The sequence below is a fragment of the Streptomyces sp. NPDC001904 genome, from assembly GCF_040297005.1.
GTDB lineage: Bacteria > Actinomycetota > Actinomycetes > Streptomycetales > Streptomycetaceae > Streptomyces.
Genome location: NZ_JBEOYI010000005.1, coordinates 338,515 through 392,754 on the forward strand (window position 1 = coordinate 338,515; position 54,240 = coordinate 392,754).

Annotated in this window: 62 protein-coding genes, 1 tRNA gene and 2 riboswitches (2 of these 65 cut by a window edge); of the genes, 23 read left to right on the top strand and 40 right to left on the bottom strand. The window is 71.8% G+C overall.

Features of this window, described 5'->3' with window-relative positions:
• From ABT127_RS10835 to ABT127_RS10875, 9 genes are all read right to left on the bottom strand, one after another.
• Positions 1-563 carry the 5' portion of an LLM class flavin-dependent oxidoreductase gene (locus tag ABT127_RS10835; RefSeq protein WP_351446922.1) on the bottom strand. Its footprint begins 544 nt before the window's first position, so only the first 563 of its 1,107 coding nucleotides appear in the window; its start codon is at positions 561-563; the stop codon falls past the left edge of the window.
• A gap of 166 nt (positions 564-729) precedes the next feature.
• Positions 730-828: a putative leader peptide gene (locus ABT127_RS10840; RefSeq protein WP_351446925.1), complete on the bottom strand. Its 99-nt coding sequence runs from the start codon at positions 826-828 to the stop codon at positions 730-732.
• A gap of 69 nt (positions 829-897) precedes the next feature.
• Complete coding sequence (locus tag ABT127_RS10845) at positions 898-1,146, bottom strand: helix-turn-helix domain-containing protein (RefSeq protein ID WP_351446928.1); 249 nt, start codon at positions 1,144-1,146, stop codon at positions 898-900.
• A complete protein-coding gene (locus ABT127_RS10850; RefSeq protein ID WP_351446930.1) occupies positions 1,146-1,631 on the bottom strand; it encodes a DUF2975 domain-containing protein in 486 nt (161 codons plus the stop codon). Before ABT127_RS10850 ends, ABT127_RS10845 begins: the two co-directional genes overlap by 1 nt.
• 108 nt (positions 1,632-1,739) lie before the next feature.
• Positions 1,740-2,021, bottom strand: coding sequence for a WhiB family transcriptional regulator (locus ABT127_RS10855; protein ID WP_351446933.1), 282 nt, complete (start codon positions 2,019-2,021; stop codon positions 1,740-1,742).
• 77 nt (positions 2,022-2,098) lie between these two features.
• A complete protein-coding gene (locus ABT127_RS10860) occupies positions 2,099-2,968 on the bottom strand; it encodes a SigB/SigF/SigG family RNA polymerase sigma factor (protein ID WP_351446936.1) in 870 nt (289 codons plus the stop codon).
• 75 nt (positions 2,969-3,043) lie between these two features.
• Positions 3,044-3,463: an STAS domain-containing protein gene (locus ABT127_RS10865; protein WP_351446938.1), complete on the bottom strand. Its 420-nt coding sequence runs from the start codon at positions 3,461-3,463 to the stop codon at positions 3,044-3,046.
• Positions 3,460-4,572, bottom strand: coding sequence for a cobalamin B12-binding domain-containing protein (locus ABT127_RS10870; protein WP_351446941.1), 1,113 nt, complete (start codon positions 4,570-4,572; stop codon positions 3,460-3,462). The genes ABT127_RS10865 and ABT127_RS10870 overlap by 4 nt, the downstream gene beginning before the upstream one ends.
• Positions 4,569-6,227, bottom strand: a complete 1,659-nt coding sequence (locus tag ABT127_RS10875; protein WP_351446944.1) for a PP2C family protein-serine/threonine phosphatase — start codon at positions 6,225-6,227, stop codon at positions 4,569-4,571. The genes ABT127_RS10870 and ABT127_RS10875 overlap by 4 nt, the downstream gene beginning before the upstream one ends.
• A gap of 397 nt (positions 6,228-6,624) precedes the next feature.
• Here ABT127_RS10875 and ABT127_RS10880 point away from each other — a divergent pair, with 397 nt between their 5' ends.
• A complete protein-coding gene (locus tag ABT127_RS10880) occupies positions 6,625-7,122 on the top strand; it encodes a MarR family winged helix-turn-helix transcriptional regulator (protein WP_351446947.1) in 498 nt (165 codons plus the stop codon).
• Positions 7,123-7,148: 26 nt separating this feature from the next.
• Here ABT127_RS10880 and ABT127_RS10885 read toward each other — a convergent pair whose 3' ends face one another.
• Together ABT127_RS10885 and ABT127_RS10890 are read right to left on the bottom strand one after the other, a co-directional pair.
• Complete coding sequence (locus tag ABT127_RS10885; RefSeq protein ID WP_351446950.1) at positions 7,149-8,342, bottom strand: PP2C family protein-serine/threonine phosphatase; 1,194 nt, start codon at positions 8,340-8,342, stop codon at positions 7,149-7,151.
• A gap of 313 nt (positions 8,343-8,655) precedes the next feature.
• Positions 8,656-9,153, bottom strand: a complete 498-nt coding sequence (locus ABT127_RS10890; protein WP_502971676.1) for a MarR family winged helix-turn-helix transcriptional regulator — start codon at positions 9,151-9,153, stop codon at positions 8,656-8,658.
• Between the two features lie 177 nt (positions 9,154-9,330).
• Between ABT127_RS10890 and ABT127_RS10895 the strand changes: the two genes are divergently transcribed.
• Positions 9,331-9,504 (top strand): CsbD family protein, encoded by a 174-nt coding sequence (locus ABT127_RS10895; protein ID WP_351446956.1) that lies wholly within the window; start codon positions 9,331-9,333, stop codon positions 9,502-9,504.
• Between the two features lie 147 nt (positions 9,505-9,651).
• Here ABT127_RS10895 and ABT127_RS10900 read toward each other — a convergent pair whose 3' ends face one another.
• From ABT127_RS10900 to ABT127_RS10915, 4 genes are all read right to left on the bottom strand, one after another.
• Positions 9,652-10,140, bottom strand: a complete 489-nt coding sequence (locus ABT127_RS10900) for a helix-turn-helix domain-containing protein (RefSeq protein WP_351446959.1) — start codon at positions 10,138-10,140, stop codon at positions 9,652-9,654.
• Between the two features lie 99 nt (positions 10,141-10,239).
• Complete coding sequence (locus ABT127_RS10905; RefSeq protein WP_351446961.1) at positions 10,240-10,581, bottom strand: GNAT family N-acetyltransferase; 342 nt, start codon at positions 10,579-10,581, stop codon at positions 10,240-10,242.
• Positions 10,582-10,684: 103 nt separating this feature from the next.
• A complete protein-coding gene (locus ABT127_RS10910; RefSeq protein WP_351446964.1) occupies positions 10,685-12,151 on the bottom strand; it encodes a WGR domain-containing protein in 1,467 nt (488 codons plus the stop codon).
• 163 nt (positions 12,152-12,314) lie between these two features.
• Entirely contained in the window at positions 12,315-13,307 is a 993-nt protein-coding gene (locus ABT127_RS10915) for a LacI family DNA-binding transcriptional regulator (RefSeq protein ID WP_351446966.1), read from the bottom strand.
• A gap of 343 nt (positions 13,308-13,650) precedes the next feature.
• Between ABT127_RS10915 and ABT127_RS10920 the strand changes: the two genes are divergently transcribed.
• From ABT127_RS10920 to ABT127_RS10935, 4 genes are all read left to right on the top strand, one after another.
• Positions 13,651-14,901: an MFS transporter gene (locus ABT127_RS10920; RefSeq protein ID WP_351446968.1), complete on the top strand. Its 1,251-nt coding sequence runs from the start codon at positions 13,651-13,653 to the stop codon at positions 14,899-14,901.
• A gap of 32 nt (positions 14,902-14,933) precedes the next feature.
• Entirely contained in the window at positions 14,934-16,712 is a 1,779-nt protein-coding gene (locus ABT127_RS10925) for a glycoside hydrolase family 3 protein (protein ID WP_351446970.1), read from the top strand.
• 107 nt (positions 16,713-16,819) lie between these two features.
• Positions 16,820-17,923 (top strand): 5'/3'-nucleotidase SurE, encoded by a 1,104-nt coding sequence (surE, locus tag ABT127_RS10930; RefSeq protein ID WP_351446972.1) that lies wholly within the window; start codon positions 16,820-16,822, stop codon positions 17,921-17,923.
• Positions 17,924-18,028: 105 nt separating this feature from the next.
• Entirely contained in the window at positions 18,029-19,480 is a 1,452-nt protein-coding gene (locus ABT127_RS10935; RefSeq protein WP_351446973.1) for a carboxylesterase/lipase family protein, read from the top strand.
• Between the two features lie 175 nt (positions 19,481-19,655).
• On the opposite strand, the gene ABT127_RS10940 is transcribed toward ABT127_RS10935, so the two are convergent.
• Positions 19,656-20,573, bottom strand: a complete 918-nt coding sequence (locus ABT127_RS10940) for a pirin family protein (RefSeq protein ID WP_351446975.1) — start codon at positions 20,571-20,573, stop codon at positions 19,656-19,658.
• Positions 20,574-20,684: 111 nt separating this feature from the next.
• Between ABT127_RS10940 and ABT127_RS10945 the strand changes: the two genes are divergently transcribed.
• The gene (locus ABT127_RS10945) at positions 20,685-21,161 is read left to right on the top strand and encodes a carboxymuconolactone decarboxylase family protein (RefSeq protein WP_351446977.1); all 477 of its coding nucleotides are present in this window, start codon (positions 20,685-20,687) and stop codon (positions 21,159-21,161) included.
• A gap of 9 nt (positions 21,162-21,170) precedes the next feature.
• On the opposite strand, the gene ABT127_RS10950 is transcribed toward ABT127_RS10945, so the two are convergent.
• Genes ABT127_RS10950 through ABT127_RS10960 form a run of 3 tightly spaced genes read right to left on the bottom strand, consistent with a single transcriptional unit; the run spans position 21,171 to position 23,159 of the window.
• Entirely contained in the window at positions 21,171-21,986 is an 816-nt protein-coding gene (locus tag ABT127_RS10950) for an SAM-dependent methyltransferase (RefSeq protein WP_351446980.1), read from the bottom strand.
• A gap of 58 nt (positions 21,987-22,044) precedes the next feature.
• Positions 22,045-22,263 (bottom strand): DUF397 domain-containing protein, encoded by a 219-nt coding sequence (locus ABT127_RS10955; protein WP_351447240.1) that lies wholly within the window; start codon positions 22,261-22,263, stop codon positions 22,045-22,047.
• Between the two features lie 29 nt (positions 22,264-22,292).
• Positions 22,293-23,159, bottom strand: coding sequence for a Sco1979 family transcriptional regulator (locus ABT127_RS10960; protein ID WP_351446983.1), 867 nt, complete (start codon positions 23,157-23,159; stop codon positions 22,293-22,295).
• 306 nt (positions 23,160-23,465) lie between these two features.
• On the opposite strand from ABT127_RS10960, the gene ABT127_RS10965 reads away from it, so the two are divergent.
• Both ABT127_RS10965 and ABT127_RS10970 read left to right on the top strand, forming a co-directional pair.
• Positions 23,466-23,924 carry an ATP-binding protein gene (locus tag ABT127_RS10965; protein WP_351446986.1) on the top strand — a complete coding sequence of 153 codons (459 nt, stop codon included), beginning with the start codon at positions 23,466-23,468 and terminating at the stop codon, positions 23,922-23,924.
• A gap of 71 nt (positions 23,925-23,995) precedes the next feature.
• Complete coding sequence (locus ABT127_RS10970; protein WP_351446989.1) at positions 23,996-24,406, top strand: hypothetical protein; 411 nt, start codon at positions 23,996-23,998, stop codon at positions 24,404-24,406.
• Here ABT127_RS10970 and ABT127_RS10975 read toward each other — a convergent pair.
• From ABT127_RS10975 to ABT127_RS10985, 3 genes are read right to left on the bottom strand one after another with little or no spacing between them, the layout of a single operon-like run.
• Positions 24,381-24,992, bottom strand: a complete 612-nt coding sequence (locus ABT127_RS10975) for a class I SAM-dependent methyltransferase (RefSeq protein ID WP_351446991.1) — start codon at positions 24,990-24,992, stop codon at positions 24,381-24,383. The genes ABT127_RS10970 and ABT127_RS10975 overlap by 26 nt on opposite strands.
• A gap of 8 nt (positions 24,993-25,000) precedes the next feature.
• Complete coding sequence (locus ABT127_RS10980) at positions 25,001-25,624, bottom strand: GNAT family N-acetyltransferase (protein WP_351446993.1); 624 nt, start codon at positions 25,622-25,624, stop codon at positions 25,001-25,003.
• A 54-nt stretch (positions 25,625-25,678) separates the two neighbouring features.
• Positions 25,679-25,969: a cupin domain-containing protein gene (locus ABT127_RS10985; protein WP_351446996.1), complete on the bottom strand. Its 291-nt coding sequence runs from the start codon at positions 25,967-25,969 to the stop codon at positions 25,679-25,681.
• A 151-nt stretch (positions 25,970-26,120) separates the two neighbouring features.
• Between ABT127_RS10985 and ABT127_RS10990 the strand changes: the two genes are divergently transcribed.
• Positions 26,121-27,665: an FMN-binding glutamate synthase family protein gene (locus ABT127_RS10990; RefSeq protein ID WP_351446999.1), complete on the top strand. Its 1,545-nt coding sequence runs from the start codon at positions 26,121-26,123 to the stop codon at positions 27,663-27,665.
• A gap of 61 nt (positions 27,666-27,726) precedes the next feature.
• Here ABT127_RS10990 and ABT127_RS10995 read toward each other — a convergent pair whose 3' ends face one another.
• The 4 genes from ABT127_RS10995 to ABT127_RS11010 all read right to left on the bottom strand — a co-directional run bounded on the left by ABT127_RS10995 (position 27,727) and on the right by ABT127_RS11010 (position 30,989).
• A complete protein-coding gene (locus ABT127_RS10995; RefSeq protein ID WP_351447002.1) occupies positions 27,727-29,340 on the bottom strand; it encodes a Na+/H+ antiporter in 1,614 nt (537 codons plus the stop codon).
• Between the two features lie 102 nt (positions 29,341-29,442).
• Positions 29,443-29,886 carry a hypothetical protein gene (locus ABT127_RS11000; RefSeq protein WP_351447004.1) on the bottom strand — a complete coding sequence of 148 codons (444 nt, stop codon included), beginning with the start codon at positions 29,884-29,886 and terminating at the stop codon, positions 29,443-29,445.
• Complete coding sequence (locus ABT127_RS11005; protein WP_351447007.1) at positions 29,883-30,572, bottom strand: RNA polymerase sigma factor; 690 nt, start codon at positions 30,570-30,572, stop codon at positions 29,883-29,885. Before ABT127_RS11005 ends, ABT127_RS11000 begins: the two co-directional genes overlap by 4 nt.
• An 18-nt stretch (positions 30,573-30,590) precedes the next feature.
• Positions 30,591-30,989 carry an LAETG motif-containing sortase-dependent surface protein gene (locus ABT127_RS11010; protein WP_502971677.1) on the bottom strand — a complete coding sequence of 133 codons (399 nt, stop codon included), beginning with the start codon at positions 30,987-30,989 and terminating at the stop codon, positions 30,591-30,593.
• A 216-nt stretch (positions 30,990-31,205) separates the two neighbouring features.
• Positions 31,206-31,431, top strand: a riboswitch (cobalamin riboswitch).
• Positions 31,432-31,595: 164 nt separating this feature from the next.
• Between ABT127_RS11010 and metE the strand changes: the two genes are divergently transcribed.
• Both metE and nrdR read left to right on the top strand, forming a co-directional pair.
• Positions 31,596-33,914 carry a 5-methyltetrahydropteroyltriglutamate--homocysteine S-methyltransferase gene (gene metE, locus ABT127_RS11015; protein ID WP_351447010.1) on the top strand — a complete coding sequence of 773 codons (2,319 nt, stop codon included), beginning with the start codon at positions 31,596-31,598 and terminating at the stop codon, positions 33,912-33,914.
• A 249-nt stretch (positions 33,915-34,163) separates the two neighbouring features.
• Entirely contained in the window at positions 34,164-34,625 is a 462-nt protein-coding gene (nrdR, locus tag ABT127_RS11020) for a transcriptional regulator NrdR (protein WP_111661253.1), read from the top strand.
• A gap of 102 nt (positions 34,626-34,727) precedes the next feature.
• Here the strand turns inward: nrdR and cobF are convergent, their stop codons facing one another.
• Positions 34,728-35,603: a precorrin-6A synthase (deacetylating) gene (gene cobF, locus ABT127_RS11025; protein WP_351447013.1), complete on the bottom strand. Its 876-nt coding sequence runs from the start codon at positions 35,601-35,603 to the stop codon at positions 34,728-34,730.
• A 304-nt stretch (positions 35,604-35,907) separates the two neighbouring features.
• Here cobF and ABT127_RS11030 point away from each other — a divergent pair, with 304 nt between their 5' ends.
• Positions 35,908-36,522 carry a histidine phosphatase family protein gene (locus ABT127_RS11030; RefSeq protein ID WP_351447016.1) on the top strand — a complete coding sequence of 205 codons (615 nt, stop codon included), beginning with the start codon at positions 35,908-35,910 and terminating at the stop codon, positions 36,520-36,522.
• 93 nt (positions 36,523-36,615) lie between these two features.
• On the opposite strand, the gene ABT127_RS11035 is transcribed toward ABT127_RS11030, so the two are convergent.
• Together ABT127_RS11035 and ABT127_RS11040 are read right to left on the bottom strand one after the other, a co-directional pair.
• A complete protein-coding gene (locus tag ABT127_RS11035) occupies positions 36,616-37,371 on the bottom strand; it encodes a CbtA family protein (RefSeq protein ID WP_351447019.1) in 756 nt (251 codons plus the stop codon).
• Positions 37,372-37,396: 25 nt separating this feature from the next.
• Positions 37,397-37,618 carry a CbtB domain-containing protein gene (locus tag ABT127_RS11040; RefSeq protein ID WP_351447021.1) on the bottom strand — a complete coding sequence of 74 codons (222 nt, stop codon included), beginning with the start codon at positions 37,616-37,618 and terminating at the stop codon, positions 37,397-37,399.
• Positions 37,619-37,657: 39 nt separating this feature from the next.
• Positions 37,658-37,793, bottom strand: a riboswitch (cobalamin riboswitch).
• 481 nt (positions 37,794-38,274) lie between these two features.
• Here ABT127_RS11040 and ABT127_RS11045 point away from each other — a divergent pair.
• The 7 genes from ABT127_RS11045 to ABT127_RS11075 all read left to right on the top strand — a co-directional run bounded on the left by ABT127_RS11045 (position 38,275) and on the right by ABT127_RS11075 (position 45,107).
• Positions 38,275-39,519, top strand: coding sequence for an ATP-binding protein (locus tag ABT127_RS11045; protein ID WP_351447024.1), 1,245 nt, complete (start codon positions 38,275-38,277; stop codon positions 39,517-39,519).
• Positions 39,516-40,361: a roadblock/LC7 domain-containing protein gene (locus tag ABT127_RS11050; RefSeq protein ID WP_351447027.1), complete on the top strand. Its 846-nt coding sequence runs from the start codon at positions 39,516-39,518 to the stop codon at positions 40,359-40,361. Before ABT127_RS11045 ends, ABT127_RS11050 begins: the two co-directional genes overlap by 4 nt.
• The gene (locus tag ABT127_RS11055; protein ID WP_351447030.1) at positions 40,354-40,740 is read left to right on the top strand and encodes a DUF742 domain-containing protein; all 387 of its coding nucleotides are present in this window, start codon (positions 40,354-40,356) and stop codon (positions 40,738-40,740) included. The genes ABT127_RS11050 and ABT127_RS11055 overlap by 8 nt, the downstream gene beginning before the upstream one ends.
• Position 40,741: 1 nt before the next feature.
• Positions 40,742-41,302, top strand: a complete 561-nt coding sequence (locus ABT127_RS11060) for a GTP-binding protein (protein WP_351447033.1) — start codon at positions 40,742-40,744, stop codon at positions 41,300-41,302.
• Between the two features lie 296 nt (positions 41,303-41,598).
• Positions 41,599-42,996 carry a cytochrome P450 family protein gene (locus ABT127_RS11065; protein ID WP_351447035.1) on the top strand — a complete coding sequence of 466 codons (1,398 nt, stop codon included), beginning with the start codon at positions 41,599-41,601 and terminating at the stop codon, positions 42,994-42,996.
• Positions 42,997-43,089: 93 nt separating this feature from the next.
• A complete protein-coding gene (locus ABT127_RS11070) occupies positions 43,090-44,337 on the top strand; it encodes a cytochrome P450 (protein ID WP_351447037.1) in 1,248 nt (415 codons plus the stop codon).
• Positions 44,334-45,107, top strand: coding sequence for an enoyl-CoA hydratase/isomerase family protein (locus tag ABT127_RS11075; protein ID WP_351447040.1), 774 nt, complete (start codon positions 44,334-44,336; stop codon positions 45,105-45,107). The genes ABT127_RS11070 and ABT127_RS11075 overlap by 4 nt, the downstream gene beginning before the upstream one ends.
• Before the next feature lie 67 nt (positions 45,108-45,174).
• Here the strand turns inward: ABT127_RS11075 and ABT127_RS11080 are convergent, their stop codons facing one another.
• Positions 45,175-45,540, bottom strand: coding sequence for a ribosomal maturation YjgA family protein (locus tag ABT127_RS11080; RefSeq protein WP_351447043.1), 366 nt, complete (start codon positions 45,538-45,540; stop codon positions 45,175-45,177).
• A gap of 92 nt (positions 45,541-45,632) precedes the next feature.
• Here ABT127_RS11080 and ABT127_RS11085 point away from each other — a divergent pair, with 92 nt between their 5' ends.
• Positions 45,633-46,073, top strand: coding sequence for a PPOX class F420-dependent oxidoreductase (locus tag ABT127_RS11085; RefSeq protein WP_351447045.1), 441 nt, complete (start codon positions 45,633-45,635; stop codon positions 46,071-46,073).
• 130 nt (positions 46,074-46,203) lie between these two features.
• Here ABT127_RS11085 and ABT127_RS11090 read toward each other — a convergent pair whose 3' ends face one another.
• The 5 genes from ABT127_RS11090 to ABT127_RS11110 form a co-directional block, all read right to left on the bottom strand.
• Positions 46,204-46,665 carry a hypothetical protein gene (locus tag ABT127_RS11090; RefSeq protein WP_351447047.1) on the bottom strand — a complete coding sequence of 154 codons (462 nt, stop codon included), beginning with the start codon at positions 46,663-46,665 and terminating at the stop codon, positions 46,204-46,206.
• A gap of 175 nt (positions 46,666-46,840) precedes the next feature.
• Positions 46,841-47,404, bottom strand: coding sequence for a hypothetical protein (locus ABT127_RS11095; protein ID WP_351447050.1), 564 nt, complete (start codon positions 47,402-47,404; stop codon positions 46,841-46,843).
• A gap of 38 nt (positions 47,405-47,442) precedes the next feature.
• Entirely contained in the window at positions 47,443-47,730 is a 288-nt protein-coding gene (locus ABT127_RS11100) for a hypothetical protein (RefSeq protein ID WP_351447052.1), read from the bottom strand.
• 7 nt (positions 47,731-47,737) lie between these two features.
• Positions 47,738-48,316 (bottom strand): DUF5994 family protein, encoded by a 579-nt coding sequence (locus ABT127_RS11105; protein ID WP_351447054.1) that lies wholly within the window; start codon positions 48,314-48,316, stop codon positions 47,738-47,740.
• 336 nt (positions 48,317-48,652) lie between these two features.
• A tRNA-Pro gene (locus ABT127_RS11110) sits at positions 48,653-48,726 on the bottom strand.
• 143 nt (positions 48,727-48,869) lie between these two features.
• Between ABT127_RS11110 and ABT127_RS11115 the strand changes: the two genes are divergently transcribed.
• The gene (locus ABT127_RS11115) at positions 48,870-49,574 is read left to right on the top strand and encodes a thiamine pyrophosphate-binding protein (protein WP_351447056.1); all 705 of its coding nucleotides are present in this window, start codon (positions 48,870-48,872) and stop codon (positions 49,572-49,574) included.
• A 33-nt stretch (positions 49,575-49,607) separates the two neighbouring features.
• A complete protein-coding gene (locus ABT127_RS11120; RefSeq protein ID WP_351447059.1) occupies positions 49,608-50,528 on the top strand; it encodes a transketolase family protein in 921 nt (306 codons plus the stop codon).
• Here ABT127_RS11120 and ABT127_RS11125 read toward each other — a convergent pair.
• The 5 genes from ABT127_RS11125 to ABT127_RS11145 form a co-directional block, all read right to left on the bottom strand.
• Positions 50,525-51,868: an MFS transporter gene (locus tag ABT127_RS11125; RefSeq protein WP_351447062.1), complete on the bottom strand. Its 1,344-nt coding sequence runs from the start codon at positions 51,866-51,868 to the stop codon at positions 50,525-50,527. The two genes, ABT127_RS11120 and ABT127_RS11125, sit on opposite strands and share 4 nt — an antisense overlap.
• Positions 51,869-51,949: 81 nt before the next feature.
• Positions 51,950-52,309, bottom strand: a complete 360-nt coding sequence (locus tag ABT127_RS11130; RefSeq protein WP_351447065.1) for an MmcQ/YjbR family DNA-binding protein — start codon at positions 52,307-52,309, stop codon at positions 51,950-51,952.
• Between the two features lie 48 nt (positions 52,310-52,357).
• Entirely contained in the window at positions 52,358-53,314 is a 957-nt protein-coding gene (locus ABT127_RS11135; RefSeq protein ID WP_351447068.1) for an alpha/beta fold hydrolase, read from the bottom strand.
• 137 nt (positions 53,315-53,451) lie between these two features.
• Positions 53,452-53,994, bottom strand: coding sequence for a GNAT family N-acetyltransferase (locus ABT127_RS11140; RefSeq protein WP_502971679.1), 543 nt, complete (start codon positions 53,992-53,994; stop codon positions 53,452-53,454).
• A protein-coding gene (locus ABT127_RS11145) for a helix-turn-helix domain-containing protein (protein ID WP_351447070.1) crosses the window boundary here: on the bottom strand, positions 53,991-54,240 show its 3' portion. The gene runs 353 nt beyond the window's last position; 250 of the gene's 603 nt are visible here — the last part of the coding sequence; its start codon lies beyond the right edge, outside the window; its stop codon occupies positions 53,991-53,993. Before ABT127_RS11145 ends, ABT127_RS11140 begins: the two co-directional genes overlap by 4 nt.

The window sequence follows — 54,240 nt, forward strand, 5'->3', positions numbered from 1 at the left end:
CCGAAGTAGAGCGGGACGCGCGACGCCGTGTCCGGGGCGTCGAGCCGTGCGCCCTCCACCCGTACGTGGCGTCCCGCGAAGTCGACGGGCTTGCCGTCCAGCAACTCCCTGATCACGTGCATGAGTTCGCCGGTACGGGCGTAGCGCTCCTCCTTGGGCAGCGGGTCGCCGTACGCCCGCTGCTCGGCGGGATCGCCGCCGGTGACCACGTTCAGGGCGATGCGGTCCCCGAACAACCGCCGGAAGGTGTCGGCCTGTTGGGCGACGAGCGTGGGCTGGGCGAGACCCGCGCGGAAGGCGACGAGGAAACGGATGCGTTCGGTGACGGCGGCGACGGCCGGGGTGAGTACCCACGGATCCACGCACCCGAGCCCCACCGGGGTCAGCAGTCCGGCGAACCCCGCGCGTTCGGCCGCGCGGGCGACCTGGGCGAGATAGCCGAGATCGGCGGTACGGCGCGTCGCGGCGGCGGTACGGCCCTGGACGGCGGTGACACCGCCGGGGTCGCGGCCGTCACCGCCCGTGGGCAGGAACCAGTGCAGAACGGGGCCAGGGGTGGACATGCGGGCACACCTCGACGGGGAGTCCGGAGCGGAGAAAAGGGAGAGATGCCACCGATCGACGGTCCGCGCGGCGGTGAGGTGTCGGACGGTACGTCAGACCCACCCGGCGGCCCGGGAAACCCGTGCGGTCAGCGGCGAGAAGGGGTGCTGCGGCTCGATGGAGCGGTCAGCAACAGTGCGCGCGACAGAGCGCGTCGGCCCGACACAGCATCCCCGAGACACGCAGCAGATCCACGTGGCGGCGGGAGACCAGGGCGGGGTTCATGGCCGCATGATGACCCGAACCGCGTGTCCACAACAAGCCACGTCCATCATGTGGATCGCTACGGACCACTCAGTGGACACCCGCGCCGATCTCGGCGGCGTCGGCCGCGACGTCCTCGGGCTCCCAGCGCAGCAGATCGCCGGGCTGGCAGTCGAGCGCCTCGCAGAGCGCGGCGAGGGTCGCGAACCGCACCGCCTTGGCGCGGCCGTTCTTGAGCACCGCCAGGTTGGCGGGCGTGATGCCCACGCGCTCCGCGAGGTCGCCGACGGACATCTTGCGCCGGGCCAGCATCACGTCGATGTCGACGACGATGGGCATCAGATCACTCCGTCCAACTCCGCCCGCATCCGCGTGGCTTCGCCGTCGCGGGCGACAGCCTGGGCGAGCAGCGTGCGCAGCACGAGGACGATGAGGGCGACGCCCAGGATGGCCACTCCCACCCCGCCCATGATGAGGGTGACACCCGGATCCTCGCGCTGGCCCGGCGCGTTGAGGGCGGTGATCGTGAACCAGACGAGGGCGGCCGCCACGATCGCGCCGATCATGCCGTTCACGTACCGGAAGGCGGCGTGGGAGAAGACCGTGCCGCGGCGGACCATCGCCACCAGCCGCCACACGCAGACGAGGGCGACCTGCACGGCCACCATGCCGAGCATGGTGACCAGGCGCAGCGGGGTCAGCGGCAGCGAGCCGTCCTCCGGATCGGTGGCCAGCGCCCATACCATCGACACCTGCACGCACACGGTGCCCGCGAACACCACCACGAGGACGGCGCGCAATGCGCGTACGACCGGCCGGCCCATGACCCCACCCCTGCCATTCCATCGATTTACGGCAGGAATCTATCGAGTTTCGATAGATGCGGCAAGGGTCGGGCCAGTGCACGGTGTGGGCCCAGCCGGTGACGACCGCTAGGCCCGCACGACGGCCCGCGCGTGCCGGCGCCGTGCGGTCTCCAGGAGCTGCGCCCAGGAGGCCACCTCCGGGCGGCGCCGCAGCAGGGCGCGGCGCTCGCGCTCCGTCATGCCGCCCCACAGGCCGTACTGGATGCGTTGGTCCAGGGCATGGGCAAGGCACTCGGTGCGCACGGGGCACGGCTTGCAGATGTTCTTGGCATGCGACTGCGCGGCGCCGTCGAGAAACATCTCGTCGGGATCCACCGCGCAGCAGCTCGCTCGTTCTTCCCACTCCACGAGCCCCGGTTGCCCCCGCTCGCGGCATCTACGCCGATCAGCTCGCCACCCGCGGTGACCACCGGGACGCGAAGGGCCTACTGAGTGGTCATCAGCCCCTCCCGAAGCCGCTCCGTCACCTGACTGATCAGCCGGGACACATGCATCTGCGAGCAGCCGATCTCGTCGGCGATCTCCCGCTGTGTCCGTTCCTCGACGAAGCGCAGATGGATCAGGCGCCGTTCACGGTCGCCCAGTTCGGCGATGAGCGGGGCCAGCGAGTGGAAGTTCTCGACGAGTTCGAAGCGCTCCTCGTCCACGCCGACGAAGTCGGCCAGCAGGGTCTCCGTCTGGTCGTCGGGTCCGCTGACGGCGGCGTCGAGCGAGACGGCGTTGTAGCCGTTGGCGGCCTTCTGCACCTCGGCGACCTCCGCCGGGTCCAGCTGCATCAGCTCCGCCAGCTCGGCCGTCGACGGCAGCCGACCCAGGCGCGTGCGCAACTCCTCGGTGGCCCTGGACAGTTCGAGGCGGGCCTCCTGAAGCCGCCGGGGCACGTGCACGGCCCAGGAGGTGTCACGGAAGAACCGCTTGATCTCGCCGCTGATGTAGGGGATGGCGAAGGAGGTGAACTCGACCTCCCGGGCGAGTTCGAAGCGGTCGATCGCCTTGATCAGACCGATCGTTCCGACCTGGGTGATGTCGTCCATCTGCTGCGCCCCGCGGTGTCTGAACCGGGCCGCCACGTACTGCACGAGGGAGAGGTTCACCTCGATGAGGACGTTGCGCACATAGCTGTACTCGGCCGTGCCCTCCTCGAGCAGGGCGAACCGGTCGAAGAGTTCCCGCACGACGCCCCGTGCGTCCTTCGGCGCTATCGAGGACGGATCCGCGCAGGCACGGGCGGCCAGGCTCTCCTGGTCCTCCGGGTCCGTGCCGCGGGTGTGTTCGTGTTCGGTCACGCTGATCATGTGTCCGCCTCTGTGAACTGGTACTCAGGGGGTGTCGTGTGGCGCGCGGAACGTGCCGCGCGCCGGTCTGTGCGGTCAGCCGCCGCGCTGTGGGGGCGCGCCCTCCAGCGGAGCCGGCCGGGACTCGGCGCCCGCCGGCTCCTGTTCGGTCTGCGGTGACGCCGGTTCACCGATGAGGTATTCGAGGGTCCCCGTGATGGTCAGCAATCGCTCCAGGCTCCGGGGCCGTGCGGTGAGGTGCAGGGCCGTGCCCGCCCCGTCGAGTCTGCGGCGCAGGGCGAGCAGGGTGGACAGGCCCATGGAGTCGATGCCGAGCAGCCCCGCGCAGTCCAGCCGGAGGACGCGTGCCGCGGGGTGCTCGTCGAGGACCTGGCCGGCCTGGCGGGTGAAGGCGTCGCTGGTGTCGTAGTCGAGCGCTCCGGCCAGGACCAGGGTGAGGACGCCGTCGCGCAGGCCGGCGACGGCGAGATGGAAGGAGGCGTAGGCGGCGGTCATGCGGGCTGTCCGGGTCCGGGAACGGTCAGGGCACCGCGCGCCGCGGTGAGCATGTGGGTGGCGCGCGGGAAATCTTTCAGTTGGTGGCGCAGGGAGCCGACGGCGGGCAGCAGGCTCTGCGGCGGGACACCGCGGGCCTGGAGGATGCCGGCGGTCCAGGTGATGAAGTTCGTGAACAGCTCGGCGTCGTCGACGTACACGGCGGTGGCCAGGTAGGTGACGATGTGGTCGAGGTCCTCGGCGGTGCGCTCGCGCTGGTACGCGGTGTAGGCGCGCATCGGGGGGTAGGCGTCCTCGATGTCGGTGAGCGTCTGCTTGACCAGCTGCCGCTTCGACTGTCTGACCAGGGTGTACTCCTGGTCGTTGAGGTGGGGCAGGTCCAGGTCGGGCAGGCGGGCCGCGTCCGCGGTGGGCCGTTCGAGACCGCGCGTCAGCAGGGTGTGGGCGCCGACGGCGTCCGGGGCCCAGGCGGCCTGCATCTGCTCGGCGTAGCGGCCCCGGGGACCGAACGCGGCGCCGCCGACGACGACCGGCACACCGGCCGCCTGGCAGGCGCTGATCGCCGTATGGGCGGTGGGCAGGTGCGAGGGGATCGACGAGGAGAGCAGGACGGCGTCGGCCGGCCGCTGGTGGAGATGGGCGATCAGGTGCTCGGTCGGCACCTGCGCGCCCAGATAGTCCACGTGCCAGCCGCGCAGGCGCAGCACCTCGGTGACCAGACGGGCGGGCAGGGCGTGCCATTCGCCGTCCACGCAGGCGACCGTCACCCGGCCCAGCGGCTCCGCGGCGGCGAGTGCGGAGGCGACCAGGTCCGCCACGGCGGAGACGCACCGCTCGTTGATCGCGGTGGCCGCGTGTTCCTGCGCCACGGTGATGGTGTTGGCCGCCCATTCCCTGCCGACGCGTTCCTGCACCGGTGCGATCAGCTCCAGCAGGGTCCGCTCCGCCGCAGCCCGCACCTGTCGGGAGGTGCCGGGGCCCACGGCGTGGCGTACCAGGGCGACGGCGTGCGTCTCGTCGCAGTCGATCGCGGCCTGCCACAGCTGCTCGCGCAGTTCGTCCCGGGTGGGGCCCGCCCCGTCCGTGCGGGTGTCGCTCTGTGTGCTCATGGAGTGAACCTGCCCCGAGTGTGTCCGTCCACGGCCGCGAGATGATTTCTGCGGGGCGCGGTGATGGAAAGCAGGGCCATGTCGTCGTGCGGGACGCCGTCGGCCCACTGGGTGGCGACCATCTGCACCCGTTCGGTGACCGCCTCGGCGGGCAGTCCGGCGCACTCGGCGAGCGTGTGGCGCAGCCGCTCCTCGCCGAAGAGGACGTCGCCGAGCGGGCCGCCGCGGGCCTCGGTGATGCCGTCGGAGTAGAGCAGGCAGGTCTCCCCCGGCGCGAGCTCGACGACGGCCGTGGTGATCTTCAGCCGGTCGGTGGGAAGCGCGCCGATCAGCACGCCGCTGGTCTCCGCCTCCTCGACCCGTCCGTCGGCGCGCAGGATCAGCGGCGTGGGGTGGCCGGCGCTGGACACGCGCAGCCGCAGCCGGTTCCCCTCCCGCCGGACGGAGGCCAGGGCGAGGGTCGCGAAGCGGGTGTGGTGCGAGGACAGCAGCGCGTTGTTCAGCAGTGTGAGCAGTTTGAGGTGGTCGGCGGCGAACGGGAGCAGCGCCTCGATCGTGTTGCGGATCTTGCCGGTCAGCACGGCTGCCTCGAGGCCCTTGCCGCACACGTCGCCCAGGACCGCGAAGGTCTCCGCGTCGTCGCTGTCGGCGGGGTGGACGTCGTAGAAGTCGCCGCCGACGCGCTCGGTGACGGTGGCCGCGCGGTAGCGGCCGGAGAAGTCGATACCGTGCACGCCCGCCAGCACCGGCGGGAGCAGTTCCCGCATCAGGACTTCGGTGATGTGCGACTGCTCGGCGTAGATCCGCGCGGAGGACAGTGCCACTCCGGCGCGGGCGGCGAAGAGCCGGGCGAAGGCCTCCTCGGCCTCGGTGAACGCCGCTTCCGCGGACTGCCGCAGCAGCACGATGGCACCGGCCGGTACGCCGTGCCCGGGCAGCGGCACCACAACGACGGAGCCGATCTCCGCGCCCTCCTGCGTGAACTGGCGCGGGACGGCCCAGTCCGGGACGAGCGCCGGGTCGATCCAGCGCGAGGGCACGGGCGGAAAGCCCGCGAGGGCCTCCGGGAGGCCCGGCATGCTCTCCGGGTCCACCGCGATCTTCTCCTGCTCCACCGGTCCGCCGGTGACGCAGCGGGTCAGGGGGTACAAACGGCCGGCCCGGACGCCGACGATGACCGCCGCGTCCGCAAGATGCTGCGCGGCCATACGGGCGGTCACCTCCATGCATCGGTCGACGTTCAGGGAGGCCAGGAGCTCGCCGGAGATCTCCTGGAGGACGCGCGAGCGGTCCCGCTCGCCGGCCAGTTCGTCGCGGACGTCACGCAGGTCGTGGTCGTCGACCAGCCACCACGCCACGGCGCCGTCGGCCGTGCGGCTGGGGAACGCGTCCACGGTCGCCTCGCCGATGCGGCCCCTTGCCGCTTCGGCCGTGGTCTGGCCGTCTCCCGCGACGGCGCGCAGGGCGTCGGCGTGCGCCTCGGCCAGCCAGGAAGGTGCCACGTCCGACAGCAGCGCGCCGGCCCGTACTCTCTCCAGGAGGGCACCGGCCCCGTCGTTGCAGGACAGTACGCGGCCCCTCCGGTCGACCGTGACCGACGGATACGGCACGCGGCCGGCGGGACCGGTCGCGGGGACGACACTTCGGGAGCCCATCGGCTTCATTGGGGTTTTCATCGCACGGGGTCCGCTGGACGCGGCCCCCACCCCCCTTCGCTGGGGTTCCTAGGGCAGTTAACAACGTGGGACGACTGGCCTAGGCTTCTCCATGATCCTTACGAACCGTCATAGTTGCCATAGGGCAACAGTCGCACGATCAAGGCCCTCACGGCAACCACGCCACCACCGCGGCCGGGTCGCGGGTCGAGTACCAGGATCGAGCCCTTCTATGCGCAACGGCTCGCGAAGCGCGTAGCTCTCGCCCACCCGGTCGATATCTCCAAAATCTTCACAACCACACCGATATGGTCACGTCGACGGACGGATACTTCCCGTCGATCGGGAACACGTGACATACGCGCATCCACAGCCCGCGAGAGGCGTACCCCATCTCATGGACGACGGTGACGGCCGCCCTGACCCCATCGGCCCACTGGAAGATCCCCGCCCCTCCCTGTCGGCGGACACGACGGCGGCGGTCGATCTGCTCGTGGCGCTGTGGACCCGCTCGGCCAGAACCGGCACGCCGCAGCTCTCCGCCCTGCAACTCCACGCCCTGCACACCGTCAGGACCGCGCCGGGCCTCAATCTGGGCGCGCTGGCCGGCGCGATCGGCACCGTGCCGTCGGCCGCCAGCCGGCTCTGCGACCGGCTCGAAGCGGCGGGCATGATCCTGCGGGAATCCCCGCCGACCAACCGGCGCACGATCGGCCTGACCCTGACCCGGCGGGGACACGACGTACTCGACGCCGTGTCGGCGCGGCGGGAACGTCTGCTCCGCGAGGTGCTCGACCGCATGCCGAGCGACACGCGCGGGCAACTGCTGGCCGGGCTGCACGCCTTCGCCACCGCGTCCCGCGAGACCGGCCCCGGTGCGCCGCCGCCCGGCTGACGTCGGCCCGCGGGGCGCGCACCGGGTCAGGACCGGGCGCCCCGGCCGAACCAGTCCAGGCAGAGCACCAGCGCATCGTCGGCGACCTCGGGGCCCGCCCCGAGGTCCAGGTACGCGGACAGGTCGTGCAGGATCGCGCGGGGCACCGCGGCGGCCGGCAACAGGCGGGCCGCCTGGATCGACCGGGCCAGCATCTTCTCGCCGAAGGCCTCGCCCTTGTCCGAGAGGGCTGCGAACACCCCGTCACTGACGAAGACCAGGCGGTCCCCCGGCTCCACCCGGAAGTCCTGTGTGACGTAGTCGGTCTCCTCGAACATGCCGAGCGGCATCTGGGCGTCGAACTCGATGTGCTCCACCGTCTTGTCCCGGTGGCGCCACAACTGGGGCGATCCTCCGTCGACGACCTGGACGCGACCGGTGTCCAGGTCGAAGGTGAGCAGGAGTGTCGCGACGAACTCCTCGCCCCGGTACTGGGCGAACAACGCCTGATCGGCCAGTGCCGCCTGGTCCGCGATGCCGATGCCCGCCCGTCGCGCGTTGCGCAGCGCGTTGACGGCCAGGCTCGTCAGCAGCGCGGCCTGGATGCCCTCCCCCATGCCGTTGGTGATGCTGAGGGTGAGGGTGCTCGCCGTCTCCGCCCAGTCGAAGTTGTCACCGTAGATGGCGTACGCGGGCTCCAGGTGGGCCCCGATCTCGTACTCCTTGCGGGCGCAGGCGCGGCCGGGCAGGAGGTGCCACTGCACCTCGGCGGCGAGCGTGAGGCGGTTGGCGCGGCGGGCTTGGAGGTAGACGTCCGTATCGCGTTCCGCGACGAGGATCTCGTGGCCGACGATGTCGGCGGCGGCGATGATCTCGTCGAGCACGTGCGGCGGGACCTTCTCCTCGGACAGCCGCACGGGCAGCCGCACGGACAGGATCCCGAGCCGGTCCCCGCGCACGGTCACCGGCACATGGAGGTCGACGAACTCCTCGTGCCCGACCAGCTGGACGCGCTCCCGGCCGTCGAAGGCCCGCCCCTGCGGGCTGCCGGCGATCGGCACCTGCCGGGGGGCGACCGGACCGTCGGCGACGGACTGCAGCACCTCGGAGCCGTAGTCGGCGAGCAGGAGGTCGACCTGCACCGCTCCGTAGTGCTCGGCCAGCGCGGCCCGCGCCGCCGGAAGGAGGTCGTACGGCGCGGCGGTGCGCAGCGCGCGTTCCACGGCCAGGAAGTTAGTCACGGCAGCCTTCGTCGGTGGTGCGAGCTCAGCTCAGCGGTGGTCGAGATTCGGGCCCAACGGCCGAACACAATCATTGCAGCCAGGCAAATATTGCCGGGCGGCAACGGTTGAGTGTATCTCCCACGGCCGAAGCGGTCAGCGGGTGTTGAGCTCTGGTGCCGGAAGAACGCACGCCCGGTTCGGGCCGCCACGTCGGGGCGGGGATTCGCCCGCCGCGGCACGGCGGACGAAGGCAGGGACAGCCATCGCGCTCGGACCGGGGAGCGACTCGGAGCCGCTGCTCAGCAGGCCAGCGAGTCGGGCGCGCAGCCGCTCAGGCGATCGCCGAGGAGTTCCCGTCCTGCGCGCGGACCAGACCGATGCGGTCCGCCGCCGCCTGCCGCAGCTTCTCAAGGCCCTCGGAGAGGACGCCGAGATCGGCGGGCGCCATCGTCCGCAGCACCGCCTCGAACTCACGCATGCGTGCCAGGCGCAGATCTTCCAGCACTCTCGCGCCCTGCGGACTCAGGGTCAGCTCGACCTCTCGCCGGCTCGTCGCGCTGGGGATCCGCTCCAGCAGCCCGGCGGCCTCCAGCCGGTCGCACAGCCGGCTGACGGAGGACGGGCCGGTGCCCAGCGCGTCGCCCAACATCCGCTGATTGACGGTCCGCTGCTCCTCTATCACCTTCAGGGCCCGCAACTGCGACGGCGGGAGCGGCCCCGGCGGCGCGGTCTCCTGCCCCCGGCCCCACAGCACCTCGAGCAGCTCGGCCGTGCGACTCACGGCGTGCGCCACCTGTTCGGGATGGCGGGGAGGAAGATGTCGGGGCATTCCTGCACCCTCTCTGCGGGAGAGTGACGTGGGCGGTCGACGAGTTTACCTTCATCCATCATCCGGGCGGGACGGATCGGGCAAGACGGCGATTCGCCGAACGACGTTTAGCCTCGCGCCGGACGGCCAGTCGGTGGAGGAGCACATGACGTCGATGCCAAGGGAGCGTGAGCGGACATGACCGCCAACGAGAAGGCCAAGGCGAAGACCGACCAGGCCGTGGGCGCCGCGAAGAAGACGGCCGGCCGCGCCGTGGGCAATGAGCGCCTCACCGCCGAGGGCCGCGCCCAGCAGATGAAGGGCGACGCCCGCCAGGCCAAGGAGAAGACCAAGGACATCGGCAAACACTGACCCGCTCGACGGTTCGACGAAGGGGCGACCCCGCTCGGGGCCGCCCCTTCGTACTGCCCGCCGTGGTCACGGCGGGTGCGGGGAACCGGTCCCGGTTTCCCGCACCCGGCCCGGAGTACTCCGTGAACGGCGGCGCCGGTACGGGGATCAGCTCACCAGCGACCGTTCGGCGGCGACGCCCGCGCGCGCCCCGGCCGCCGACCACAGTCCGTCCTCGGCCTGCTCGGCGAGGCCGGTGTCGGCCAGGGTCCTCAGGTGCCGCGTCACCGTGCGCGGCGTCCAGCCAACCGCCTCGCACACCTGCTCAAGCGTGAGGCCGTCGGCCGCCCGCTCCAGGCACTCCAGCGTCAGCCGGGCGTTCTTGTTCAGTTCCGCCGTCGCATGCGGGGCGGCGGGGCGCCGCTCGACCGCCCTGGCAGGAGCGGTCGGTTCGGCGGGCGCGGCGGGGGCCGGGACGCGCAGGCGCCCGTACCCCAGGTTGCGCAGTACCCGGTCGAGGTCGGGCTCGCTCTTCTGGCCCGGCAGGGTCACCGAAGCCGTCGTTTCCGCGCGGGGCGCCGTCACCGTGCCCACGGGCCGCGGTGTGCGGTTGACCGTACGATGCCTGCGGCCCTTCTTCTTGGTGCTGTTACTCATTCGTCGCCTCCTCGAACGCGTTGATCATGGTCACGTGTTCAACGACGAAAGGGCTCCGAGGACGCGCCCGACTCGAACTCGGTTGCGAGCGACGGTTCGTCAGCGCTTGAGGACGCCGTCCAGCCACTCAAGAACCTCGGGCGTGACCGGGTCCGTGATGTCCGCGTACTCCTCGTGCTTCTTCAGGAACTTGGCCACGTACGGGCAGACGGGCACGATCCGCCTGCCCGCGCCGCGGACGTCGTCGAGGGCCTCGCGGACGAGGGTCGAGGCCAGGCCCTGGCCCGCGTAGGCGTCGTCGATCTCGGTGTGGAAGAAGACCCGCCGGTCGTCGCGGTCGCGGTAGGCGGTGAAGCCGGCAGTGGCGCCGTCGACCTCGATCACGTAGCGGTGGCGGTCGTCCACGCGGCGGACCACCGGGGTGGCGGCGGGCTGGTTCATGGCGGGTCCTTGGGTCGCGAGGCGTCTTGCGAGGCCTGAGGGGCTTCTGTGCCTGAGAATAACTCCCCAGGTCAACTGCCCCTGGAGCCCGGGCGAAGGCCGCTCACACCAACCGTCGGATCTCCCCCCGCACCCGGTAGAAGCCGTTCGTCGACGAGTGGAGCGCGTCCACGACATAGCGCGCGCCCGGCTGACGTATGGCGCGGGGGAACTGGACGTTCCACGTGGGCTGGTAGCCGTCGGACACCACGTGGACCCTTATGCGGCCGCCCTCCTGGACACACTCCACGACGACTCCCGCTCCGGACGCGGGAACGGCGGAGACCGTGGCGACCGCGGCCGGGGAGGCGGGCGGCGCGTAGGTCGGCAGGGCGGCTGCCAGCTTGATGTCCTGGGCGACCGGGACCGTGCCCGACTGGGCGGCGCTGATCGCGGCCTCGCTCGCGTCGACGCAGGCGAGCGATCCGTCGGTGGAGACGAGGTACAGCTTCTCGTCGTGGTACTGCATCGAGAGCGCCGACCCGCCACCGGTACCGAGCTTCCAGAGACGGGTGCCGTCGGCCGAGAAGCAGTAGACGGAGGAGGACGAGTCACCGGCGAAGACGTAGTGGCCGCCCGGTGAGGTGGCGCACGAGTACACGGGGGCGTCACAGCTGTAGGTGGCCTCGACGCGGCCGGTGTCCTTGGCCAGGCGCTGGACGACCCGGCGGCCGGTGCCGGCGTACACCGCGTCCTGCTCCTGCCAGCCGAACAGCACATTGCCCAGGGTCTCCGTGTGCCACAACTGGCCGGTGCCGTCCGCCGCGTAGGCGGTGACGCCGTGGGAGTGGCCGTGGTAGACGGCGTGGTCGTCGGCCCGGACCATCCAGCCGCTGTCACCGACCGAGGAGCGGGACCACTGGAACTCCTCCTCGTGGTCGATGACGGTGAGGCCGCCGCTGCGGTCGGAGACGTCGAGCACGCCCTCGTGGATGTCCAGCCAGAAGATGTCGACGTCCTCGGCGATGGTGTACGCGGCGAACGGCACCTTCGCCGACAGGTCGTACACCTGGCCGTCGTCACAGCCCGCGTAGATCCAGAAGTCGTCCGCCACCAGGCACTTCACACCGTCGGGGAGGGAGTAGTGGGCGAGCACCTCGCCGTCGTGACCGAGGGTGTAGACGTCGCCCTTCTGGTTGCCGACCCAGCAGCGGTCCTCGTCCACGTGGATGCCGAACGCCGAGGCGCCGGTGCGGAAGCGCCACAGAACCGGTGCCGTGGACCGGGCCGTCGAGGGAGCCGACGTCACCTGACGGCGCGTCACCGCCCGGGCCGCACGCTGTCCGCGCACCGCGGGCGCGTACCCCTTGCGGACCTTCTCGCCTATCTTCTTGGCCGCCGCGGCCCGCGCCTTCTCCGGTGTCGGGAAGGTGGAGCTCTGCCGCTGCCCGTCCGCGCCGATCCGTCCGTAGCGCACGAGCACGGTCGTGCCGGTGACGGTCACCTCGTAGAACTTGTGGGCGCCACCGCCGTCCTGGGACAGCTCCAGATACGTCGTGCCCTCAGCCTGTGATGCCTGCGCAACGGTCACGGCACACCTCTCCCCCACTCACCGGACCTGCCCCATCGGCCGCTCCTTGGTGATTCCACGCTAAGGGGCACCACTGACAACGCGGCGAGGTGCGGCGCAGGAACCCGCGAGCCCGACATGACCGGCACGACATCCTTGCGAGGGCCGGCCGCCCGGTCAGGGGTCAGGAAGACGCGCGGGGGACGAGGACGGCCTCGGCGGTCGGCGCATCTGGCACGTCGGTTCCGTTGATCTGTGCGTCGATGATGTCCGCGACCAGGGCCGGTGGGATGAAAGGCAGACGGACGGTGGTGAGCGGGGGGTCCTGGAGGGTCGCGGTCACGAGGTCGTCGGCGCCGACGACGGCCACGTCGCCGGGAACGGTGAGGCCCGCGCCCTGCAGTGCGTGCAGGAGAAGCGCGGCGTACTCGTCGTTGTAGGCGAACACGCCGTCGAGCCCCAGGTCGCCCCAGGCCGCGGCCAGTTCGGAGGCTGACGCGCGCGTGTATTCCATGGGGACCTCGGTCACGGTCGCGGTGCTGCGCGAGGCGACGGCTCGGGCGCCCTCCAGACGTGGCCGGGCGAACGTCTCCAGGCCGCGTTCACGCGGCATGATCACCCCGATGCGTCGTCGTCCTCGCGCGACCAGGTGCTCGGCGGCGATCTCTCCGATGCGGGCGTGGTCGAACGGCAGAGCGTGCACACCCTCCACGGGGTGGGCCGCCAGGGCCAGCACCGCACCGACGCCCGCGCGGCGCAGGACCTGGACCGCCTGCGCCGTGAGGCGGTCGCCGTCCAGGGCCAGGACCGCCGCCGGCCGCAACTCGGCCCAGGCCCGTGCGCCTGCCGAGGCGTCCGCGTACCGCCCCGCGTGCAGGACGGCCGTGTACCCGCGTTGCTCCAGCTCGCCGTGCAACGCGTCGAGCCACGCGCTGACCAAGTGACCGACCGCGGACACCGAGGCCGGGATCAGCACCAGATTGCTGTGCCCCGCGCGCAGGGTCCGGGCGGCGGCGTGCGGCACATAGCCCAGCTGCCGGGCAGCCTCCTGCACCCGGGTGCGCGTCGATTCACTGACCCGGTGCGTCTGCGTGTTGTTCAGCACGAACGACACGGTGGCGCGTGACACCCCCGCGAGCCGGGCCACGTCCGTGCTCGTGACCGCGTTCGCAGCCATCGGTCTCCTCGCCCTCCATACCCTCGCCTGTTCGAGCGCACAGCGCGTGCACCGTGCGTCTCGCTTGCAGGTTACACGCGTTATCCCCAGGTGGCACGGGCCGCTCGCGCGTGCGCGAAGGCAGGCAGCGGTCAGATTTTAGTTACACGTGCAACATTGCTCGCCTGGCGGATTTTGCTCGGCATCTAGGCAAGAACTCGCCGGGGTGTTACACAGAGGACATCCGTTGCTGACACGTGTAACTACGCGGTCATCGCTTCGGCTCCCCAGCCCTGCCCTGCCACGACCGCGCCTTCCCCTCGCTCCCCGTTCCGGGGTTCCGCCGTGCCTCAAGGAGATCGTCATGAGTAGATCCGCGACCCGGATTCCGGTACAGGAACCACCGGCCGACCGCCTCGGCGTCCGGCTCGCCCCGCTGCTGATCATGCTGGCCGTCGGGAACACCGCGATGTACATGGTCTACATGGGCGTCGGCCAGGTGTTGCTGCCTCTGCAGGTGGAACTCCTGGACCCCGCGGACAAGGTCGCCAACCTCGGCCTCGTCTCCGGTGTCTCCGCGGTCTTCGCCACCCTCTTCAACCCGCTGGCGGGACTGCTGTCGGACCGCTCCCGGCGCCGCAATCCGTGGATTCTGGGCGGCGGACTCACCGCCCTGGGCGCACTCGCCCTGCTCGGCGCGATGCGCACCCTGCTCATGGTCACCATCGGCTGGTGCCTGGTGCAGGCGATGATGAACGTCTACCAGGCCGCGATCACCGCCGTCGTCCCCGACCGCGTACCGGTCGAGCGCCGGGGCCTGGCCTCCGCCATGGTCGGTATCGGCACCCCGCTCGGCGTGATCGCCGGCGTCACCCTCGCCGCCTCCTTCGTCCCCGGCGGCATCCGCACCGGCTATCTCGCCCTCGGCGCGGTGATAGCCGTGGTGGCGGTGCTGTTCACGACACTGGTGCGCGAGGAGCGCCTCCCCACCGTGGAGGCGGTCCCGCTGGTCCGGCAGCTCGCGGCGTTCGGCACCGCTCTGAAGGCGGGCGACTTCCGCTGGGCGTTCATCGGCCGGTTCCTGATGATGCTCGGCTACTTCATGGTGACGCTCTTTCAGCTGTACATCCTGCAGGACCACATCAGTCTGCCCGCCGACCTCGAGCCCGCCGCGGCCATGACGATCCTCTCCCCGCTCAACGCCGTGTGCATGCTGCTGGCGACGGTCTTCGGCGGGCTGCTGTCCGACCGGATCGGCCGGCGCAAGCCGTTCATCGCGGTCTCCTGCGTCCTCACCGCGCTCGGCATGATGATTCCGGTGGTCAGCCCCACCTGGACGGGCATGCTCGCCTTCGCGGTCGTCACCGGACTGTCGTTCGGCTGCTTCATGGCGGTGGACACGGCTCTGGTCACCATGGTCCTGCCGAGCGCCGACGACGCGGCGCGGGACATGGGCGTCCTCAACATCGCCAACGCCGGCCCTCAGATCATCGGCCCGTTCCTGGCCTCCCTCGTCGTCGCCTCGCTCGGCGGCTACAACGCCCTGTTCGCGGCGGGCGCGCTGGTCACCGTCGTCGGGGCCCTGTCCGTCGTCCCGATCCGCGGCGTGCGCTGAGCCCGCCCGCAGACCCCCTTGGAGAACTCCACATGACCCCCGCACCGCGCAATGACGGCCACCCGTACCAGGACCCGGCCCTCCCCGTCGACGAACGGGTCGCCGATCTGCTCTCCCGGATGACCCTGGAGGAGAAGGCCGGTCAGTTGTTCCACACCATGCTCCCCCTGCACGACGACGGACGCCCCGTCGAGGCGGGCGACGAGACGGCCATGGTCCCCACCGACACCAGCGGCCTGATCGGCTCGAAGCTGCTGAGCCACTTCAACCTCCTGGGCGGCACCGCGCCTCGGCAGATGGCCGAGTGGCACAACGCGGTCCAGGAACTGGCCGCCGCCACCCGGCTCGGCATCCCGGTCACCGTCTCCACCGACCCCCGCCACTCCTTCACCACCAACATCGGCGCCTCGTTCGGCGCCGGAGCGTTCTCCGCCTGGCCGGAGCCGACCGGTCTGGCCGCCGTCCGCGACCCCGAACTCGTGCACCGATTCGCCGACATCGCCCGCCGCGAGTATCTGGCCGTCGGCCTCCGCGTGGCCCTGCATCCGCAGATCGACCTGGCCACCGAGCCCCGCTGGGCACGCCAGTCGGGCACCTTCGGGTCCGACGCCGCCCTCACGAGCGAGCTGGTCCAGGCGTACATCCGCGGCTTCCAGGGCGAGACCCTCGGCAGCGCCAGCGTGGCCACCATGGTCAAGCACTTCCCCGGCGGCGGCCCGCAGAAGGACGGCGAAGACCCGCACTTCGCGCACGGCAAGGAGCAGATCTACCCGGGCGGCATGCGGGATCTCCACCTGGAACCGTTCAAGGCCGCCATCGCCGCCGGGGCCTCCCAGATGATGCCGTACTACGGACAGCCCGTCGGTACCGACTGGGAGGAGGTCGGATTCGGCTTCAACAAGGGTGTCGTCACCGGGCTGTTGCGCGAGCGCCTCGGCTTCGACGGCATCGTCTGCACCGACTGGGGCCTGCTCACCGACGCCACGATCTTCGGCGAGAGGCACCCGGCCCGGGCCTGGGGCGTCGAGCATCTCACTCTCGCCGAGCGCGCCGCGAAGGCCCTGGACGCGGGCGCCGACCAGTTCGGCGGTGAGGCCTGCCCCGAGGTCGTCGTCGGACTCGTCCGCTCCGGCCGGATCAGCGAGGAGCGCGTCGACATCTCCGTACGCCGCCTGCTGCGCGAGAAGTTCGTCCTCGGCCTGTTCGACCAGCCGTACGTCGACCCCGATCTGGCCGAGGAGATCGTCGGCGCCGACGAGTTCCGCGCCGCGGGCGAGGCCGCCCAGCGCCGCTCGCTCACCGTCCTGGTCAACCGCGACGCCACGCTGCCGGTCACCCGGCCGCGCCCGAAGCTGTACGTGGAGGGCGTCGACGCACAGGCCGCGGCCGCGTACGGGGACCTGACCGACACGCCGGCCGAAGCCGACCTGGCCCTGCTGCGCCTGCACACCCCGTACGAGCACCGCGACAACAAGTTCGAGGCGCTGTTCCACACCGGCAGGCTGGGCTTCACCGAGGAGGAGCTCAAGCCCGTCCTTGCCGTCCTCGACGCCGTACCGACCGTCGTGCTCCTCCATCTCGAACGGCCCGCCGTCATCCCCGAGATCGCCGAGCGCGCCGCCGCGGTCGTCGCCGACTACGGCGCGAGCGACGCCGCCCTGCTCGACGTCGTCTTCGGCCGTGCCGAGCCCGAGGGCCGCCTGCCGTACGAACTCCCCCGCTCCACGGCCGCCGTCGCGGCCTCCCCCAGCGACGTACCGAACTCCACTCAGGACCCGGTCTTCCCCTACGGAACCGGACTGTCCCTCTGAGCCACCGGGGGCGGCACACGTCCGGCCCCGCTAGCCGCCCCCGGTACCCCGCACCGCCCGACCGTCCGAGCCGCACACATCCGAGCCGCACACAAAGGACCACAGCCATGACTCTCGCCCAGCGCCGCAGACGCACCCTCCTCGTTCTCACGACCACCGCCGCCCTCGCCTGCACGGGCGCCGCCGCATCCACGACCGGCCCGGACACGGACGGCTCCCCGCGGCCCGACCGGTCGTCCCGCCCCCTCGCCGGCCTGCGCGTGCTGCTCACCAACGACGACTCCATGCAAGCCGTGAAGCCCGGCAACTCGGACGGCCTCGGCCTGTACGAGATCCGCAAGGCCCTGTGCGCGGCCGGCGCGGACGTCGTCGCCATCGCGCCCTGGCAGGTGCAGTCCGGCAAGGGCACGGCCGTCACCAACGGCGGCACGCTCTCCCTCGGCACCCGCCCCCGGCCGCTCGCCGGATACGAGAACGACTGCTCCGGCACCGCCTCCGGATCGCCCGTCTACGGCGTGTGCCTGGCCACCGGCCCGTGCGGCCCGGACTCGCCCAGCGCCACCCCGGCGGACACCGTCAAGTTCGCGCTGCGCGCCGGCCTCGCCGCCAAGGCGGGCTGGAAGCACGGCCCCGACCTGGTCGTCACCGGCATCAACTCAGGACCCAACGTCAGCGCCCAGGTCAACGACTCGGGAACCGTCGGCGCCGCGGTCGCCGCCGTCGACGAGGGCGTCCCGGCGGTCGCCCTCTCCTCGTCCGGCGACGCGAGCCAGCGCGACTTCCCGGTCGCCAACTACCGTGCCCACGCCCGTTTCGCCGCCGGATTCATCGCCGGTCTTCGCGAGCGGGACCTGCTCACCGACCGGTTCGCGCTCAAGGTCGACTACCCGGACGTGAGTGCCGGGCAGAAGGCCAAGCGCCCGGTGTGGACGAGCATCGGCCACGGCAAGGTCGTCTGGCACGCCTACGAGGCCCGCACGCCGAGCGGCGACCTCTTCGACATCGTCCCCGGCGTCTGCGACAACGCACCGACCAGCGACTGCACCGAGACCGTCTCGAACGCCGACTCCACCGCCCTGCTCGACCGGGGTCACATCTCCGTGGCCCCCGTCACCGCCGACCGCACCTATGGCATCCGTACCAGCGGCGCCGGGCACCGGGAACTGGCCCGCCTGGAGCGGTACGTCGAGCACGAGGCTCCGCGTTCCTGACCCCGACCGGCCGTCCGCGACCCTCTCCCTGACCCGAGGGCTCGCGGACGGTCACCCCAGAAGAAGAAAAGCGCCGTACCCCCACGACCGTCCGGAGAACAGCCCATGACCACGATCACCACGTCGTCCCAGCCCGTCGTCCACACGAGCGCCGGTCCCGTCCGCGGCGAGCGCCGCCCCCACGGAGCGCGGTTCCTCGGGATTCCCTACGCCCAGCCGCCCGTCGGCCCGCTGCGCTTCGCCGCACCCGTACCGCCCGAGCCCTGGACGGACGTGCGCGACGCCACCGCGTACGGGCCCACCGCACAGCGCCGCCCGCTGTTCGACGTCACCACCATCCCCGAACCGAGCATCCCGGGCGAGGGCACCCTCAACCTCAACGTCTTCACCCCCGACACCACGCCGGGCGCGGGACATCCCGTCCTGGTGTGGATCCACGGCGGCGGCTTCCTCGCCGGCAGCGCGGCCAGCCCCTGGTACGACGGCGACTCGTTCAACCGCGACGGCATCGTCGTCGTCTCGATCGGCTACCGGCTCGGCATCGAGGGCTTCCTCCATCTGCCCGACGCGCCCGACAACCGGGGCGTACGGGACTGGATCGCCGCCCTCGAATGGGTCCAGCAGAACATCGCGTCCTTCGGGGGCGACCCCCGCAAGGTGACGATCGCCGGCCAGTCGGCGGGCGGCGGCGCCGTGCAGACACTCCTCGCCACCCCCGCGGCCCGCGGTCTGTTCCGCGCCGCGATCTCGGCGTCCGGCGCCGTGATGCAGCCCCAGGACCGGGAGACCGCCAGGACCGTCACCCGGCGACTCGCCGAGCACACCCGCAGCCCCGTGACCGCAGCCGCACTCGAGAACGTCTCCGACGCCGAACTCCTCGTTCTCCAGAACGCGTCGGCCTCCCCCGACACCCCCCAGCTGGCCCTGGCCCCGTTCGCCGACGGCCGGCTCATCCCCGAACCCGTGCCCGACGCGCTGACCACCGGGGACGCGGGAGCCGACATCCCCCTGATGCTCGGCTTCACCGCACACGAGTTCAACGCCGCCCCTCAGCCCGACACCACCGCCGAGAGCCTGCGTGCCGTACTCGTCGCCCTCGGCCTCGACGAAGCGGGCACCCACGCCTTCATCGAGACCTACGACGGGGAACCCGGCGAACTGCACAGCCAGGCCATGACCGACACCGTCTTCCGTGCCCCCGGCCTCGCCATCGCCGAAGCCCGCGCCCGGCGCAACCGGCCCACCTGGCTCTACGAGTTCCGGCTGCGCTCCACCGCACCCGGCTTCACCGGCCTGGCCCACCACTGCACGGACCTGCCCTTCGCCTTCGACCTCCTGGTCGCCGAAGGCGTCACCGCCGCCCTCGGCGACCATCCGCCCCAGCACCTCGCCGACACCGTGCACGCCGCCTGGACAGCGTTCATCCGCGACCTCGACCCCGGCAACGACTGGCCCCCGTACACCGCGCCGCAGCGCGAGACCCGCATCTGGGACACCACCCCGCACACTGTCTCCGACCCCCTGCACCGCGTCCGCACGATCTGGTGCGCCCCGTAACCGACCCTGGAAGCCGACCGGGCCGATCAACACCTGCGCCCTGCCACACGGGTACGGCGAGCAGCTGACGTGCAGTGCCCACACTTCTGCGAGACACGTGGTGGTTCGTCGTCCCGCAGAGGTGTGGGGAGGCCACCACGCCCTGCTTTCGCCGAACAGACACCGTCATCCCCGTTCAGGGACGGTTTCCACGCGCCTTCAGCGGGACGTTCGGCAGCTCCGGAGCCGGCAGCGGATCCCCGTCGTACCCCTTCACGACGCCGAACCGCCGCCCGTCCCCTTCCATCCACTCCCGACGGGCCTCCACGATCTCCTCCGTGGACCGCCCGATGAAGTTCCACCACATGATGATCTCCTCGCCGAACGGCGGACCGCCCAGCAGGATCACCCGGGCGGGGGCGTCCGTGTCGTTGGTGAGGGTGAGGGTGTCCCGCCCGGGCTCCGCGTAGCCCAACTCGGCCTGCGCGAGGGAGGTTTCGGACATCGTCACCGCACCGCGGTCCACCAGGAGGCCGTGCTCGAAGGCGGGGTCGACGGTGAGGGTGATGCGTGCGCGGGGCGCGAGGACGATCTCGGCGCCGAGGAGCGGGGTGAAGGTGCGTACCGGCGAGGCGGAGCCGGCCAGTTCGCCCAGGAACACCCGGATCCGCGCTCCGTCGAACGTCACCGGCTCGGGCGCGTAGTGCTGGAAGTCCCGGTCGGCGTGCCGGTCCGGCTCCGGCAGGGCCACCCACAGTTGGACGCCGTGCAGCACGGTGGTCGTCGGTGTGGAGACCTCCGTGTGGCTGATCCCGTGACCGCCGGTCATCAGATTCAGCTCGCCGGGCCGGACCATGGCGTGGCTGCCGAGGCTGTCGCGGTGCTCGATCTCGCCGCTGAACAGCCAACTCACCGTCTGCAGGCCGGTGTGCGGGTGGGGCGCGACATCCATGCCGCCGGTGACGCTCACGTCGTCGGGGCCGTAGTGGTCGACGAAGCACCAGGCGCCGATGAGCGTCCGCGCCCGCTGGGGCAGCGTCCGCCGCACGGTCATGGAACGCGGTCCGCCGAGCGGCACGTCCCGTGCGGTCAGGACCTCGACACGGCTGCTCATGGCGCCCACCCACCCTACATAGGTTAAGATTCAACTATATAGACGGTGTTCATACGCTTCGCTCGCGGGGCGACGACCACGCCCGCGCACCAGCCCGTGAAGGAGTCAGAGTTGAGCACCGGCACACCCCCTCGGGAGCGGCGGGTCTTCGTCGACAAGCAGAGCCCGAAGGCGTACCACGCACTCGTCGGGACCGCGGAGGCGGTCCGGGCCACCGCCGTCGAGGCGGGACTCGACCGCAGGCTCGTGGAACTGGTCAACCTGCGGGTCTCCCAGCTCAACGGCTGCGCCTACTGCCTGAACGTGCACACGCGGGCGGCGCTGCGCGCGGGCGAGACGACACAGCGGCTCGGAGTGCTCGCGGCCTGGCGCGACACCGAGGTCTTCACGGACCGCGAGCGCGCCGCGCTGGCCCTCGCCGAGGCGACGACCAGCCCCGCGGACGCAGCCCTCCAGTCCGCCGCGTACGACGACGCCCGCCGGTTCCTCACCGACGACGAGACCTCCGCGGTGATCTGGGTGGCGATCACCATCAACGCCTTCAACCGGGTGTCCATCCTCAGCAAGCACCCGGTCCGGGCGGACTAGAGCGCCGGATCAGCGCTTGATGCCGACGCCCGCGAGCAGGCTGATCTGGGCGTCCGTGGGCTCGGTCCCGTCGGCCGGCGCGTCGGGGCGCCAGCGGTGGCAGCACACCAGGCCGGGCTCGATCAGGTCCAGCCCGTCGAAGAAGCGCAGGACGTCGGCGTGCGAGCGGAAGTCCACCGGAGAGCCGGACTTGGTGTAGACCTCCGCGACCTTGTTCCAGGTCTCGGGGTCGAAGTCGGGCGTGCAGTGGTTCATGGCCAGGGCACTGCCCACCGGGAGCGGTTCGAGCAGGCGGCGGATGATCGCGTACGGGTCGTCGGGCCCGGTGATGAAGTGCATCAGCGCGTTGAGGGAGAGCGCGACGGGCTGGCTGAAATCCAGGACCTCCGCGTCGTCCACGGCGCTCATCAGCGCGTCGGCGTCGGTGGCGTCGGCCTCGACATAGGCGGTGCGCCCCTGGGTGGTGCTGCGCATCAGGCGCTCGGCGTACTTGAGCACGAGCGGGTCGTTGTCGGCGTACACGACACGGGCGTCGCGCGCGACGGACTGGGCGACCTGGTGCAGGTTGGGCTCGGTCGGAATGCCTGTGCCGATGTCGAGCCACTGACGGATGCCGTGCTCCTGGGCCAGGACCCGGGTGGCCCGGTGCATGAACGCCCGGTTCTCGCGGGCGGTCAGATAGATCCCCGGGTGGGCCTCGGCCGCGACCAGCGCCGCTTCCTTGTCGATCGCGAAGTGGTCCTTGCCACCGAGGAAGTAGTCGTACATCCGGGCCGAGTGCGGCCTGCTCGTGTCGAGGTCGCGGCCGGCCTGCCTGGTGGTCATGTTCGCCCTTTCACGCGTGTGTCCGTCGGCCCGCAGGCCCCTGCTGTCCGGCGCCGGTTCACCCGGCGGCCAGGTGATCGGCCAGGCCCTCTTTGACGCCGCGCACGAACGCGGCGATCTCCTCCGGCGCGTAGATCAGCGCCGGCCCGGCCGGGTCCGTCGACTGCCGGACGGCCACCCGGCCGTCGGCGAGCTTCTTCGTCTCGACGCACTGCCCGCCGTTCGGCCCGCTCCAGGGACGCTCCCATCCCTGGTCGCCGAGATCGCCGGCCGGCATCCCGTTGTACACGTCCTCGCCGGTGATCGTCACGAGTACTCCTTGCGCATGCGGTTCAAGAGCGCCCTGCTGTCGTCCGACGAGGTCATCAACGCCATACGGGAATGGGCCTCCAGATGGGCGACGACGTCCTCGCGCTGGTCCAGATAGACGGCGGCGGAGAGCAGTTCGCTGTAGACGATGTCGGGCAGTTCGGGCTCCTCGAACCGGAAATACGTGAACGGCGCGCACGCCCCTATGTGGGCGCCCGCGGAGAACGGCACGATGTCGACGCTGACGTGCGGGAGTTCGGACATGTCCAGAAGCCGCTCGATCTGCTCCCGCATCACGTCGGGGCCGCCGACCATCCGGTGCAGGACGGCCTCCTCCATGACCACCCACAGGGTGGGGGCGTCCTCCCGGTCCAGCAGGCCCTGACGGCGCAGGCGCAGCTCCACGCGGCGCGCCAGCTCCTCCTCGCTGCCGTGGGGCAGGCCGCCGCGCAGCACCGCGTGCGCGTACTCGGGGGTCTGCAACAGGCCCGTCACGTACTGGGGTTCATAGGTGCGCAGCGTCTTGGCGTCGGTCTCCAGGCTCACGTAGGCGGTGAACCAGCTGGGGACGACGTCGCGGTAGGAGTGCCACCAGCCGGGCTCGTTGGCCCGCTCGGCCAGGGCGACGAACTCCTCCGTCTCCTGGCGGTCCGCGCCGAAGGTCTCCAGCAGCTTCTCCACGTAGAGAGGCTTCAGCGCGACCTCGGCCTTCTCCAGCCGGCGGACGGTCAGGGTCTTCACGCGCAGGGCTCGCGCCGCGTCCTCCAGCGAGGCACCGGCCTCCAGCCGCATGTCCCGCAGCCGCCGGCCGAGGATCATGCGCAGGACCGTCGGCGCACTGGTGCCGGAACGGGCTTCGCTCACACCCAGCCTTTCCTGAGGAGACATCAACATCGGCATTCTGACAGCGACTTGATGATGACGCCAGATCGATATCCGCTCCGCTGAAATTATCAGGGAGTCGGTTGCAGCGTGAGTACGATCACGCGCATAGTTGACGCGTGAGCGGTCACGTCGCGGCTCTGGAGGAGCATTCGGCCCGGACGGGGCGCGTGCTGTCGGCGCCGTCGCCGGCACCTCGCCGCAGGGCGTCCGTCTCCCACCGCTCCAGCCGCAGCCCGTACCCCCACACCGCGGCCGCCCCACGGCAGGCCCTGGAAGGCGACTTTCGTGACTCTGCCCCCACCCGGCGCACCGGCCCCGTCCCCGGCCTTAGCCACGACCGCGCCTCGCCGGGAGTTCTGGTTCGGTCTGCCCGCACTGCGCACCAGCGCGAGATCCGCCCGCGACACCGTGCGCGACCGGCTGCGCGCGTGGCAGGTGCCGGGCGACACCTGCTGCGACGCGGTGCTGCTGGTCTCCGAGCTGACGACGAACGCCGTGTTGCACACCGACAGCGGGCACGTCGTCTGCGGCCTCACCCTGACGCGGGACGAGCGGCTGCTGCGGATCGAACTGCACGACGGGGGCCGGGCCCCGGTCTGCGCGCCCGAGCGGCACGCGGGCCCCGGCGACGAGAGCGGGCGGGGGCTCTTCCTCGTGCAGCAGATCGCGGACCGGTGGGGCTCCGCCTGCTCGACACGGGCCGAAGGAAAGGTCGTCTGGGCGGAGTTGACGTCCTGTCCGTGAGTCCGCCCATGACCCCGACGTCATGCGTTCCGACCGGCACAGCACGGCCCGGCCACGTCCAGGAGGCGTCCATGCCCACCCAAGCCGAACCCGTTTCACCCGTCGTGCTGTACGTGTGCGCCGACCGGTCCCCGGCCGGGCCGGGGGCGGCCGCGCAGTGCGCGCGGACCGAGGGCCAGGCGTTCGCCGAGGAGCGCGGACTGACGATCGCCGAGGTCGTCACCGATACGTACGGTGAGCCCGATCCGGCCCGGCGGACCGGATGGCGCCGGGTGCGTCAGCTGGTGCGGACGGGCCGTGTCGCCGAGGTCCTCGTGCGCTGGCCCTGCGCCATCGCGCCGGAGTCCGCGCACGAGCTGCGGCACCGCGAGACGGCCTGGCTGCAGGACCACGGTGTGCGGCTCCGGTACACGTGGGCGCCGCTGTCGGCCCGGAGCGACGAGGTCTGCCGGCCGCTCAGGGAGTCGAGCGGTGGACGCTGACGGCGTAGCCACCGCCGTCATAGGGGGCTGCGTCCCAGGTCGCGAAGCGGTCGACGAGGGCGAGTCCGGCCGCGGCGCAGCAGGCGTCGTACTCCGCCAGCGTGAGGCCGGGCGGCACGGGCAGATGGGCCGCGTCCAGGCCGAAGCCCGCGACGAGGAGGCCGCCCGGGCGCAGGGCCGCGGCGAGGCGGGCGACCACCGTGGATTCCGTGCCGGGGGTGAGCAGCGGCATGACGTTGCCCGCGGCGACCACGAGGTCGAAGTCGGCGTCGATCCCGAGCTGGGCCGGGTCGAACGCGGCGAGGTCGGTCCGGAACCAGGGCAGTCGGGGCGCCTGTGCCCGCGCCACGTCCAGCATCGACGCGTCCAGGTCGATGCCCGTGCAGTCGTAGCCCAGTTCGGCCAGCCGGATCATGACCCGCCCGGTGCCGCAGCCGGCGTCCAGCACGCGCGCCCCGGCGGGCACGAGCGCCGCGCAGAACGAGGCCTCGCCGTGCATGTCCTGCCCGCTGCGGGCGAGTGCCTCGAAGCGGGCGGCGTACTCGCTGCCGGACGTGCCACCGGTCAGATCCTGCCAACGACTCATGAGATCGACTATAGGTCGCCGACCGTGCGGGCCGGCCGCCACATGGTGGTGACGACGTGGCCGGTGGCGATGGTGATCGTGTCGCGCGGGACGAAGCCGGCACCGCGGTAGCGGTCGATGTTCGCGGGGTTGGACGACTCGAGGTAGGCGGGCGCGCCGAGGGCGTCGATGCGGGCCAGGCTCTCGGCGAGCAGTCCCATGCCCAGGCCCTTGCCGCGGTGCTCGTCGTGGACCCCGAGCAGGGTGAGGAAGAAGCAGGGTTCAGTGGGGTGGGCGGCGTCCAACTGGCCGTAGATCGCCAGGATGTCCCGGGCCGCGTCGGCGCCGGCGGCACGGGTCAGCAGGTCCGGCAGGCCGGCTTCCTCCTCGGGGGTGAGCTCGGTGCCGCCCGGCGGGATCCAGACGGCCGCGGCCTCCGCACCCGGGGTCACCAGGGTCCAGGGATAGCGCAGCGCGGAAGTGACGTACCGGCGCCACATGACCGCCGCCTGCGCGGCGCGCCGCCGCTCGTCGGGGAAGGCCGGGCCCCACAGCGGGTCGTGGAAGAAGGCGCTGGTCAGAGTGGAGACGATGGCGTCCGCGTCCGCCGGGGTGGCGGTACGGGCGGCGACGGACGGAGGAACGCGGGTCATTCACCCACGATATCCGTCCCCGCCTGTGCTTTTCACGACGGATTTCGTCGTCTTCTACGGCTTCTTCAGCTCGATCTCGACGAACGAGTGCGGGGAACCGCCGACGTTGACGACCTCGTGCTCGGTACCGGCCGTGCGGGCGTAGGACTCACCGGCCTTCATCGGGGACGGCGTGACCGTGCCGTCGGCGCCGATCACCTCGGTCCGTCCGTCGGTGACGGGCACGACGACGTAGTCGTACGCGTGGACGTGGCGGCCGGTGCTCTGCCCGTCCTCGAAGTCCCAGCGGGTGACGCGGACGCGGTCGTCCTCGTGCTGCACGGTCGCGCGGGCGGTGGTGGTCATGGTGGTTCTCCTTGCTCGGATCGGGCATACGTGCACCCGGGACGGCAGGCTAGCCCCTGGCCTGCCCGTCCGGGGACGCTCCCTCTACCATCGGGCCTGCTCGGGCGTCTGCCGGCGCCGAATGTCGAGCAGTCGAGGAGAGGAACGTTTCATGCGTGCTCGGAACATAGGTGCGGCCGCCGCGACAGTGCTGGCCGTGGTGGCCGCCCGCGACCTCGTACAGAAGAAGCACGCACTGCTGAGAAACTTCCCCGTGGTCGGCCACGCCCGGTATCTGCTGGAGACGATCGGACCGGAGCTGCGGCAGTACGTCGTGACCTCCAACGACGAGGAGCGGCCGTTCAGCCGCGACCAGCGCAGCTGGATCTACGCGTCGGCGAAGGAGGAGAACAACTACTTCGGGTTCGGCACCGACAACGACGTCGAGCACATCCAGGGCCACGCGTACGTGAAGCAGCGCACGTTCGCCGGGCCGCTGCCCGATCTGCACGACCCGCAGGCGCCGCTGCCCTCGGCCAAGGTGCTGGGCGGGCCGCGCGGGCGGGCCAAGGCGTTCCGCCCGGCAAGCATCGTGAACATCTCGGCGATGAGCTTCGGTTCCCTGTCGGGCGCCGCCGTCACCGCGCTCAACAAGGGCGCGGCGCTGGCCGGATCGATGCACAACACGGGCGAGGGCGGCCTGTCGCCGTACCACCGCAACGGCGGCGACCTGGTGCTCCAGATCGGTACGTCGTACTTCGGCTGCCGCGACGAGGACGGCGCCTTCAGCCTCGACAAGCTCAAGGCGGTCGTCGCCGGCGCTCCCGTCAAGGCGATCGAGATCAAGCTCTCGCAGGGCGCCAAGCCGGGGCTCGGCGGGATGCTGCCGGGTCCGAAGGTGACCGACGAGATCGCCGAGATCCGCGGCATCCCCGCGGGCAAGGACTGCGCGTCGCCCTCGCGGCACACGGCGTTCCACGACGTTGACTCGATGCTCGACTTCGTGGAACTGCTCGCCGCCGAGACCGGTCTGCCGGTCGGGATCAAGAGCGCCGTGGGCGAGATGAGCTTCTGGGAGGAACTGGCAACCCTGATGGCGCGGGGCGACCGCGGGGTCGACTTCGTGACCGTCGACGGCGGCGAGGGCGGCACCGGCGCCGCTCCCCTGATCTTCAGCGACTCGGTGTCCCTGCCGTTCCGGATGGGCTTCTCGCGCGTCTACAGCGCGTTCGCCGAGCGGGGCCTGACCGATGAACTCACCTTCATCGGCTCGGGCAAGCTGGGCCTGCCCGAGAACGCCGCCGTCGCCTTCGCGCTCGGCGTCGACATGATCAACGTGGCCCGGGAGGCGATGCTGTCCATCGGCTGCATCCAGGCGCAGAAGTGCCACACCGACAAGTGCCCCACCGGCATCGCCACCCAGTCGCCGTGGCTGGTGCGCGGTGTCGACGCGCCGTCGAAGGCCAACCGGGCCGCCATGTATCTGCGGACCCTGCGCAGGGAGTTGCTGAAGGTGTCCGGAGCGGTCGGTGTCGCCCACCCGTCACTCATCACGCCCGCCGACATCGACATCATGAACGGCGACTACGAGGCCCGTACCCTCGCGAGCGTCTACGGCTACAAGGAGGGCTGGGGAGAACTCTCCCCGCACCTCGCCCGGGAGATCACCGAGCTGCTCACCGGCGAGCCGCCCGCGCTCCCCGGCACGACCGGCTGACGGAACGACGGGACGACGGGACGACGGGACGACGGACACCGGGCAGCGCCCGGGCGGACGCTCACTCGCGTACGGGGACATGCCCCAACAGGTGCAGTTCCTCGGTGTCCAGCCGGCCCTGGAGCCGGCGCAGCACCGTGTCGTCGATGTCGCCGGTGTCCCGCAGCCGGACGATCACGGCCCGGCGCTCGGCGAGGAGGGCGAGGCTGAGGGCCGTGTGGTCGTCGGTGAGGCGCCGCGGGTGGAGGGCGCGTTCCTCCGCGTCGTCCGGGATCGTGGCGCAGCGCTGGGCGACCGTGTCCGCCTGCAACCGGTGGGAGCGCTCGATCGCCTCGCGGATGGCGGGCGCCGTCTCCAGGCGGCCGGCCAGATCGGGCAGCAGGGCGAGCGCGGACTCCAGGGCCGCCGACTCGGCGAGCCATTCCTCCCGGGCGACGGATCCGTCCCGCGGGATCCGCGCCCAGCGCACCACCCCCGGCAGGATCAGCGCCTGAGCCATCGTCACGACGATCACCACACCGGTGACGAAGACCATGAGCTGCCGGGACGGGAAGACCTCGCCGTTGTCCAGGTGGGAGGGGACACCGAGCACCGCGGCGAGCGAGATCGCCCCGCGGAACCCGGACAGGGCGCTCACGGTCAGCCGGCGGCCGGAGTACGTCGTGCCGGAGGCGCGGGCGCTGTTCCTGCGGGCGATCCGGAAGAAGGCGGCGACACCGAAGTAGTAGGCGAAGCGCACGGCGACGAGGGTGCCGGCCACGGCGAGCCCGGTGCCGAGGGCGCGGGGGATCTCGTCGTCGCCCATCGTGCGGACCGAGAAGTCGAGTTCGACGCCGATGAGGACGAACAGGGAGCCGTTGAGGAGGTAGGTGGCGACCTGCCAGAAGTTCTGCGCCTGGACCCGGACCTCGGCCCGTACGGTGCGCGGCCCGCTCTGGCTGAGCATGAGCCCGCACACCACGACGGCGACCACGCCCGAGGCGTCGATCCGCTCGGCGACGAGATAGCCGGAGAACGGGGCGAGCAGCAACAGCACCTGCCCGCGCAGCGCGTCGGCCTGCGCCATCCGGGCGCGGAACCACTGCACGACCGTACCGGTGACCAGGCCGATCAGCGCGCCGCCGCCGTAGCCGAGGACGAACAGCCAGCCGACGTGCGGGGCGGTGACGTCCTCCGTGCCGACGGTGACGCCGACGGCGATGCCGTAGACGACCAGCGCCGTGCCGTCGTTGAGCAGGCTCTCGGCGCGCAGCAGGGTGATGTCTCTGCGCGGCAGGAGCCGGGCCACGACGTTGACGGCGGTCGCGTCGGTGGGCGCGACCGCCGCGCCCAGCACCCAGGCGGGCCCCCAGTCGATGCCGAGGGCGTGCGCGACGCAGGCGACCGCCGCCGCCGAGGCGATGACCAGCACGGTGGCGGCGAGCGCGACGTCGGTGAGGTGGCGGCGGATCTCGCGCAGCGAGGTGTTGAGGCTCTCCCAGGCCAGCAGCGCGGGCAGGAACAGCAGCAGCACCACCTCGGAGGGCAGTTCCACCTTCCGCAGCGCGGGGATCAGGCCGATGAGCACGCCCATGACCATGAGCACCACCGGCGGGGCGATGCGCAGCCGGTCGCCGAGCGCGGAGCCGACGAGCACGGCGATCCCCAACAGCACGACAAGCTCCAGACCGAGCACGCGTTCCTCCCTCAGGCACTGCGCTGACACTGTGGTGCCCCAACTGTGCCGTGTGCCTGGACGGAAGCCCGCCTCGGTGTGCGGGTGTCGGCCGGTCCGGGGTCAGCCGGGTGGGCTCGGGGTCGCCGTGGGGCCGGTGGTGCCGGTGCGGTCGGGCCCGGTCGGGGGCGCCGATGCCGACGGGGACGGCACGGCGGTCTCCGGTGTCCGGGACGGGCCCGGCGTGGAGCCGCGGTCCGGGACGGCGGGCGCCGAGGGGGCCGCGGGCGGTACGGGGGTGCGGTGCGGTTCCGCGTCCGGGGCCAGGGTCAGGTAGCCGGCGACGAGGGCCGCGGCGGTGGCGAGACCGGCGAGCACCGGCGCGAACCGGCGCCGGTCGCGGTGGAACAGGGGCAGTCGGCGCAGGTGCGGTCCGGGCGGCTCGGCCGGGCGCAGCGTGCGTACGGTGATGCTGTCGGCGCGGGCCGCGAGCGCGTCGTGCAGCCGTCGCTCCAGCGGGCGCTCCGGGCTGCCGGCCGGTTCGGTCCGTGGTGTTCGCGGTGTCATATCCGGCCCTCCAGGATCTTTTCGAGTGCGTCGAGCGCGCGGCTGGCGTTCGATTTCACCGCGCCCCTACTGATGCCGAGGGTGGCGGCTATCTCAGCCTCGCTGAGGTCCGCCCAGTAGCGCAGGACGAGGACTTCGCGACGGCGCGGTGTCAGCCGGGCGAGCGCGGCGAGCACTTCGCGGTGCGCCTCGTCGAGGACGACGGAGTCCTCGGCGGACGGGGTCTCTCCGGCCGGTGGCGGTGTCCACGCGCGGGCGGTGCGGCGGCGGCGCAGGACCGACCGGGCGGTGTTGACGACCGAGGTCCGCAGATAGCCGAGGGCGTTGTCGACCTCCGTGATCCGCTCCCCGTGGCGTCGGTAGAGGGCGGTGAACGCGTCCTGGACGACGTCCTCCGCGGTGGCCGGGTCGTCCACGAGCAGCACCGCGAGCCGGACCATGCGCAGCCGGTGCGCGTGGTACAGCTCGCTGACCGTGGGTGGCCGGTCCGGCCGGGGGTAGGGGTGCGTGCCGCCGTACCCGGAGGGGTGGCGCGGTGTGTCCTGGCCGGGTGCCGCCTCGAGCGTGGACCGGTCGCGGCGCAGCAGCCCGCGCAGCGACGCCCGCCATCCGGGGCGGGTCCGGCCGTACGACGGCGTGAACGGCCGCGGCCGCGGGGCGAGCTGAGTGGCTGCGGGGCTGTGCACGGGGTTCCTCGGGCGGTGTCAGCGGTGCGAGCGGCGGCGTACGGCGAAGAGGGCTCCCGCCCCACCGGCGACCAGGACGACGGCCCCGGCGCCCATGACGGTGGTGCTGGTGTTCGACGAACCAGTATGGGCCAGCTCGTCCTTGGAGGGGACGGGCGAGGGCGCCACGGTGCCGTCGGCGGACGGCGCTGCGGACGGCTCAGCGGACGGCTCAGCGGACGGTACGGCGGACGGCTCTGCGGACGGCGGAACCGTCGTGGCCGGTGTCGGAGCGCTGGTGGCGGGCACCGGGCTGGCGACGCTCGTGGGGCTGGCCGACGGGTGTGCCGGTGCGGCCTGGGCGGCGGGGATCGCGGCGAGGGCGGCCAGCAGGCCGGTGGCGACGACGGCGCCGCGGACGGGGACGAGGTGGTTCACGGTCGTACTCCAGGGTCGGGGTGAAGGACACCGGTCGGCGCCCTTCACCCCCACACGACGCGCGACCCCGCGCCGGGTTGCCGTGGTCGCACGGATTTCTTCGCCGGGTTCCACGGGCGTTCCGCACGACGGCCGCCGCGACGCCGTGCACGGCTGTGTGTTCTCTCCCCGCGCTGCGCGGCCGGTCCCCCTGGCGACCCGGGTCCGGTGGCCCGTAGGGTGAGTCCCGCAGCTGGTTCGCCCCGTCCGCCAGGCGGGATGCGTCGCAAGAGGGAACCCGGTGGGAATCCGGGACTGCCCCGCAGCGGTGAGTGGGAACGACCGCCGTCATACGCACTGGGCCTCGGCAAAGAGGCTTGGGAAGCGACGGCCAGTAGGTGTCCGTCCGGTCCGGACGGACGTGCTCACGAGTCCGAAGACCTGCCACCTGCCCGTGTGCGTACGACGCGTGCGCGGACATCCCGGTGACCTCGTGGGCGGGTCGGCGTACATATCCGGCGGACGACCGCGCCTTCACCGCGTGACGTCGAACCGCCGTGTGTGTCACTCCTTCGTGCCGTACGGGTCCCCGGGATCCCAGGGATACGTCTCTCGAAGGAGAACTCCGTGACCACCAGGACCCCAGCCGCGGCAGCACGGGCCACCGTGTACGGCTACCCCCGTCAGGGCCGCGACCGCGAGCTCAAGAAGGCCGTCGAGGGCTACTGGAAGGGCCGCGTCACCGCCGACGCCCTCCGGGCCACCGCCGCCGAGCTGCGCCGGGCCAACTGGCGGGAACTCGCCGCCGCCGGGATCACCGAAGTCCCGACCGGCGACTTCTCGTACTACGACCACGTCCTCGACACCACCGTCATGGTCGGCGCCGTCCCCGAGCGCCACCGCGCCGCGGTGGAAGCCGACGCCCTGGACGGCTGTTTCGCGATGGCGCGCGGCACCCAGGACGTGGCGCCGCTGGAGATGACCAAGTGGTTCGACACCAACTACCACTATCTGGTACCCGAGTTGGGACCGGACACGGTCTTCACCGCCGACTCCGCCAAGCAGGTCGCCGAGTTCGAGGAGGCCGTGGCCCTCGGGCTGACCGCCCGTCCGGTCCTGGTCGGCCCGGTCACCTATCTCCTGCTCGCCAAGCCCGCGCCCGGCGTCGCCGCCGGCTTCGATCCGCTCACCCTCCTCGACCGGCTGCTGCCCGTGTACGCGGCAGTCCTCGCCGACCTGCGCGCCGCCGGCGCCGCATGGGTGCAGCTCGACGAGCCTGCCCTGGTCCAGGACCGCACCCCGGCCGAGCTGAACGCCGCCGCCCGCGCCTACCGCGACCTCGGCGCTCGCACCGACCGGCCCAAGCTCCTCGTCGCCTCCTACTTCGACCGGCTCGGTGACGCCCTGCCGGTTCTCGCCAAGGCCCCCGTCGACGGCCTCGCCCTCGACTTCACCGGCGCCGCGGCCGCCAACCTCGACGCGCTCGCCGCCGCCGGCGGACTGCCCGGCAAGCGGCTGGTCGCGGGCGTCGTCGACGGCCGCAACATCTGGGTCGACGACCTGGAGAAGTCCCTCGCCACGCTCGGCACTCTGCTGGGCCTCGCCGAGCGAGTCGACGTCGCCGCCTCCTGCTCGCTGTTGCACGTCCCGCTGGACGCCGCCCTGGAGCGCGACATCGACCCGCAGATCCTGCGCTGGCTCGCCTTCGCCCGCCAGAAGACCGCCGAGATCGCCACGCTCGCCAAGGGCCTCGCCCACGGCACCGACACGATCACCGCCGAACTCGCCGTCAACCGCGCGGCGCTCTCCTCCCGCGCCACCTCGCCCATCACCCGCGACCCGGCGGTGCGGGCCCGCGCGGCCGCGGTCACCGACGCCGATGCCCGGCGCTCGCAGCCGTACTCCGCGCGGGCCGCTGCCCAGCGCGCCCACCTGGGCCTGCCGCTGCTGCCGACGACCACGATCGGCTCGTTCCCGCAGACGTCCGAACTGCGCACCGCGCGCGCCGACTTGAGGGCCGGTCGGATCGGCACCGCGGGCTACGAGGAGCGCGTCAGGACCGAGATCCGGGACGTCATCTCCTTCCAGGAGAAGACCGGGATCGACGTCCTGGTGCACGGCGAACCCGAACGCAACGACATGGTCCAGTACTTCGCCGAACAGCTCACCGGCTACCTCGCGACCCAGCACGGCTGGGTCCAGTCCTACGGCACCCGCTACGTCCGCCCGCCGGTCCTGGCCGGTGACATCTCCCGTCCCGAACCGATGACGGTGCGCTGGACGGCGTACGCGCAGTCGCTGTCGGACCGCCCGGTCAAGGGCATGCTGACCGGCCCCGTCACCATGCTCGCCTGGTCCTTCGTCCGCGACGACCAGCCGCTCGGCGACACCGCCCGCCAGGTCGCCCTCGCCCTGCGCGACGAGGTCAACGACCTGGAGGCGAACGGCACTTCGGTCATCCAGGTCGACGAACCCGCGCTGCGCGAGACCCTCCCCCTGCGCGCCGCGGACCGCGCCGCGTATCTCGCCTGGGCGACCGAGGCGTTCCGGCTCACCACGGCCGGTGTGCGGCCGGACACCCAGATCCACACGCACATGTGTTACGCGGAGTTCGGTGACATCGTGCAGGCGATCGACGACCTGGACGCCGACGTGATCAGTCTGGAGGCGGCGCGCTCACACATGCAGGTCGCCCGCGAGCTGGCCGAGCACGGCTATCCGCGCGAGGCCGGTCCGGGGGTCTACGACATCCACTCGCCCCGCGTCCCGAGCGCGGACGAGGCCGCCGCACTGCTGCGTACGGGCCTCAAGGCCATCCCCGCCGAGCGGCTGTGGGTCAATCCCGACTGCGGCCTGAAGACCCGCGGCTGGCCCGAGACCCGCGCTTCCCTGGAGAACCTGGTGGCCGCCGCGCGGACCGTCCGCGGGGAGCTCGGTTCGGCCTGATCCGCCCATGACGCCGGGCCGCCGCCAACAGGGCGGCCCGGCTTCACATCTGACGATTCACACGGCTTTGCGCGGGTGCCGCACTCCCCGAAATGCACGTGAGCCGGGACTTCCGCCCCGACTGCGGGCGAACTTGGTCGAGTTCGGGAAAAGGCGCAGGTCAGTTACGTTACGATGGGCGTCGCTCCACGGTCGGCCGGACACCGGACAACCACCCACCGTCCGAGGCAATCCGAAAGGACACGAACGGTGTACTGCCCCTTCTGCAGGCTCCCCGACAGCCGCGTCATCGACAGCCGGTCGACCGATGACGGCACATCGATCCGCCGACGTCGGCAGTGCGCCCACTGCCAGCGCCGCTTCACCACGCTGGAGACGTACTCCCTCCTCGTGGTCAAGCGCAGCGGTGTGACCGAGCCGTTCAGCCGTACAAAGATCGTCAGCAGCGTTCGCAAGGCGTGTCAGGGCCGTCCCATCACGGAGGACATGCTCGACCGGCTCGGCCAGCAGGTGGAGGAGAACCTGCGGGCCGCCGGCAGCGCGCAGCTGAGCACCCACGACGTGGGCCTTGCCGTGCTCGAACCGCTCAGTGAGCTGGACCCGGTGGCCTACATGCGTTTCGCGTCCGTCTACCGCGCCTTCGAATCCCTCACGGACTTCGAGAACGCCATCGCGGAGCTGCGGGCGAAGTGCGGCCAGGCCGTGGACTGATCAGGACGGACAGGACGGTCAGGACGGATCAGTCTCGTCCAGGGCATCGTGAAGTCCGCGGAGGCCGGCGCCGGAGCATTCCGGCGCCGGCCTCCGTGCGTGTCAGAGGTGACCGGCGGTGTCGGTGGTGTCGGTGGTGTCGGTGGTGTCGGGCGTGGACGGCTGCGGGGCCGGCGCGTCGACGTTCCGCAGCAGATAGGTGTCCATGATCCAGCCGTGCCGCGCCCGCGCCTCGGACCGCACCTGCCGGATGCGGTCGCGGACCTCGTCCAGGGGCCCGGCGATCAGCAGTTCGTCCGGGGTTCCCAGGTAGGCACCCCAGTAGATCCACAGGCCCGCGCCCTCGACCTGGGTGAACGACTCGCCGCCGTCGAGCATGACGACGATGTCCCCGTCGTCGTGCCGGCCGACCTCGGGCAGGCGGCGGGCCGGGGTGATGTGCACGGGGCGGCCGACCTGGTTGAGCGGGATGCGGTGGCGCGCGGCGAGCGTGGACACGCTGGTGATGCCGGGGACCACCTCGACGACCGCGGAGACCCGGCCGCGGGTCTCGATGTCGGAGAGGATGCCCAGGGTGCTGTCGTAGAGCGACGGGTCGCCCCACACGAGGAACGCACCCGTCTGCCCCGGCTCCAGCTCGTCCAGCATCAGCCGCTCGAAGAGGTCCCCGCGCCGGGCCCGCCAGTCCTCGATGGTGGACGTGTAGGCGGAGCGGTCCATGGGGCGGCGGTTCCGGCTCGGGTCCTCGACCTCCACCACCCGGTACGGGGCCTCGGCGTGCTCCTCCAGCATCTGGTGGCGCAGGTCCGTGAGCGCGGACTTGTCGGCCCCCTTGCCGACGACGAAGAAGACGTCGGCGCGCCGGATCGCCTTCACGGCCTGGAGGGTGAGGTGGTCCGGGTCACCGGCACCGATCCCGATGACGAGGATCGTGCGCTCTTCGGTGCTCTGCGTGCCCTGCGTGTTCTGCGTGCCCATGACCACAGTCTCGCAGTTCGCGGCGCGCGGGCCCCGTGCGGGCCCCTGGTCCGCGGCCCCCGCGACGCCGGGCCGCGGCGCCGGGATCCGTACAGGTCACGGCGGCGAGATCGGCCCGACCCGGGAAGAGGCGAATGCTAGGTTCGGCAGGGCCGCTCGGCGCCCGGCGCGCCCTCTCCGTAAGGGGCCGTCCCCTACGAGCCGTACGAGCCGTTCCGTACGCGCACGAGCTCACCCGGGGCGCGCCCGGCGATGCCCCGCGCCCAGCGATGCCTCCCAGGACTCCGGAAAGAAGGAACGCGCCATGACCCGCCGCGTCTGGTTCGTCTCGCCCGCGCTGAACGCCTCGCTGCGCCAGGCCCGGTTCGACGACGGGGCCGCGCTGGACGCCGCCGGCCGCGCGGCCGCACGCGCCGCGGCCCCGGCCCTGCCGACGCCCGCGCTCGCCGTCGCCTCCGGGAGCCGGCGCTGCCGGGAGACCGCCGGGCTGCTGGGGCTCGGCGCGGCCGTCGAGCCGGAGGCGCTGGCCGCTCCGGACACCGGGAGCTGGCGCGGCCGGACCCTGACCGAGGTGATGGAGACATCGCCGCAGGAGGTGGGCCGCTGGCTCGGGGATCCGGAGTTCCGGGCCGGGGGCGGGGAGTCGGTCGCCGATGTGTGTGCGCGGGTGTCGCGGTGGCTGGACACGCTCGGCGACCGGACGGGGGTGCCCGACGGCGGGCTCGTCATCGGTGTCGTGGAGCCCGAGCTGGCGCGTGCCGCCGTGGTGCACGCGCTGGGGGCGCCCCTGTCGGCCTTCTGGCGCTGCGACGTGGCGCCGCTGACCGTGACCGAGCTGAGCGGCCGCGACGGCCGCTGGAACCTGCGCTCGGGCCGGCCTCTCGCCGCGGAAGACTCCCAGGAGCCGCCGTCGCGGTAGCGGCCCGGCATCCGGGCCGACGAGAGAGGGCCCGCGGACGGATCCGCGGGCCCTCTCTCGTCCGGCTCGGTCGCGCTTGCTCGACCGGTCGGTTCAGTTCGCTGCCGGGACCGCCTGACGGGCCGCGGCGGGCTTGGGGTTGAGCAGACGCTCGGCCAGCTCTCCGAAGAGCAGCCCGAATCCGGTCCACAGCGTGATCTGGATGGCGAGCGCCGAGAGCCGGAAGCGCCAGAGCACGGCGGCCGGGAAGTGTTCGGGCACCTCGTTGATCACGGGCAGGAACTGGAAGGCCAGGCCGACGACCACGGCGAAGGCGAGAACGGCGACGACGGTCGCCCACCAGGTGCCGAGACGCGGCGCGAGCCGCTTGCCGAGCAGGGTGGCCGCGACCGCGAGGAGGACGCTGAGCACCATCATCAGGAAGTACAGGGTGGTCCGCTTGCCGATGGTGTCGGCGTTGCCGACGGCGGGCGGATTGGCGGGGTACTTCAGGAACGGGACGACGTACACGGCCAGCAGCGCGCAGCCCGACAGCAGCAGGGCCGTCGCACGCGGGCCGAAGCGGCCGACCCGGCCGAGCGCGAAGCAGTAGGCGAGTGCGGCGATGCCGCCGAAGGCGACGCCGTAGACGAGGACGCCGGTGGCCAGTCCGGCCGTGGACTGCAGGCCGCGGGAGACGAGTTCGACCTCGTCGCCGTGGGAGTGACCGGCGTGGCCCTCCTCGAAGCCGATGGCCTTCTCGACCAGCGGCTCACCGAGCCAGTAGGAGATGAGGAGGGCGAGCACGCCGGCCGCGAGACCGGCGAGCATCCCCCGAACGAGCAGATTGCGTACGGTGGTTGAGTTCATGGGAGTGCGACGTTCCTCCGCCTTCTCAGTGGCAGGGGAAGCCGAGCAGGTGACGGGCGTCGTGCACCCACTCGTGCACACCCGCCCCGCTGAACACGGAGGTGGCGCCCTGTTCGGCGCCGACGAAGTACAGCAGGACAAGCATCAGGATGCCGAAGAAAGCGGCCCAGGGGGCGATCGCCTTCAGCGGCAGCTTGGCCGGTATGACAGGAGTGGTGGCGGTCGGCTGGGCGACATGCTGCGCCATTGGCAGGGCCTCCTTCGGGAGTTCGCGTCCCGTCTCGGTGGTGCACATGGACGACCGTCCCGGGTCTGACTCACGCACAGCCCCACGAGGGCTGCGCGCTCACAGTGGCGCGACCGTGCCGGATTCCCACCGGCTTCCGTCGACCGTCGTCGATAACGGCACGACATTACCTTCTGTCGCGTGCATGGCCAAGGGCGGACGGAGACACCCGGTGAGCCTTCCGGCCAACTTCCGGCATCACGGTGGCTGAAAACAGCCTTTGGGAGGCAATGTGCGGAGCTGTCGACACCCCGTACCCCCTGAGAGTGCCTTCGGGTCGCGCCGCGAACGGGCGTCGACGACTTTTGTCAACGCACCGTCCAAATCCGCGCGTCGATCAAGGCGGCACAGTCGCGCGAGGCTGCCGACGGCGGCCCCCACAGACGCTCGCACGCGGGTGAGCTTGCGCTTTCCCGGCCCCCAAAGGCCGGTGTGCGCGCGGAATCTGAGGGTGGATCACGGTGATAGCATCCCGGCATCCGCGATCTTGATCCACTCGTCCTGCGCGCCTTCTTGCGATGTGCTCGCGTGTGTGCATCGCCGATCGGGTGACGCTCTGGGCCGTGTCGCGGGCCCTGACGAAGTGCATCTGTCGCCATGCGCCGAGAAAGGTTTCCATGACACAAGACGCACTGGTGTGGTGCCTGGTTGCGATAGCGGCGATATCCGTCGCCGCCGTTGTGGCACTCACCATCCGCAGTAGAGCGCTCGCGGCGAAGAAGCAGCGGTCGGAAGCAGATCTGCGTCAGCAGCTGAGTGCTCTGGAACGCCAACTCCACGGCTCTTCGGCCGAGTTGCAGAGGATCTGGACCGAGCGCGAGAGCGCGATCCTCGCCGCGAAGGAAGACGCCGAGGAGAACACCAAGGCGGTCCTCAAGGGCGCCGCCAGCTTCCTGCAGAGCCTCGCGGCCGAGCAGACCACCCTGCTGCACGCCGTGCAGCAGCGGTACGGAGGTCACGCCGTCCTCAGCGACCTCCTGGACGTGAACCACTCCAACGCCCAGATGGCGCGCAAGGCCCAGGGCATCGCCGTGATGTGCGGCGCGCCCCTCGGGCGCCGCAACAGGGCGGCCAGCGTCTACGACGTGGTCCGCAGCGCCCAGGGCCAGATCCGCAACTTCAGCCGGGTCGCGATCATGCAGCAGACCGGTCTCGCGCTGAAGGCGTCCGCGGTCGCGCCGGTCGCCCTCGCCGTGGCCGAACTCCTCGACAACGCTGCCAGCTTCTCGCAGCAGGACGCGCCGATCGAGGTGACCTTCCAGCGGATCCAGAACAACCTCTGCATCATCATCGACGACGCGGGCGTCAGCATGAGCGACGAGGACCGGCAGCGCGCGACCGCGCTGCTCTCCGGCGACGACGTGCCCCGCCTGTCGCAGCTCGGTACCCAGCCCAAGTTCGGCTTCCCCGTCATCGGTCTGATCGCCCGCCAGTACGGCTTCAAGGTGGATGTCACCGGAGTCTCCCGGTACGGCGGTGTCCGCGCCGTCGTGCTGCTGCCCGAGGAGCTGTGGACCATGGAGGAGACGCCGCCGAGGACCGAGGCACCCGTCAGCCGCATCCGTCGGACCCCGGCCCCCCAGGAGCAGCCGCCGCCCGAGCAGCAGGCCGAGCCGCCGGCGGAGACCCGTTCCGAGACGCGTACCGAGGCCCCGAAGCGCACGGTGCACGGGCTGCCGAAGCGGGGCGAGCGCCAGTCCCCCATCGCGAGCGTGCCGGACGCGTCGCCCCGCCGGCCCGCGTTCCCGGCCTCCGAGGGAGCGCCGCGCACCTCGGGCCGCAGCCTCGGCGCCCTCCAGCGGGGCACGCTCTCGGCCCGCAAGATCGACACCCCGTCCGCCGAAGGGTCTGAAGACGAATGACGCCAGACCTGTCCTGGATGCTCCAGGACATCGTGCAGAACGTGCCCCTGGCGCGGCACGCCGTCCTGCTCTCCGCCGACGGTCTTCCCCGCGGCTCGACGGAGGGTCTCGACCCCAAGGACGTCGACACCATCTCCGCCGCCATGGCCGGCATGCAGTCCCTCAGCCGTGCCACCGCCCATTTCGCCGGTTCGGCGAAGGACGGGGAGTGGAGCCAGACGGTCATCGAGTTCGACCACGGCTGGATCTTCCTGATCGGGGCCGGGCAGGGCGCCTACCTCGCCGCGGCGGCCGAGCCCGATGTCGACATGCAGCAGATCTCCTTCCGCATGCACCGGCTGGTGGCCCGCCTGGGCAACAACCTCACCTCGCCGCCCCGCGTCCCGACGGACGAGGCCGGGGCGGGCGGCTCCGCCGCGGCGGACCGGCCCGGCGCCACCGGCGCATCGGGGTTCGTGCTGCCCGAGCTCGACCGGGCGGTCGCGGAGGTGCGCGGCGCACGGCACGCCGTCCTGCTGGGCGGGGACGGACTGCCGCGCGGGGCGACCTCCGCGATGACCCGGGACCTGGCGGACACCATCTCCGCCGCGATGACCGGCATCCACGCGTACAGCAGGGTGACGGCCCAGTTCGCGGGCGCCGTCGAGGACGCGACGTGGCGGCAGACGGTCATCGAGTTCTCGCACGGCTGGATCTTCCTGATCGCCGCCGGTGAAGGGGCCTTCCTGGCCGCGTCCGCCGAACACGACTGCGACATCGAGGAGTTCACCACCCGGCTGCACCAGGTGGTGCCAGAACTGGGCGCCCGGTCCGCGCACGGAGGGAGGATCGGCGATGTCTGAGGATCCCGACGAGGGACTGGAACTCACCTCCCCCTTAGTACCGCTCTTCGTCATCACCAACGGGCGCGCCCTGCCGCCGGATCACCAGTACGCGCACACCGCTCTGGTGACGGCCGCCCGCGACGCCGAAGCCACCGTGCGCGCGCTGTCACCCGAGGCCCGTACGGTCCTCGACCTGGTGGCCAACGGGTTCCTGTCCGTGGCCGAGGTGGCCGGGCACACCCACCTGCCCCTGGGCATCGTCCGCATCCTGCTGGCGCAGCTGGAGGAGGGCGGCCTGATCCTGGTCAGGAAGCCCATACCGAGTGCCGAAAGGGTCGACAGGGAGCTGGTCAGCGCCGTTCTCGACGGCCTGCGGAAGAAGCGATTCGGAGCGTAACTTGTACTTGGATCCAGACGTTTCGCACGCGGTCAAGATCCTCATAGTGGGGCACTTCGGGGTCGGCAAGACCACCTGCATCGGCGCTCTCTCCGAGATCGAGCCGCTGCGGACCGAGGAGGAGATCACCGAGGCCAGTGTCGGCTTCGACGACCTCTCGGGCACGCCGAACAAGACGACCACGACCGTGGCCATGGACTTCGGCCGACTCAGCCTCAGTGAGTCCCTCGTCCTCTACCTGTTCGGCACCCCCGGGCAGGAGCGCTTCAAGGAGATGTGGGAGGAGCTGTCGCGCGGTGCGCTGGGCGCGCTCGTCCTCGTCGATCCGGAGCGCCTGGAGGAGTCGTTCCCGGTCCTCGACCTCGTGGAACGGTTCGGCCTGACGTACGCGATCGGTGTCAACCGGTTCGACGGCACCGCCGACTATCCCCTCGAAGAGGTGCACGAGGCGCTGAATCTGTCTCCGGACACCCCGGTCGTCGGCTGCGACGTCCGGGACGAGGAGTCCGCCGGGCAGGCCCTCATCACCCTGGTGGAGCACCTCATGACCCTGCTCGCCTAGGCGGTGTGCCGACAGTCCTGCCGTCCGCCCGAACGGCGGTCCCCACGAGAGCGCCCTTTTCGGCTTCGCGGGGCAGGCAGGACTGTCGGCACACCAGGACCTGCCCCGGCGGACCGTGTCGCGGAGCGGGGTCCGGACCGCACCCTCGCGGCGTCGTCCCCCCTGCACCTCCGCTCCGCGACGCACCCGCCGTCGTCCACCGGGCCGCACCGGCCCGGCCCCGCTCATCCGCACCGACCAGTGATCGCCACCCACGCTCGCGGCCCGCGCCGCCGGCCAGGCCCTAGGAGCACGGAATGCAACAGCCCACAGAGTCCTCGCACATACCGCCGGGATGCCCCGCCCACGAGAACGTCCACCTCTACGGATCCGCGTTCGGATCCGACCCCGACGGCCACTACGCGCATCTGCGCGCCTCCGGGCCCAGCGCGCCGGTGGACATCGCCCCGGACGTCGAGGTCGAGCTGGTCACCAGCTATGACGCAGCGCTGTACATCCTGCAGAACCCGGCGTCCTTCGTGCGCGACTCGCGGCGCTGGAACGCGCTGAACGAGGGCCGCGTCCCGGCCGACAGCCCGGCCCTGCCGATGATGGGTTACCGCCCGAACGCGCTGTTCAGCGACGGCGCCGCGCACGCCCGGCTGCGCCAGGTAGTCACCGAGAGCCTCGCGACGGTCGACGAACGCCAGATCGTCCGCCTGACGCAGCAGTCCGCCGACTACCTGATCGGCCGCTTCAGCGCCGACCCCAGCGGCCAGGCGGAGCTGATGGCGTCCTACGCCCAGCCGCTCCCGCTGCTGGTCTTCAGCCAGCTGTTCGGCTGCCCGCCCGAGCTCGGCGACCGGGTGATCGCCGGGATCAGCGGCATCTTCGAGGGCACTCCGGGTGCCGACGAGGTCCTCGGCGGCGCGCTCGCCGAGCTGATCGCCCTCAAGCACCGCAGCCCCGGCCAGGATCTGACGACCCGTCTCATGCAGCACCCGGCCCAGCTGAGCGACGAGGAGGTGCTGCACCAGCTCGTGACCCTGCTGTCCGGCGGAACGGCGCCCCTGGCCGCGGCCATCGGGACCAGCAGCGCGCTGTACCTGGGCGAGGAGTGGCAGGCCGGGCTGCCGGTCGAGAGCGCCGTCTCCCACACGCTGTGGAACTACGCGCCGATCGCCAACTACGCGGCCCACTACCCGACGCACGACGTCGAACTGGGCAACCGGGTCATCCGGGCCAACGATCCGGTGCTGATCTCCTTCGCCGCGGCCAACACCGACCCCAAGCTGAACGTCCACCGCGAGCAGCTCAGCGCGAAGGCCCACTTGGGCTTCGGCGCCGGGCCGCACGCCTGCCCCGCCAAGGACCCGGCGTTCATGATCGCGGTCACCGCCGTCGAGTCGCTGCTCAAGCGGCTGCCGGACGTCGAACTGCGCCAGCCGTTCGCGACCCTGGCCTGGGTGCCCTCGCCGTGGAGCCGGTCGCTGGTGACCCTGCCCGTCCGGTTCACCTCGCGAGCCGTCCCGTTCGCCCTGGGCGACGCCGGCCAGCCGTCGTCGCATTCCGGTGCCACCGCGACGGCCGCTCCCGCGGACGCCTACCGCGCGCAGGGCGCCCGGACCGGCGCGGGTCCGGCCCCGTCGGGACAGCAACCGCAGCGCAAGGGGGGCCTTTTCAGCCGCTTCGTGGCCTGGACGAGAGGCGAGTGATCCAAGTAACCCTGTGAGGACCGTGGGTTATTGGATGCTTGAACGATCATGTGGGTATTCATGGCGGCTGACGCTCAGAAAGGAGCTTCCGCCATGGGAGTTGTCTCCACCCGGCCGCACGATCGCCGGGCCGCGGTCTCACTGTTCTCTCGACTGCGGACCGCCGCGGGACAGGCCGACCCCTTCCCCTTCTACGCAGAGCTCGCCACCCGGGGCGGCGTCACTCCCGCCCCGTGGGGCGGCTCCCTCGTCACCGGCTTCGACCTGTGCGACCGGATACTGAGAAGTCGCGAGTGGCTGGAACCGGACGCGAGTTGGCGAGAACGGCAAGGGGCCGGTACACGGTGGAACGCCCCCTCCTCCCGGGAGATGGGCAGAACCCTGCCCGCGCTCAACCCTCCCGATCACACGCGCGTACGCCGGGCCGCCGGCGGATTCGACCGCACGACCGTCCAGGACATGGGCCGGACCCTCGACCGGGTCACCGACCGGCTCCTCGACGACCTGGCCGAGCAGCTGCGGCACGGCGAAGCCGACTTCGCCACCCTGGTCAGCGAGGAGCTGCCCGTCGCGACCATCGGGCACTGGCTCGGCCTGCCCGCGGCCGACTGGTCGCGGCTGCGCGACCTGACCCACGAGCAGGTCTTCACGCAGGAACTGCTCCCCTCCGCGACCCAGTTGGCCAGATCGGACGCGGCGACCACCGAACTGCGCGCCTACTTCGTCGATCTGGTCCGCAGCAGGAGGTCCCGGCCCGGCGACGACCCCGTGTCCCGGTGGATTCAGGCGTGGGACGCCGTGGAACCGGACCGCGACGAGGCCGACGAACAGGTCTACCTGCTGGCCCTGTTCGTCGTCCTGGCAGCGCTGGAGACCACCTCGACCCTGCTGACCATGACGGTGCTGCGGCTCGTCGAGCGGCCGGAACGGTGGAACCTGATCGCCTCCTGCCCGGATCTCGTCCCGGCATTCGTCGAGGAGACGCTCCGCTACGACCCGCCCACCCATGTGATCAGCCGGGTCGCCGCCCGGGACACGGTCCTCGAGGGAGTCGAGGTCCGCCGGGACCAGATGGTGCACCTCATGGTGGCCGCGGCCCACCGCGATCCGGCGCGGCACCACGACCCCGACCGCTTCGACCCCCTGCGCAAACCCGCCCACCTCGCCTTCAGCGGAGGCATCCACTACTGCCTCGGCGCCCCGCTGGCCCGGCTGGAGGCCCAGACCCTGCTCCGCCATCTGACCCAGCGCCTGTCCCGCCTCGCTCTGGTCCGCCCTCCGGCATGGGCGCCCCGAGTGGCGTTCCGGCGCCCGCTGAATCTGGACGTTGCCTTCGCATGACAGAACAGAATCGTTTCCTCTCGACGCCCTCCCCCAAGGCGATACGCGTCGAGCAGGACGGCCCGGTGCTCCATGTCCGCCTCGCCCCCGAGGGGCAGGAGCCCACCTTGAGCGCCGCCGTCGTCGACGAGCTCATCGCGGTACTCGACGATCTCCACGAAAGACCCGACGTCCGCGTCCTGGTGCTCTCCTCGATGGGCGAGGACTTCTGCCTGGGAGCCGACCGCACCGAGTTCCAGGCGGCCATGGAGGAGGACCCGAGCGGCGCCGCCCTGCGCCGCATCGTGGACAAGGCCCATCGCCTCTGCCAGGCGCTGGAGAACACCCACGCGATCACCATCGCCCGGCTGCACGGCAAGGTCATCGGAGCCGGCCTCGCGCTGGCCTCCTACTGCGACCTGCGCGCGGGCGCGGACACCTGCCGGTTCCGGATGCCGGAGGTGGGCCTCGGACTGCCTCCGGCGTGGGGCGGGGCCATGGGCCGCCTGATCGCCGAGGGCGGGGCCGCCAGGATCCGCGAACTCATGCTCACCTGCGACACGTTCGACGCCGCGGCCGCGCACCGGATCTCCCTCCTGCACAAGGTGACCCCGGCCGGCGACCTGGACCGGGCGGTCGCCGCGTGGACCAGACCTCTCGGCAGACGCTCGCCGGAAGCCCTGATCATGACGAAGCGGATGCTGGCCGGTTACGCCAGGGCCGACCGCACCGCCGACATCACCCTGCTCGACTCCCACCTGCTCGCCGCCCAGGTGGCCCACGCCCGCTGACGGCCACGGCCCGACGCGTCGCGCTCCGCCCCGGACCGTTCCGGGGCGGTATGCGGGTCGATCACTCTCAGATGCCGGCGTTCGGCTCCGCCCGGCGCTGAGCACCGTGGGCGAGGCACCAGTAGAGGCTCGATCCCACGAAGTACCAGAACAGATCCGGCGGGTTGAACGTCGCCCCGAGCAGGGGCCGCAGGACGGCGGGGATCCCCGCGATCTGCAGGAACTCCACCGCGCAGCTGAACGCGAGGCCGATGCCCGCGACGACACCGGCGCCGAGCCGGGGCGCCACCAGGGCCACGACGCAGCACACCAGCACGGTGTACAGAGCGTCCCCGGCGTACTTCGCGAAGGCACCGTCGCCCCACGACCGGACGGCGAGACCCGACGCGACGGTCACCACCGCGCCGCCGAGAGCTCCCCATCGCGCGTGCACGCGTCAGACCCTATGCCCCTCTCTCACCGCCGGAGCGCGGCACTTGGAGCAACGAGGGGAATCCACGGTGACGTCGAGGCGTTGGGCCGGGCATGACTGACCCTCAGGCGCACGACGACGTACTGCTCCAGCTCGCTGCCGACATCAAAGAAGGCATCCTGGTCACTCTCAAACGAGACGGCCGCCCTCAGTTGTCCAACGTGTGGCACGTCTACGACCCCGACGCCCGCACGATCCGCGTCTCCGTCACCGAGGACCGGGCCAAGACGAAGAACCTTCGGCGTGACCCGCGAGCCAGCTACCACATCACCAGCCAGGACCGCTGGGCCTGGACCGTCGCCGAAGGCACGGCCGAGCTGACGCCCGTCGCCGCGGACCCGCACGACGCGACCGTCGAGGCCCTGATCGCCCTCTATCGCGATCGCAACGGCGAGCACGACGACTGGGACGACTTCCGCCAGGCGATGGTCCGCGACCAGCGGGTCCTCGTCACCCTGCACATCGACCACGTGTACGGCCAGCCCGTGCGCTGACCGGCCGACCGGGCGCACGAGCGACACCCGGGACGCAGACGCAGACCTGAGCCGGATGGGGGCCCGACCCGAGGGGAACGGGCCGAGGGGAACGGGCCGAGGGGAACGGGCCGAGGGGATAACGGTCGTACTAAAGGTGCAGGCGGTACGAGCGCCATCCCTCGGCATCGACCACCTGCTCGGCACCCAGGGAAGCCGCGACGCCCTCCGCGAATCCGGGTTCCGCAGGCCACCAGCGCAGCGTCGTGCATCCCGCCTCGCGTGCCCGGTCCGCTGCTTGCGAGGCCAGGGCGGAGAGGAGTTCGATCTCGGCCGGGCTCCCCGGGTGTTCGGTGTTGAAGCCGCTGCTGATGCGCCGGCGCTCCCGCTCGATCAGCAGCCATTGCAGCACCGCGGCCCCGCCTTTCGTCTCGGAGGCGTACACCTCGGCCCAGCCCATCAGCTTGCCCGCTTCACGGGCTGCCACGACCCCCACCGGGGTCGGCCGGGACCCCTCTCGCCCGAGATCCGGAATCGGCCCGGGCAGCCCCTCGTACAGCTCGCGGTAGAGGTCGCCCTCTACCGCATCGGACACGGATTCCCATTCGAGCACAGCGCCTCCAGCGACTCACCCGTCACCATCGGCCGTGCGCGGCCGCGCTGCAACTCGCCTCGGGCGGAAACCGTCCGCTCCGCGTCCCGTCCTCGCAGGTACGCCTTGCTCAGGCGCACGGGAGATGCGGGAACAGGCCTGTTGCGCCGCCCGGGCTCCCGGAGGGCTCGCCGGCTCACTGCACCGGGCCGCGCGCCCACACCTCGCGGCGCTCGCGGTCCGTACTCCCCGTCGTCGTGCCCGGCCGCGAAACCGGCAGTTCCTTCCAGCCCCAGGCCCGGAGCAGATCCCTGAACCCGGCCGAGGCCACGTCAGGGTCCACCCCAGCCACCACCAGGTCATGGGAGTGCCGGGAGAGCAGCAGTTCCCCGAGCCGGGTCGCGACACCCTGACGACGGTATCCGGGCAGCACCATCAGCTCGGTGAGCGCGAACACGCGCCCGGACGCGGTGAGTTCCTCCGTCTGCGGCGACACCTCGACGGGATAGTCGGCCCACCACGCCCCGTCGCGGTCCAGGCGGTACCCGTAGCCGCAGCCGACCAGACCCGACGCGTCGGCGACCGTCATGTCGAAGCCGTCGTGTCCGACGTTCCGCTCGAAGCGACGCAGGAAGCCGCCGCGGTCGCTGTATTCGGCCCCAGCCGCACCACGGTACGCCGTGACGTACATGTCGGCGACGTCCTGCCGCTGCTGCTCGGCCTGCCATCGGGTGAGCCTGCGCAGATACACCTCGGCCATCCGGACTCCCCTCACGGCCCCGGCGGGTACGGCCCGGCTCAGCGGGCCTGCTTGTGCGTGGTGCGGTCGCGACGGCGGCGTGCCGGGAAGCGGCCGCGTCCCCCGTCACGATGGTCGTGCCGGTCGGCGGGGACGACCGGCGGCTGAGCCGGGAGAGGCGGGACGGCCCCCTCCCCCGCTTCGGTGAGGCCCCGGCGCCCGGGCGGTTCGCCGCGGTGAGTGCGCAAGAGGGCCCTCTCGGCGCGCTGGGTGTCGAGGCGGTGGATCACGTACGCGGCCCCGGCGATCAGCAGCAGGAAGCAGGCCGCGGTGAGTGCGGCGTCCATGGCGGTCTCACCGTCCCCGGGTCACTACGGCGGCGCGGACGGCGGCAGCCGGGGCGACGGCGTGGGTGGCGCTCGCCCCGTGCGGGACGGTCGCCACGTGGGCGGTGGTCGCCGCGTGGGCGGAGGTCGCTCCGCCCTCGTCCTCCCACGACTCCTCCGTGCTCCGCGCCCGGTCGTCGACGGTGATGTCGTCATGGCGGGCTGTCTCGGCGGCGATGAGAGCGGTGGCGGTCAGTGCGGGTCCGTCCGGGTCGCAGGCGGCGGCCATCAGCCGGTCGGCACTCGCGCCGTCGGTCTCGGGCGGGATCACCAGAAGGTCCCAGCGGCCGGTCCCGTAGGAGAGCAACAGCAGCTTGTGCGGGTCGAGTTCGGGGGTGAACCAGCCGATCTTCAGCACGTGGTCGCGAACGGTCACCTTGCGCGGGACGACGGGCCAGAGCATCGGATTGACGGCGACACGGGTGATCCGGCCCCACAGCGGGCCCAATGCCTCAGCCAAAGAAGGCAGTTCGGCGGCCAGGTCGCGCGAACGGGGCCACCAGGCACCGTCCAGCAGGCCCCCTCCCGTCGGGGACTTCAGCGCCACGCGGGCAACGGGAGACGGAGGAGGGAGGGGGTGTCGTGGGGGCGTGATGGTCGCGGTCATGATGCGAACCCGTCTTCGGGAACGGCGCGGCGGCCGCCTCCGATGCCATTGCTCACCGAGGACGAGACCCGCGTGGATGCCGGAGTGCGAAGTGCCCTTGGTCCCTCCACGGTACTCCTGCGGGCGAGTTGGGGACGCCCGGCGGAAAGCCCGGTGCACGCCCCTGCCGATTCCGTCCGACAGGACTACGACAGCGCCCTTGGACGATCCCCAGAAACGATCGAAGGCCGGTCTCGGATTTCTCCGATACCGGCCTTCAACTGCGACTGTCTCCAGTCGGGACGACAGGATTTGAACCTGCGACCCCTTGACCCCCAGTCAAGTGCGCTACCAAGCTGCGCCACGTCCCGAGCCTCGCTGACCTGGGCTTTCCCCAGGCCGAACGCGCACGGAAACCATACCGCACTCGGGGCCGTGGTCGCGCATCCCTTTCGGGGCGGGGCGCGAGTCGGGGGTTGACCTCAAGGTTGCTTGAGGTTGCAGAGTGCTGGACATGACAGCGACGACAGAACGACGCACCCCGTACCGGTACACCGACCTCCCCCGGCTCATGGGGCTGATGACCGGGGACGAGAAGCACGGGCCGTCGGCCACCTCCACGCTCGATGTGCTGTGGGTGCTGTACGACAAGGTGCTGCGGGTCACGCCCGGGACCGTCGACGATCCGGGGCGCGACCGGTTCCTGCTCTCGAAGGGGCACGGGCCGATGGCCTACTACGCGGTGCTCGCCGCGAAGGGGTTCCTGCCCGTGGAGTGGTTGAGCGGGTTCGGGGAGTTCGCGTCGCCGCTCGGGCAGCACCCCGACCGGATGCTGGTGCCGGGTGCCGAGATCGGCAGCGGGTCGCTGGGGCACGGGCTGCCGATCGCCGTGGGGGTCGCGCTCGGACTGCGCGCCCAGGGCCGCACGGAGCCCGCGGTGTGGACGCTGGTCGGGGACGCCGAGCTCGACGAGGGCAGCAATCACGAGGCCATCGCCTTCGCCGGTGCCGTGGGCCTCGAAGGGCTGCGGGCGGTCGTGATCGACAACGGTTCCGCCACGTACGGCACGGCCGGGGGCATCGCCGCGCGGTTCGAGGTGGCCGGCTGGTCCGCGGTGTCCGTCGACGGGCGTGATCACGAAGCGCTGTACGAGGCGTTCACCGCCCCGCATCCCGGGCGGCCGCACGTCGTCGTCGCGCGGGTCGAGCCGAAGTTCTGAGCACCGGAAGCAACCCTGAAAGGACGTCCAGTCATGGACACCATGCGTGACCGTTTCGCCCCTGTCCTCTCCCGGATCCTCGACGAGGATCCCCGCGTCGCCGTCGTGCTCGCCGAGATCGGCCTCGCGCAATTCCTCGACACCCAGCGACGCCATCCGGACCGTGTGATCAACGTGGGCATCAGGGAGCAGCTGCTGGTCGGAGCCGGTGCCGGGCTCGCGCTCGCCGGGATGCGGCCGGTCCTGCACACCTTCGCGAGCTTTCTCGTGGAGCGGCCGTTCGAGCAGGTGAAGCTGGACTTCGGGCATCAGGGTGTGGGTGGGGTGCTGGTCAGCGCCGGCGGTTCGTACGACGTGTCGGGCGGGGGCTTCACCCACATGGCGCCGGGGGACGTGGCGCTGCTCGACACGCTGGACGGGTGGAGTGTGCAGGTGCCGGGGCATCCGGACGAGGCCGAGGTGCTGCTGCGGCAGGCGATCGGGGCGGGTGACGAGCGGGTGTACGTACGGCTTTCGGTGCAGGCCAACCGGGAGGCCCTGCCCGTCGACGGGCAGCATCTGCTGACCGTGCGGGAAGGGCGGCGCGGGGTCGTCGTCGCCGTCGGGCCGCTGCTCGATCAGGTGCTCGCCGCCACCGAGGGGCTCGATGTGAGCGTGCTCTACGCGACGACGGTACGGCCCTTCGACGCCGCCGGGCTGCGGCGGGCCGTGGGGGCGGGGGCCGCCGACGTCGTGCTCGTCGAGCCGTATCTGGCCGGGACGTCCACGGGGGTCGTCAACGACGCGCTCACCGATGTGCCCCATCGGGTGCTCGGCCTGGGTGTGGGGCGGCGTGAGCTGCGGCGTTACGGGTCGCTGGACGAGCACGTCGCGGCGCACGGGCTCGACGCGGCGGGACTGCGGGAGCGCATCAGCGGCTTTCTCGGCGCGGGCGCCCAGGGGGTTCCGGCCTAGGGCCTGTGCCGGGCCCCCGATGGCGGGGTCTGCGGGCCCGGAGCTGCGGCTCGAGGGTGGTCCGGCAGCTCGGCCCTGGGCTCGGGCACGGAGCGTACGGGCGTCGCGTCGGCGCGGACCAGGCCCCGGACGGCGGGGATCAGGAGCAGCACGACCGCGCAGCCGAGGGTGACCGCGCCGCCCGTGAGCAGGACGTGGTGCGTGCCGAAGGCGCCGGCCGCCGGGCCCGCGAGGGCCTGGCCCACGGGCTGCATGGCGAGGGAGCCCGCGACGTCGTAGGCGTGGATGCGGTTGAGGACGTCGCGCGGGACCTGGGTCTGGACGCTGGTCGCCCACATCACGCCCCAGAAGGACATGCCGGCGCCCGCGACCACGCAGCCCGCCATCATCCCGGGGACGCTCAGGCCCGCGCCGACCACCGCCGGGAAGAGGGCGAAGGAGAACAGGGCGAGGGAGCCGGCCCGCAGCATCCGGCGCGGGCGCAGGCGCAGGGCGATCAGGCCGCCGATGACGGTGCCCGCGCCGAGGGCGGAGTTGACCAGGCCGTAGGCGCGCGGGCCGTGCTCCTGGGTGACCTGGGTGGCGACGAGCGGGACGGCCGGGCCGAAGGCGCCGATCATCAGCACGCACCAGACGGCGATGACGCCCCAGAGCCAGGTACGGGACCGGAACTCCCGCCAGCCCTCGATCAGTTCGGTGCGGAAGGTGGTGGCCGTGGGGGCGGGGCTGTCGTCCGGGGGCGCCGGAGGGAGCCGGAGGAGCACTAGACACAGGGCGCTCAGGGCGTACGTCCCCGCGTGGGCGGCGAAGACCAGGCCCGGGGAGACGAACGCGACGAGCAGGCCCGCCACGGCCGGGCCCGCGAGCTGGGAGCCCGACTCGGCCACGCGTATCGCGCCGTTCGCCGCCTGGACGTCGTCGGCGAGGCGGGGCACGGTGCTGGCGACGCCGGGCTGGAACAGCGCGGACGCCGTGCCGTTGACCGCGCCGATGACGCAGATCTCCCAGAGCACGACGTGACCCGTGAAGAACATGACGGCGGCCAGGGACTGGGTGACCAGGCGGGTGGCGTCGGCGCCGATCATGAGGAGGCGGGTGTCGAAGCGGTCGGCGATCACGCCGCCGAAGACGACGAGCCCGGCGAAGCAGGCGACGGACGCCGCCATCGCGAGGCCGACGGCGCCCGCTCCGTACCCGTACTGGAGCAGTCCGGCGGCGAGCGCGACGGGCAGCATGGTGTCGCCCAGCTTGGCGACGGCCCGCGCGGTGAAGAAGAGCCCGAAGTCCCGTGACCAGATGCCGCGGCCGCCTCCGTGGCCCCGCTTTGTCGTACCCCTCATCCCCGCCCCGGCTCCTCCCGCGCGTGATCCTCCCCGACGGGCGGATGATGTCACGCGCTCCCCCGCCCGCCCCAGCCGATTTCAGTCCGTGGTGATCACGCCCAATTCCGGGTGGGACGCGAGGAGTCGGGTCGAGGCGGCCTGGCGCCAGGAGTCGGCGAGGATGTCGCGCAGCTCGTCCGTGTCGTCGAGCGCGGCGAGCCGGACGCGCACCCACGCGAAGGACGCCTCGTGGTCGGCGATCCAGAACTTGTCCGGCTCCGCCCGCACCAGCTCGTCGCGCTCGACCTTGGGGCAGCGCACGGCGATCGAGGTCTCCTCCTCGGGCAGCGTGGCGAACATCCTGCCCGCCACCCGGAACGTGGGCATGCTCCAGGCGAGCTTCTCCGTCGTGTCCGGCAGCGACAGGGCGATGGTGCGTACGTCTTCGGCGTCGGGCATGGAAGGAACCGTAGCCAAGCCCACTGACAACGGCCCGTCGGCGTCCGCTCAGGGCACGCGCTTGTCCAGCCAGGCGGTCAGGTCGTCCTGGACCTCGGCGCGGTTGGTCTCGTTCAGGATCTCGTGGCGGGCGCCCTCGTAGCCCTTCCAGGTCAGGTCCTCCACGCCCACGTAGCGGAGGTCCTCCAGCAGCTCGTGGACGAGGGTCATGCGCTGGTTGCAGGGGTCCTCGGTGCCGGCGGCGACGTGGATCGGCAGGTCGGCGGGGATGCGCGCAAGGTTCGCGGGGTCGTTGATGCGGCGCACCGCGCGGACGAAGTCCAGGGACAGGCCCGTCGCGAACGGGAAGCCGCAACGCTCGTCGGCGACGTACTGGTCGACCTCGGCCTCGTCCCGCGAGAGCCATTCGAAGCCGGTGCGGTGCTCGTAGGGGTCGTTGAAGGAGGTGAACAGGTCGGGGACGAAGGAGCACGGAGCCGCACGGCCGTCGCGCGCGATCTGGGCCTCCAGGTCCGCGATCGAGCCCTCGTTGTCGGCTCCGGGCAGGGAGCGGAAGGTCCCGGAGAGGATCAGTCCCACCAGGTCGTCGGCGTACCGCTGGGCGTATTCGCGGGCGAGGAGCGAGCCGAGGCTGTGCCCGAGGAGGACGAACGGGACGTCCGGGTGGAGGGCCCTGGCCTGGTCGCCGATGGCCTTCAGGTCCTCGACGATCGACACCCAGGCGTCGACGGTGCCGGGGTCGGCGTCGTCGGTGACGCCGTAGCCGCCGGTGGTCGCGGCGGTGGCGCCGTGGCCGCGGTGGTCGGAGGCGATGACGGCGTAGCCGTGGGCGGTGAGGTGGCGGGCGAACCGGTCGTAGCGCAGACCGTGTTCCGCGGCTCCGTGCGCGATCTGCACGAAGGCGCGCGGCCTGCCCCCGGCCGGCAGCCAGGTGTACGTGGCCACGGCCGCGCCGTCGCCGGCGCTGAGGGCGCTGGTGGTGTACGTGGGTTCGGTGGCGGGCATGGGCGGCTCCTTCTCGGGCGGTCCGGCGGACTCGGTGCGTGGTCGGCGGGTGTGTCGGCCTGCATCTCCCCTACCCCGGAAGGCTCCATTCCTGCGACACCCGGACAGCGGCGGGACCAGGAGTCGCCGGGCCCCCGTCAGGCCGCGGTTCCGGCCCGCTCCTCGGGGCGCTTGTAGTAGAGCGTCGTGGGGCGCAGGACCCCGGCGGTATCGGCCGCGTAGTCCGGGATCGTGCCGACGCGCTGCCAGCCCGCGGCCCGGTAGAAGCCCTCGGCGGGGCTGTCGGTCTCCGTGTCGAGGACGAGCAGGGTGATGCCGCGGTCGGCGGCGGCGCGCTCGGCGGTCGCGAGCAGGACGCGGCCGAGGCCCCGGCCGCGGGCGGCGCTGTGCACCATCAGTTTGCGCACCTCGGCGCGGTGGCGGCCGTTGGGCATCCCGGTGAAGCCGAGGGTGATCGTGCCGAGGCAGCGGCCGTCGGTGTCGGGTACGGCCCAGACGGCGATGTCGCCGCGGGTGACGGCTGGGGTGAGCGCGCGCCACCAGGCGATCGCCTCGTCCCGGGTGAGCCCGTCGAGGAATCCGAGGGAGCCGCCGCCCGCGACGACGTCCAGCAGAAGGTCGCCCAGGGGCGTCGTCCAGGAGGGGAACCGCGCGGGGGTCAGCAGGGTCGGGGATGTCACGGGAGCACCACCATCAGCGCGTATCGGACGGGTTCGGGGCCGGGGCAGTGGAAGTGCGTGGGGCCCCACAGGCGGAAGCGGAGGCAGTCACCGGCGGCGAGCCGGTGGGTGACGCTCTGCACCGTGAGGTCGAGCAGGCCGTCGAGGACCCAGATGTGCTGTTCGAGGCCGGGGACGGGCGGGCGGTCGTAGGCGATGTCGCCGTACGGCTCCAGGGTGCCCTCGACGATCTCGGCGCGCAGTCCG

Coding starts and splice junctions, on each gene's coding strand:
- ABT127_RS10865 (WP_351446938.1), bottom strand. CDS start 3,463: ATGACCGCCGCCTACGCCTCCTTCCATCTCGCCGTCGCCGGCCTGCGC.
- ABT127_RS10875 (WP_351446944.1), bottom strand. CDS start 6,227: ATGGGCTCCCGAAGTGTCGTCCCCGCGACCGGTCCCGCCGGCCGCGTG.
- ABT127_RS10895 (WP_351446956.1), top strand. CDS start 9,331: ATGACCGCCAACGAGAAGGCCAAGGCGAAGACCGACCAGGCCGTGGGC.
- ABT127_RS10845 (WP_351446928.1), bottom strand. CDS start 1,146: ATGCCCATCGTCGTCGACATCGACGTGATGCTGGCCCGGCGCAAGATG.
- ABT127_RS10950 (WP_351446980.1), bottom strand. CDS start 21,986: ATGACCACCAGGCAGGCCGGCCGCGACCTCGACACGAGCAGGCCGCAC.
- ABT127_RS11095 (WP_351447050.1), bottom strand. CDS start 47,404: ATGGCCGAGGTGTATCTGCGCAGGCTCACCCGATGGCAGGCCGAGCAG.
- cobF (WP_351447013.1), bottom strand. CDS start 35,603: ATGGGCACGCAGAACACGCAGGGCACGCAGAGCACCGAAGAGCGCACG.
- ABT127_RS10935 (WP_351446973.1), top strand. CDS start 18,029: ATGACCACGATCACCACGTCGTCCCAGCCCGTCGTCCACACGAGCGCC.
- ABT127_RS10980 (WP_351446993.1), bottom strand. CDS start 25,624: ATGACCCGCGTTCCTCCGTCCGTCGCCGCCCGTACCGCCACCCCGGCG.
- ABT127_RS11050 (WP_351447027.1), top strand. CDS start 39,516: ATGACGCCAGACCTGTCCTGGATGCTCCAGGACATCGTGCAGAACGTG.
- ABT127_RS10890 (WP_502971676.1), bottom strand. CDS start 9,153: ATGCCCCGACATCTTCCTCCCCGCCATCCCGAACAGGTGGCGCACGCC.
- ABT127_RS10985 (WP_351446996.1), bottom strand. CDS start 25,969: ATGACCACCACCGCCCGCGCGACCGTGCAGCACGAGGACGACCGCGTC.
- ABT127_RS11065 (WP_351447035.1), top strand. CDS start 41,599: ATGCAACAGCCCACAGAGTCCTCGCACATACCGCCGGGATGCCCCGCC.
- ABT127_RS11040 (WP_351447021.1), bottom strand. CDS start 37,618: ATGGCGCAGCATGTCGCCCAGCCGACCGCCACCACTCCTGTCATACCG.
- ABT127_RS11125 (WP_351447062.1), bottom strand. CDS start 51,868: ATGAGGGGTACGACAAAGCGGGGCCACGGAGGCGGCCGCGGCATCTGG.
- ABT127_RS10900 (WP_351446959.1), bottom strand. CDS start 10,140: ATGAGTAACAGCACCAAGAAGAAGGGCCGCAGGCATCGTACGGTCAAC.
- ABT127_RS10905 (WP_351446961.1), bottom strand. CDS start 10,581: ATGAACCAGCCCGCCGCCACCCCGGTGGTCCGCCGCGTGGACGACCGC.
- ABT127_RS11055 (WP_351447030.1), top strand. CDS start 40,354: ATGTCTGAGGATCCCGACGAGGGACTGGAACTCACCTCCCCCTTAGTA.
- ABT127_RS11030 (WP_351447016.1), top strand. CDS start 35,908: ATGACCCGCCGCGTCTGGTTCGTCTCGCCCGCGCTGAACGCCTCGCTG.
- ABT127_RS10940 (WP_351446975.1), bottom strand. CDS start 20,573: ATGAGCAGCCGTGTCGAGGTCCTGACCGCACGGGACGTGCCGCTCGGC.
- ABT127_RS10975 (WP_351446991.1), bottom strand. CDS start 24,992: ATGAGTCGTTGGCAGGATCTGACCGGTGGCACGTCCGGCAGCGAGTAC.
- ABT127_RS10840 (WP_351446925.1), bottom strand. CDS start 828: ATGAACCCCGCCCTGGTCTCCCGCCGCCACGTGGATCTGCTGCGTGTC.
- ABT127_RS10990 (WP_351446999.1), top strand. CDS start 26,121: ATGCGTGCTCGGAACATAGGTGCGGCCGCCGCGACAGTGCTGGCCGTG.
- ABT127_RS10955 (WP_351447240.1), bottom strand. CDS start 22,263: ATGCCGGCCGGCGATCTCGGCGACCAGGGATGGGAGCGTCCCTGGAGC.
- ABT127_RS11130 (WP_351447065.1), bottom strand. CDS start 52,309: ATGCCCGACGCCGAAGACGTACGCACCATCGCCCTGTCGCTGCCGGAC.
- ABT127_RS10970 (WP_351446989.1), top strand. CDS start 23,996: ATGCCCACCCAAGCCGAACCCGTTTCACCCGTCGTGCTGTACGTGTGC.
- ABT127_RS10880 (WP_351446947.1), top strand. CDS start 6,625: ATGGACGACGGTGACGGCCGCCCTGACCCCATCGGCCCACTGGAAGAT.
- ABT127_RS11120 (WP_351447059.1), top strand. CDS start 49,608: ATGGACACCATGCGTGACCGTTTCGCCCCTGTCCTCTCCCGGATCCTC.
- ABT127_RS11100 (WP_351447052.1), bottom strand. CDS start 47,730: ATGGACGCCGCACTCACCGCGGCCTGCTTCCTGCTGCTGATCGCCGGG.
- ABT127_RS11035 (WP_351447019.1), bottom strand. CDS start 37,371: ATGAACTCAACCACCGTACGCAATCTGCTCGTTCGGGGGATGCTCGCC.
- ABT127_RS11085 (WP_351447045.1), top strand. CDS start 45,633: ATGACTGACCCTCAGGCGCACGACGACGTACTGCTCCAGCTCGCTGCC.
- ABT127_RS11135 (WP_351447068.1), bottom strand. CDS start 53,314: ATGCCCGCCACCGAACCCACGTACACCACCAGCGCCCTCAGCGCCGGC.
- ABT127_RS11045 (WP_351447024.1), top strand. CDS start 38,275: ATGACACAAGACGCACTGGTGTGGTGCCTGGTTGCGATAGCGGCGATA.
- ABT127_RS10920 (WP_351446968.1), top strand. CDS start 13,651: ATGAGTAGATCCGCGACCCGGATTCCGGTACAGGAACCACCGGCCGAC.
- ABT127_RS10915 (WP_351446966.1), bottom strand. CDS start 13,307: ATGGCTGCGAACGCGGTCACGAGCACGGACGTGGCCCGGCTCGCGGGG.
- surE (WP_351446972.1), top strand. CDS start 16,820: ATGACTCTCGCCCAGCGCCGCAGACGCACCCTCCTCGTTCTCACGACC.
- ABT127_RS11115 (WP_351447056.1), top strand. CDS start 48,870: ATGACAGCGACGACAGAACGACGCACCCCGTACCGGTACACCGACCTC.
- ABT127_RS10870 (WP_351446941.1), bottom strand. CDS start 4,572: ATGAGCACACAGAGCGACACCCGCACGGACGGGGCGGGCCCCACCCGG.
- ABT127_RS11070 (WP_351447037.1), top strand. CDS start 43,090: ATGGGAGTTGTCTCCACCCGGCCGCACGATCGCCGGGCCGCGGTCTCA.
- ABT127_RS10850 (WP_351446930.1), bottom strand. CDS start 1,631: ATGGGCCGGCCGGTCGTACGCGCATTGCGCGCCGTCCTCGTGGTGGTG.
- ABT127_RS11000 (WP_351447004.1), bottom strand. CDS start 29,886: ATGACACCGCGAACACCACGGACCGAACCGGCCGGCAGCCCGGAGCGC.
- ABT127_RS10860 (WP_351446936.1), bottom strand. CDS start 2,968: ATGATCAGCGTGACCGAACACGAACACACCCGCGGCACGGACCCGGAG.
- ABT127_RS10925 (WP_351446970.1), top strand. CDS start 14,934: ATGACCCCCGCACCGCGCAATGACGGCCACCCGTACCAGGACCCGGCC.
- ABT127_RS11075 (WP_351447040.1), top strand. CDS start 44,334: ATGACAGAACAGAATCGTTTCCTCTCGACGCCCTCCCCCAAGGCGATA.